The 57492-nt window shown below is 60.4% G+C and carries 52 protein-coding genes, 2 tRNA genes and 2 pseudogenes (1 of these 56 only partly in view); 36 read left to right on the top strand and 20 right to left on the bottom strand.

What is annotated here, in order from left to right:
* The 4 genes from queA to EJ068_RS00255 all read left to right on the top strand — a co-directional run.
* On the top strand, positions 1–259 hold the end of the coding sequence (queA, locus tag EJ068_RS00270; protein ID WP_127249454.1) for a tRNA preQ1(34) S-adenosylmethionine ribosyltransferase-isomerase QueA. 830 nt of this gene lie to the left of the window's left edge; only the last 259 of its 1089 coding nucleotides appear in the window; its start codon lies off the left edge, out of view; the stop codon is at positions 257–259.
* A complete protein-coding gene (locus EJ068_RS00265; RefSeq protein ID WP_127249453.1) occupies positions 249–518 on the top strand; it encodes a hypothetical protein in 270 nt (89 codons plus the stop codon). The genes queA and EJ068_RS00265 overlap by 11 nt, the downstream gene beginning before the upstream one ends.
* A complete protein-coding gene (gene tgt, locus EJ068_RS00260) occupies positions 511–1641 on the top strand; it encodes a tRNA guanosine(34) transglycosylase Tgt (RefSeq protein ID WP_127249452.1) in 1131 nt (376 codons plus the stop codon). Before EJ068_RS00265 ends, tgt begins: the two co-directional genes overlap by 8 nt.
* Positions 1642–1809: 168 nt before the next feature.
* Positions 1810–2535 carry an SDR family NAD(P)-dependent oxidoreductase gene (locus EJ068_RS00255; RefSeq protein WP_127249451.1) on the top strand — a complete coding sequence of 242 codons (726 nt, stop codon included), beginning with the start codon at positions 1810–1812 and terminating at the stop codon, positions 2533–2535.
* Positions 2536–3171: 636 nt separating this feature from the next.
* Here the strand turns inward: EJ068_RS00255 and EJ068_RS00250 are convergent.
* Positions 3172–3591 (bottom strand): DUF4864 domain-containing protein, encoded by a 420-nt coding sequence (locus EJ068_RS00250; protein WP_127249450.1) that lies wholly within the window; start codon positions 3589–3591, stop codon positions 3172–3174.
* Positions 3592–3801: 210 nt separating this feature from the next.
* Here EJ068_RS00250 and EJ068_RS00245 point away from each other — a divergent pair, with 210 nt between their 5' ends.
* From EJ068_RS00245 to EJ068_RS00170, 16 genes are all read left to right on the top strand, one after another.
* Entirely contained in the window at positions 3802–4038 is a 237-nt protein-coding gene (locus tag EJ068_RS00245; protein WP_027166286.1) for an Lrp/AsnC family transcriptional regulator, read from the top strand.
* Positions 4039–4206: 168 nt separating this feature from the next.
* Positions 4207–5619: a circularly permuted type 2 ATP-grasp protein gene (locus EJ068_RS00240; RefSeq protein ID WP_189342046.1), complete on the top strand. Its 1413-nt coding sequence runs from the start codon at positions 4207–4209 to the stop codon at positions 5617–5619.
* A gap of 132 nt (positions 5620–5751) precedes the next feature.
* A complete protein-coding gene (locus tag EJ068_RS00235; RefSeq protein ID WP_126082590.1) occupies positions 5752–6693 on the top strand; it encodes an alpha-E domain-containing protein in 942 nt (313 codons plus the stop codon).
* Positions 6694–6714: 21 nt separating this feature from the next.
* Positions 6715–7509 (top strand): transglutaminase family protein, encoded by a 795-nt coding sequence (locus tag EJ068_RS00230; RefSeq protein ID WP_126082591.1) that lies wholly within the window; start codon positions 6715–6717, stop codon positions 7507–7509.
* A gap of 32 nt (positions 7510–7541) precedes the next feature.
* Positions 7542–8273 (top strand): peptidase, encoded by a 732-nt coding sequence (locus EJ068_RS00225; RefSeq protein ID WP_042642639.1) that lies wholly within the window; start codon positions 7542–7544, stop codon positions 8271–8273.
* 73 nt (positions 8274–8346) lie between these two features.
* Entirely contained in the window at positions 8347–9759 is a 1413-nt protein-coding gene (locus tag EJ068_RS00220) for an aspartate aminotransferase family protein (RefSeq protein WP_127249448.1), read from the top strand.
* 128 nt (positions 9760–9887) lie between these two features.
* A complete protein-coding gene (locus EJ068_RS00215; RefSeq protein ID WP_042642634.1) occupies positions 9888–10655 on the top strand; it encodes a DeoR/GlpR family DNA-binding transcription regulator in 768 nt (255 codons plus the stop codon).
* A gap of 126 nt (positions 10656–10781) precedes the next feature.
* Positions 10782–12308: a glycerol-3-phosphate dehydrogenase gene (gene glpD, locus EJ068_RS00210; RefSeq protein ID WP_126082593.1), complete on the top strand. Its 1527-nt coding sequence runs from the start codon at positions 10782–10784 to the stop codon at positions 12306–12308.
* A 38-nt stretch (positions 12309–12346) separates the two neighbouring features.
* The gene (locus tag EJ068_RS00205; RefSeq protein ID WP_128314890.1) at positions 12347–13426 is read left to right on the top strand and encodes an ABC transporter ATP-binding protein; all 1080 of its coding nucleotides are present in this window, start codon (positions 12347–12349) and stop codon (positions 13424–13426) included.
* A 10-nt stretch (positions 13427–13436) separates the two neighbouring features.
* Positions 13437–14519 carry an ABC transporter ATP-binding protein gene (locus EJ068_RS00200; RefSeq protein WP_127249446.1) on the top strand — a complete coding sequence of 361 codons (1083 nt, stop codon included), beginning with the start codon at positions 13437–13439 and terminating at the stop codon, positions 14517–14519.
* Positions 14520–15386, top strand: a complete 867-nt coding sequence (locus EJ068_RS00195) for a sugar ABC transporter permease (RefSeq protein ID WP_042642628.1) — start codon at positions 14520–14522, stop codon at positions 15384–15386. It begins immediately after the preceding gene.
* Between the two features lie 3 nt (positions 15387–15389).
* Positions 15390–16298: a carbohydrate ABC transporter permease gene (locus EJ068_RS00190; RefSeq protein ID WP_042642626.1), complete on the top strand. Its 909-nt coding sequence runs from the start codon at positions 15390–15392 to the stop codon at positions 16296–16298.
* A 2-nt stretch (positions 16299–16300) separates the two neighbouring features.
* Entirely contained in the window at positions 16301–16588 is a 288-nt protein-coding gene (locus EJ068_RS00185) for a DUF2160 domain-containing protein (RefSeq protein WP_126082598.1), read from the top strand.
* Between the two features lie 78 nt (positions 16589–16666).
* Complete coding sequence (locus EJ068_RS00180; RefSeq protein WP_126082599.1) at positions 16667–18394, top strand: ABC transporter substrate-binding protein; 1728 nt, start codon at positions 16667–16669, stop codon at positions 18392–18394.
* A gap of 91 nt (positions 18395–18485) precedes the next feature.
* Positions 18486–19979 (top strand): glycerol kinase GlpK, encoded by a 1494-nt coding sequence (gene glpK / locus EJ068_RS00175; protein WP_127249445.1) that lies wholly within the window; start codon positions 18486–18488, stop codon positions 19977–19979.
* 22 nt (positions 19980–20001) lie between these two features.
* A complete protein-coding gene (locus tag EJ068_RS00170) occupies positions 20002–20478 on the top strand; it encodes a DUF6882 domain-containing protein (RefSeq protein WP_126082601.1) in 477 nt (158 codons plus the stop codon).
* 134 nt (positions 20479–20612) lie between these two features.
* On the opposite strand, the gene EJ068_RS00165 is transcribed toward EJ068_RS00170, so the two are convergent.
* A complete protein-coding gene (locus tag EJ068_RS00165; RefSeq protein WP_126082602.1) occupies positions 20613–21065 on the bottom strand; it encodes a BA14K family protein in 453 nt (150 codons plus the stop codon).
* Between the two features lie 280 nt (positions 21066–21345).
* Between EJ068_RS00165 and EJ068_RS00160 the strand changes: the two genes are divergently transcribed.
* Positions 21346–21421: transfer RNA gene (locus EJ068_RS00160), tRNA-Lys, on the top strand.
* A 101-nt stretch (positions 21422–21522) separates the two neighbouring features.
* Here the strand turns inward: EJ068_RS00160 and EJ068_RS00155 are convergent.
* The 5 genes and pseudogenes from EJ068_RS00155 to EJ068_RS33795 form a co-directional block, all read right to left on the bottom strand.
* Positions 21523–21722, bottom strand: a pseudogene (locus tag EJ068_RS00155) (low affinity iron permease family protein); the annotation flags it as partial.
* A gap of 401 nt (positions 21723–22123) precedes the next feature.
* Positions 22124–22399 carry a hypothetical protein gene (locus tag EJ068_RS00150; RefSeq protein WP_127249418.1) on the bottom strand — a complete coding sequence of 92 codons (276 nt, stop codon included), beginning with the start codon at positions 22397–22399 and terminating at the stop codon, positions 22124–22126.
* A 169-nt stretch (positions 22400–22568) separates the two neighbouring features.
* Positions 22569–22778 (bottom strand): cold-shock protein, encoded by a 210-nt coding sequence (locus EJ068_RS00145; protein ID WP_126083796.1) that lies wholly within the window; start codon positions 22776–22778, stop codon positions 22569–22571.
* Between the two features lie 246 nt (positions 22779–23024).
* Positions 23025–23186: a hypothetical protein gene (locus EJ068_RS32450; RefSeq protein WP_189342609.1), complete on the bottom strand. Its 162-nt coding sequence runs from the start codon at positions 23184–23186 to the stop codon at positions 23025–23027.
* Positions 23165–23626, bottom strand: a complete 462-nt coding sequence (locus EJ068_RS33795) for a DUF3606 domain-containing protein (protein WP_348527566.1) — start codon at positions 23624–23626, stop codon at positions 23165–23167. The genes EJ068_RS32450 and EJ068_RS33795 overlap by 22 nt, the downstream gene beginning before the upstream one ends.
* A 267-nt stretch (positions 23627–23893) precedes the next feature.
* On the opposite strand from EJ068_RS33795, the gene EJ068_RS33590 reads away from it, so the two are divergent.
* On the top strand, positions 23894–24022 hold the full coding sequence (locus tag EJ068_RS33590) for a hypothetical protein (RefSeq protein WP_281059009.1): 129 nt from the start codon (positions 23894–23896) through the stop codon (positions 24020–24022).
* A 402-nt stretch (positions 24023–24424) separates the two neighbouring features.
* Here the strand turns inward: EJ068_RS33590 and EJ068_RS00130 are convergent, their stop codons facing one another.
* Positions 24425–24814, bottom strand: a complete 390-nt coding sequence (locus EJ068_RS00130; protein ID WP_126082605.1) for a low affinity iron permease family protein — start codon at positions 24812–24814, stop codon at positions 24425–24427.
* A gap of 181 nt (positions 24815–24995) precedes the next feature.
* On the opposite strand from EJ068_RS00130, the gene EJ068_RS00125 reads away from it, so the two are divergent.
* Together EJ068_RS00125 and EJ068_RS00120 are read left to right on the top strand one after the other, a co-directional pair.
* Positions 24996–25520, top strand: coding sequence for a ferritin-like domain-containing protein (locus EJ068_RS00125; RefSeq protein ID WP_127249466.1), 525 nt, complete (start codon positions 24996–24998; stop codon positions 25518–25520).
* Between the two features lie 129 nt (positions 25521–25649).
* Positions 25650–27422: a PAS domain S-box protein gene (locus EJ068_RS00120; RefSeq protein ID WP_129554440.1), complete on the top strand. Its 1773-nt coding sequence runs from the start codon at positions 25650–25652 to the stop codon at positions 27420–27422.
* Between the two features lie 23 nt (positions 27423–27445).
* Here EJ068_RS00120 and EJ068_RS00115 read toward each other — a convergent pair whose 3' ends face one another.
* Positions 27446–27754, bottom strand: coding sequence for a hypothetical protein (locus EJ068_RS00115; RefSeq protein WP_127249416.1), 309 nt, complete (start codon positions 27752–27754; stop codon positions 27446–27448).
* 263 nt (positions 27755–28017) lie between these two features.
* Between EJ068_RS00115 and EJ068_RS33790 the strand changes: the two genes are divergently transcribed.
* The 3 genes from EJ068_RS33790 to ligD all read left to right on the top strand — a co-directional run bounded on the left by EJ068_RS33790 (position 28018) and on the right by ligD (position 30812).
* On the top strand, positions 28018–28503 hold the full coding sequence (locus EJ068_RS33790) for a DUF3606 domain-containing protein (protein ID WP_348628721.1): 486 nt from the start codon (positions 28018–28020) through the stop codon (positions 28501–28503).
* Positions 28504–28566: 63 nt separating this feature from the next.
* Positions 28567–29370 (top strand): hypothetical protein, encoded by an 804-nt coding sequence (locus tag EJ068_RS33025; RefSeq protein WP_348639305.1) that lies wholly within the window; start codon positions 28567–28569, stop codon positions 29368–29370.
* Positions 29286–30812, top strand: a complete 1527-nt coding sequence (gene ligD, locus EJ068_RS00100; RefSeq protein WP_245463507.1) for a DNA ligase D — start codon at positions 29286–29288, stop codon at positions 30810–30812. Before EJ068_RS33025 ends, ligD begins: the two co-directional genes overlap by 85 nt.
* Here the strand turns inward: ligD and EJ068_RS33020 are convergent.
* From EJ068_RS33020 to EJ068_RS00085, 3 genes and pseudogenes are all read right to left on the bottom strand, one after another.
* A pseudogene (locus EJ068_RS33020) lies at positions 30768–31048 on the bottom strand (adenylate/guanylate cyclase domain-containing protein); the annotation flags it as partial. The gene ligD and the pseudogene EJ068_RS33020 sit on opposite strands and share 45 nt — an antisense overlap.
* Before the next feature lie 646 nt (positions 31049–31694).
* Entirely contained in the window at positions 31695–32771 is a 1077-nt protein-coding gene (locus EJ068_RS00090; RefSeq protein WP_127249414.1) for a hybrid-cluster NAD(P)-dependent oxidoreductase, read from the bottom strand.
* 87 nt (positions 32772–32858) lie between these two features.
* On the bottom strand, positions 32859–33716 hold the full coding sequence (locus EJ068_RS00085) for a LysR family transcriptional regulator (protein ID WP_127249413.1): 858 nt from the start codon (positions 33714–33716) through the stop codon (positions 32859–32861).
* A 130-nt stretch (positions 33717–33846) separates the two neighbouring features.
* Between EJ068_RS00085 and EJ068_RS00080 the strand changes: the two genes are divergently transcribed.
* The 6 genes from EJ068_RS00080 (at position 33847) to EJ068_RS00055 (ending at position 40669) form a co-directional block, all read left to right on the top strand.
* Positions 33847–34929: an amidohydrolase family protein gene (locus EJ068_RS00080; protein ID WP_126082610.1), complete on the top strand. Its 1083-nt coding sequence runs from the start codon at positions 33847–33849 to the stop codon at positions 34927–34929.
* An 11-nt stretch (positions 34930–34940) separates the two neighbouring features.
* Positions 34941–35294: a Rieske (2Fe-2S) protein gene (locus tag EJ068_RS00075; RefSeq protein WP_126082611.1), complete on the top strand. Its 354-nt coding sequence runs from the start codon at positions 34941–34943 to the stop codon at positions 35292–35294.
* Positions 35295–35416: 122 nt separating this feature from the next.
* Complete coding sequence (locus tag EJ068_RS00070) at positions 35417–37024, top strand: ABC transporter substrate-binding protein (RefSeq protein ID WP_127249412.1); 1608 nt, start codon at positions 35417–35419, stop codon at positions 37022–37024.
* Between the two features lie 63 nt (positions 37025–37087).
* Entirely contained in the window at positions 37088–38134 is a 1047-nt protein-coding gene (locus tag EJ068_RS00065; protein ID WP_127249465.1) for an ABC transporter permease, read from the top strand.
* A 65-nt stretch (positions 38135–38199) separates the two neighbouring features.
* Positions 38200–39024 carry an ABC transporter permease gene (locus EJ068_RS00060; protein ID WP_126082613.1) on the top strand — a complete coding sequence of 275 codons (825 nt, stop codon included), beginning with the start codon at positions 38200–38202 and terminating at the stop codon, positions 39022–39024.
* A complete protein-coding gene (locus tag EJ068_RS00055; RefSeq protein ID WP_127249410.1) occupies positions 39014–40669 on the top strand; it encodes an ABC transporter ATP-binding protein in 1656 nt (551 codons plus the stop codon). Before EJ068_RS00060 ends, EJ068_RS00055 begins: the two co-directional genes overlap by 11 nt.
* Positions 40670–41723: 1054 nt before the next feature.
* On the opposite strand, the gene EJ068_RS33015 is transcribed toward EJ068_RS00055, so the two are convergent.
* Positions 41724–42338: a hypothetical protein gene (locus EJ068_RS33015; protein WP_245463304.1), complete on the bottom strand. Its 615-nt coding sequence runs from the start codon at positions 42336–42338 to the stop codon at positions 41724–41726.
* Between the two features lie 60 nt (positions 42339–42398).
* Between EJ068_RS33015 and EJ068_RS33010 the strand changes: the two genes are divergently transcribed.
* Positions 42399–43040 (top strand): BBE domain-containing protein, encoded by a 642-nt coding sequence (locus EJ068_RS33010; RefSeq protein WP_245463303.1) that lies wholly within the window; start codon positions 42399–42401, stop codon positions 43038–43040.
* A gap of 511 nt (positions 43041–43551) precedes the next feature.
* On the opposite strand, the gene EJ068_RS00045 is transcribed toward EJ068_RS33010, so the two are convergent.
* On the bottom strand, positions 43552–44499 hold the full coding sequence (locus EJ068_RS00045; RefSeq protein WP_245463302.1) for a threonine/serine dehydratase: 948 nt from the start codon (positions 44497–44499) through the stop codon (positions 43552–43554).
* Positions 44500–44792: 293 nt separating this feature from the next.
* On the opposite strand from EJ068_RS00045, the gene EJ068_RS00040 reads away from it, so the two are divergent.
* On the top strand, positions 44793–46124 hold the full coding sequence (locus tag EJ068_RS00040; protein ID WP_189342310.1) for an adenylate/guanylate cyclase domain-containing protein: 1332 nt from the start codon (positions 44793–44795) through the stop codon (positions 46122–46124).
* Between the two features lie 141 nt (positions 46125–46265).
* Here the strand turns inward: EJ068_RS00040 and EJ068_RS00035 are convergent, their stop codons facing one another.
* The 4 genes from EJ068_RS00035 to EJ068_RS00020 form a co-directional block, all read right to left on the bottom strand.
* On the bottom strand, positions 46266–48476 hold the full coding sequence (locus tag EJ068_RS00035) for a xanthine dehydrogenase family protein molybdopterin-binding subunit (RefSeq protein WP_127253735.1): 2211 nt from the start codon (positions 48474–48476) through the stop codon (positions 46266–46268).
* Positions 48473–49450, bottom strand: coding sequence for a xanthine dehydrogenase family protein subunit M (locus EJ068_RS00030; RefSeq protein WP_127386093.1), 978 nt, complete (start codon positions 49448–49450; stop codon positions 48473–48475). The genes EJ068_RS00035 and EJ068_RS00030 overlap by 4 nt, the downstream gene beginning before the upstream one ends.
* 2 nt (positions 49451–49452) lie before the next feature.
* Positions 49453–50091 (bottom strand): (2Fe-2S)-binding protein, encoded by a 639-nt coding sequence (locus EJ068_RS00025; protein WP_126082619.1) that lies wholly within the window; start codon positions 50089–50091, stop codon positions 49453–49455.
* 133 nt (positions 50092–50224) lie between these two features.
* Positions 50225–51130 carry an AraC family transcriptional regulator gene (locus EJ068_RS00020; protein WP_127253185.1) on the bottom strand — a complete coding sequence of 302 codons (906 nt, stop codon included), beginning with the start codon at positions 51128–51130 and terminating at the stop codon, positions 50225–50227.
* A 623-nt stretch (positions 51131–51753) separates the two neighbouring features.
* Here EJ068_RS00020 and EJ068_RS00015 point away from each other — a divergent pair.
* Positions 51754–51817: transfer RNA gene (locus EJ068_RS00015), tRNA-Thr, on the top strand.
* 967 nt (positions 51818–52784) lie between these two features.
* Here the strand turns inward: EJ068_RS00015 and EJ068_RS00010 are convergent.
* Positions 52785–52994, bottom strand: a complete 210-nt coding sequence (locus EJ068_RS00010) for a hypothetical protein (RefSeq protein ID WP_127253187.1) — start codon at positions 52992–52994, stop codon at positions 52785–52787.
* Positions 52954–54423 (bottom strand): hypothetical protein, encoded by a 1470-nt coding sequence (locus EJ068_RS32445; RefSeq protein WP_189342072.1) that lies wholly within the window; start codon positions 54421–54423, stop codon positions 52954–52956. Before EJ068_RS32445 ends, EJ068_RS00010 begins: the two co-directional genes overlap by 41 nt.
* Positions 54424–57492 lie beyond the last annotated feature (3069 nt).

Raw genomic sequence — 57492 nt, 5'->3', positions numbered from 1 at the left:
TCGCGCGGACGGCAGGATCGAGCCCTGGTCCGGACCGACCGACATCTTCATAACGCCCGGCTATCGCTTCCGCACGGCCGACATGCTGATGACCAATTTCCATCTGCCGCGCTCGACACTGTTCATGCTGGTCTCGGCCTTCAGTGGGCTGGAGACGATGCGCTCGGCCTATGCGCATGCCATCGAGAACCGCTACAGGTTCTATTCCTATGGCGACGCCAGCCTGCTTTACCGAGCGGAGACGAGCGATGGACGGTGATCTCAACGGCATGGACCGCAATAGGCTGATCGCGGAAGTGAGGAAGCTGCGCGCCGGCATCCGCGCGCATCGCGACACGACCGGGCATGATCTGTGCTGGCATCATCCCGACCTCTGGGACCTTTTGCCGGAAAAGACCGAGCCGTCGATCGCCGTGCCGCCATGGCCGAAATTCATGCACGGCTGCATCCGCTACCGGCAGTCGCTCGACGAGCAGGCGCCCGATGCGCCGGTGCACGACAAGGAATTCAATGGCTGAGACTTTTTCCTTCAAGGTGCTTGCCAACGACGGCAAGGCCAGGCGCGGTCTTGTCTCGATGCCGCGCGGCGAAATCCGCACGCCGACCTTCATGCCGGTCGGCACCGGCGGCACCGTCAAAGCCATGTATATGGACCAGGTGCGCGGCGTCGGCGTCGACATCATTTTGGGCAACACCTACCATCTGATGCTGCGGCCAGGCGCCGAGCGCGTAGCCAGGCTCGGCGGCCTGCACGAGTTCGCGCGCTGGCCGCATCCGATCCTGACCGACAGCGGCGGCTTCCAGGTCATGTCGCTGTCGAAGCTCCGTAAACTGACCGAACAGGGCGTCACCTTCCGCTCGCATATCGATGGCGCACCTTATGAAATGTCGCCGGAGCGGTCGATCGAGATCCAGGGACTGCTCGATTCCGACATCCAGATGCAGCTCGACGAATGCACAGCGCTTCCGGCCAAACCTAAGGAGATCGAGCGCGCCATGGAATTGTCGCTGCGCTGGGCCGAGCGCTGCAAGATTGCGTTCGGCGATCAGCCGGGCAAGGCAATGTTCGGCATCGTCCAGGGCGGCGACAGCGCGCCGATGCGCGTGCGTTCGGCGCAGGCGCTGAAGGCGATGGATCTGAAAGGCTATGCCGTCGGCGGGCTGGCGGTCGGTGAGCCGCAGTCGGTGATGCTGGAGATGCTCGACATCACCTGCCCGGAATTGCCGGCCAACAGACCGCGCTATCTGATGGGCGTCGGCACGCCGGACGATATATTGAAATCGGTAGCCCGCGGCATCGACATGTTCGACTGCGTGATGCCGACGCGGGCCGGCCGGCATGGCCTCGCCTATACGCGCCGCGGCAAGGTCAATCTCAGGAACGCCCGCCATGCCGACGATCCGCGGCCGCTCGACGAGGAAAGCGATTGCCCTGCGGCGCGCGATTACTCGCGCGCCTATCTGCATCACCTGGTGCGCTCGCAAGAGTCGCTCGGAGCGATGCTGCTGACCTGGAACAACCTGTCCTATTATCAGAAGCTGATGCAGGACATCCGGGCAGCCATCGAGGCGCAGGCTTTTGAAGCGCGCGCCGCCGAGATCGCCGAAGGCTGGGCGAGGGGCGACATCCAGGCGATATAAAGCGCGTCGCAGTCCTTCGGATTCGCTCGATGCGCTTCAGGTCTTTGACTTACGCATGTCTTTATCCCGAGACCGGTTCCCACTGTCGGGAGACATGCTCTAGCCGCTGGTCCCGCCGATTGACGGACGTTCTGCCTGGGAGCAGAATCTTGTCTTGAGGGATCAGCCATGGCTGTGACGTTCGATTTCGCCGGCAAGACGGCGATCGTGACCGGTGGGTCGAGGGGCATCGGCAAGGCCGTGGCCATGCAACTGGCGCGATCGGGATGCGACGTCTGGATATGGGATGCCGATCCAGCGCCACTCGACGGAACCCGCAGCCAAACGGTGGATGTAACCAAGGCAGGCGATATCGGAAAAGCCCTGAGCGAAGTGATCGCCGAGAGCGGCCGGGTCGATATTCTCGTTAACAATGCGGGCTATCTCGGGCCCTATCGCAGCTTCGAGGCTTTCGAGCCGGCCGAGTGGCAGCGCATCATCGGAGTCAACCTCATCGGCACGTTTGAGGTCACACATCAGGTTCTGCCGTTCATGCGCAAGACCGGCAGCGGCCGCATCGTCAATATGGGGTCGCTGGCCGGCAAGGAGGGATTGCCCAATCTTGCAGCCTATTCGGCGGCGAGCGCAGGTATCATCGCTTTCACCAAAGCCTTGTCGCGCGAAGTTAATGACACCGATATTCGCGTCAATTGCGTCGCGCCGGGGCCGATCGATACCGAACTTATCAGGCGACTTGGCAATCAAGTCGTCAGCGACATGATCGGCGCAAGTCCGCTCAAGCGCCTTGGCGCAGTCGACGAGGTCGCGGCGCTGGTGCTGTGGCTTTGCTCCGATGCCGTCAGCTTCAACACGGGCGCGGTATTCGACATGTCCGGCGGCCGGGCTCGCTACTGAACACCGGTTTATGTCCTGAGGCGACCCGAGACCCTCAAGCCTCCGCTTGAGGGCGCGAACCATTTTGAAACGACTGCGATTGTATAGATTGCCGGGATGATTTCAGGCAAAGGCGCAGACCTTGCTCGTCTCGGAACAAGCCTCGGTGTCGGGTGAGGCACAAACCAGCCGTGCTAGCGGCTCCCGCGAGCCTGCAGCCGCCGTCTAACAATGGACTGGAGCGGCCGTCGCGGTCATCGGGGTGGCCGGCCTCGTTCTGCGGGTGCTCGGCGCGCGGGGGTACTACGCAGCGATGGTGGACAGAATGACGCGTGACGGCGCGGCGAATTACGCCACCAACCAGGAATTCCGGACCGTGATGACCGTCGATTATTTTGCCAAACGCCTTGGGCGCCAGGCATCGTTTGTCTCCGTAAACAAAATATGCGACGAGCGTCCGTCCTGGCTGATCTCCGAGGGGCCTATCGACCGGCAGCCGCATATGTCGAGGCCGTGCCGACCTGCAGGTCGGCCTATGAGCGTGTCGACGCCTCGACGAGCTGGGGTCTTTCGGGCCTGGCCTGGACATTGTATCAGCGCCGGGATTGAGAGTGGGCCCGGCCAAATTCCGGCCGTCGCGCGCCTTTCCGGAATTGCTCAGGTGCTGACCGAGGTCGAGGCGCGTAGGCTGCAGCCGGTGATCTTGAAACTGCCATCCGCCTGCAGCTGCAGCGTATAGACAGCCTCGTAATCCTTGCCGTCGGGCCCGACGATCAGCACCTGCTGGACGATCGAACCGGGCCTGGTCTGCTCGGCCCTGCCGAAGGAATAGGATTGGGGCTTTCGCACCGGCGCGTAGCCGTTGGTCACCATGTTCATGAAGGTGTCGACGGTCGGAAAGATCTGCTTCACATTGGGCGCGGCGAAACTGTAGGCGGCGGCGCCGTCACTGGCGATGAACGCCTTCAACTGGCTGTCGATAACCGTCTGCGCGGCCTTGACCTCCGCATCGTCGGCCAAGGCAAGCGAGGTCATCAGCATTGGAACAAGAGCTAACGCGAACAGTGCTCGGCGCATGGGCTGTCTCCCGGGAAATCGCCTGGCGAACGACTCTAACATACGCGTCGCGGCAGGGCGTGGTTTCACCGAGCTGCAAAGATTTCGTCATTTCAGCCTCGAGGGGCGGGATCGGCCACTCTTTGAGCTGCGCGGCGCGTGAAGCTTGAAAGCCGGGCGGCAGTCTGCCACAAGGACCGCTATTCACGATGCAGGCGGCAGGACCGGGCAATGAAGGCATTTTTCGTGCAGATCAAGTGCGACCTCGGTAAGGCCTATGAGGTCGCCAGCGCGCTTGCCGACGCCGAGATCGCCTCCGAGATCTACTCGACCGCCGGCAATTACGACCTGCTCGCCAAATTCTACGTCGACGACGAGGAAGACGTCGGTCACTTCGTCAACGAGCGGGTACAGATCCTGCCCGGAATCAAGGACACTTTCACCATCGTGACCTTCCGGGCGTTCTGACCGGTCGGGCGATGCCCCGCCGGCAAGCAGGGGCTGACCCGACCTTGCCGCCTGTGCCTTAAATTTAGGCAATTTGCATAGAGTGGCCGTCACGGCTTCCTAAATCATCGATTGCGCTTGATTTTCTCCGGCGAGGCCAGTGAAATGGTCTCAGAGGGGAGTACTCGATTGGCAGCCTTCGATGAAATGCTTCCGGAAGTTTCCGGATTGAGAAGACCTTATGAGGCTTATGATCGCTGGCTGAAGGAGCAGGACCCGGCCAGGCTTACCCAGAAAATGCAGGACGCCGAGCGTGTCTTCCGCAAGACGGGTATCACCTTTGCAGTCTATGGCGAGCAGGAAGCTTCCGAGCGGCTGATCCCTTTCGACATCGTGCCGCGCATCCTCTCCGGCCACGAATGGCGCCGGCTGACGCAAGGCATCGAGCAACGCGTGCAGGCGCTGAACGCCTTTCTCGACGACATCTATCACCGCCAGGAGATTCTGCGGGCCGGGCGCGTGCCGAGGGATCTCGTTGCCAGGAACGAAGCCTTCCTGCCCGAGATGATCGGGGTGAAGCCGCCTGCCGGCGTCTACACCCATATCATCGGCGTCGACATCGTGCGCATATCGGAGAACGAGTTCTACGTGCTGGAGGACAACGCCCGCACGCCGTCCGGCGTCTCCTACATGCTGGAGAACCGTGAGACGATGATGCAGCTCTTTCCGGAGCTGTTCCAGAAGATCAAGGTGCGGCCGGTCGAGAATTATCCGCAGCTCCTGCGCCGGTCGCTCGCAGCGGTGCGGCCGCAAAGCGCCAAGGGCGCGCCGACAATCGCGGTGCTGACGCCAGGCTCCTACAACTCGGCCTATTTCGAACATGCCTTCCTCGCCGACCAGATGGGCGTGCAACTGGTGGAGGGGCAGGATCTGCGGGTCGTTGACGGCCACGTCGCGATGCGCACGACCGAAGGCTACAAGCAGATCGACGTGCTCTATCGGCGCGTCGACGACGCCTTCCTCGATCCGCTGACTTTCCGCCCGGACTCCGCACTCGGCGTGCCGGGCATCATGGATGTCTACCGCGCCGGCAACATCACCATCGCCAATGCGCCTGGCACCGGCATCGCCGACGACAAGGCGATTTATTCCTACATGCCGGAGATCGTCGAGTTCTACACCGGCCGCAAGGCCATTCTCGGCAACATCCCGACCTGGCGCTGCTCGGAGCCGGACAGCCTCAAATATGTGCTCGAGCACATCAGCGAGCTGGTGATCAAGGAAGTGCACGGCTCTGGCGGCTACGGCATGCTGGTCGGCCCGGCCGCAACCAAGAAGGAATGCCAGGAGTTCGCCAAGAAGCTGCAGGCGAAGCCTTCGAACTACATCGCCCAGCCGACGCTGGCGCTGTCGACCTGTCCGATCCTGACCGAAAAGGGCCTGTCGCCGCGCCATGTCGATCTTCGGCCTTACGTGCTGGTTTCGGACCGAATCCAGATCGTGCCGGGTGGGCTAACGCGTGTTGCCCTCAAAGAGGGTTCTCTGGTGGTCAATTCCTCACAAGGCGGCGGCACCAAGGATACGTGGGTACTCGACGACTAGAGCGGTGAATGGTGAACGGTAAAATGGTGAATGGTCAGATGCCTAGTTACGAGAGGATGGCAATGACGAAGTGTTGCTGGGTACTACTCACTATTCACCATTCACTATTCACCATTCACTAGGCAAATCCACATGCTTCTTGGCCGCACCGCAAACGGTCTCTACTGGATGAACCGCTATATAGAGCGGGCCGAAAACATGGCGCGCCTCGTCGATGCCGGCCTGCGCATGGCGCTGACGCGCACGCAGAACGCGTCAGAGGAATGGAATTCGGTGCTGCTCAGCGCCGGCTCCGACTATGCGTTCTCACAGAAATACCAGGACTATACCGCTGCCAACGTCTCCGACTTCCTGCTGCGCGACACCTCGAACCCGTCGAGCACGATGTCGTCGATCGAGACGGCACGCAACAATGCCCGCATGGTGCGAACGGCGCTGACGCGCGAGACCTGGGAAAGCATCAACGAAGCCTGGATGTCGCTGAAGCGCATGCTGGCGAGGCCGATCGACGAGCGCGACCTGCCGACGGTGCTCGATGCCATCAAGCGCGAGACGGCTCTGATCCGCGGCTCGTTCTACGGCACGATGCTGCGCAACGAAATCTTCGATTTCTCGCAGCTCGGCACCTATGTCGAGCGCGCCGACAACACGGCGCGCATCCTCGACGTGAAGTATTATGTGCTGTTGCCTTCGCTGTCTTGGGTCGGCTCGACGCTGGACAATTACCAGTGGGAGTCGATCCTGCGCTCGGTGTCGGCGCATCGCTCCTATCGCTGGGTTTATGAGGCCGACTACAAGCCGACGAATATCGCGGACTATCTGATCCTCAATGTGCGCATGCCGCGCTCGCTGACCTTCTGCTATCGCTTCCTCGGCGAGCACCTGAAATTCCTCGCCGACGACTATGGCGAGCGCCATGCTTGCCACGCCACGGCCGAGAAGATTCAGGCGCTGCTCAATAGAGGCTCGATCAAGGACATATTCGATCACGGCCTGCACGAGTTCCTGGCCGAGTTCATTCGCGACAACACCAGGCTGGGCGACGAGATCGCCCAGGATTACCGGTTCCATTGAGCGGGGCTGAGGGCGGGCGTCATGCGGCTCAAGATCACCCATCGCACCGAGTACCGCTACGATGCGCCGGTGCAATATCTGCTGCAGCGGCTGCGCCTGCTGCCCCTGAGCGGGCGTACGCAGACCGTCGGCTCCTGGGCGATCAAGGTCGAAGGCGCACGCGAGGAGGTGCGCTTTACCGATCATTTCGGCAACGACACGCGGCTGGTGAGCGCTGAGAGCGGCCACACCGCCATCGTCGTCGAGGCGCGGGGAGAGGTGACGACGCATGACACGGCGGGCGTGACGGGCCCGCATCAAGGCTACGCGCCGCTCTGGCTGTTCGCGCAGCAGACGCCGCTCACCGCCGCCGGCGACGGTATTCGTGAACTGGCCGGCAAGGTCGGGCAGGGGACGGAGATCGAGCGGCTCCACGCGCTGATGGGCGCGATCCGCGAACGTGTTGCCTACAAGCCAGGCGCGACCAGCGTCGTGACGCCGGCCGAAGAGGCCCTGGCGCTCAAATCCGGCGTCTGCCAGGACCACAGCCATATCTTCATCGCCGCGGCCGTCGCGCTTGGCTTTCCGGCCCGCTATATAAGCGGCTATCTGATGATGGATGCCGACGTCGAGCAGGCCGCCAGCCATGCCTGGGCCGAGGCCTATGTCGTGGGGCTCGGATGGGTTGCCTTTGATCCGGCCAACGGTATTTCTCCCGACGAACGCTATGTGCGGGTGGCGACGGGGCGCGACTATCGCGACGCCTCGCCTGTCTCGGGGATACTGCTGGGGCAGGCGCAAGAGAAGCTTGCCGTCACCGTCACGGTAGAGCAGTAATTTCCGACGAGATTCGCTGTTAAAGAAGAATCATGACCTATTGCGTCGGCCTCAAGATCGATCGCGGGCTCGTGTTCATGTCGGACACGCGCACCAATGCCGGCATGGATTCGATCTCGACCTTCAAGAAAATGCACGTCTGGGAAGAGCCTGGCGAGCGCGTGATCGTGCTGATGTCGGCGGGCAACCTGGCCACGACGCAAGCCGTGGTCAGCCTGCTCGACGAGCGCAACAAGGCCGTTGGCGACCGTCATCCGAAGCTGCTCGAGACGCCGTCCATGTACCAGACGGTGCGGCTCGTCGGCGATACGGTCAAGGAAGTCATCGAACATGCCTCGCCGAACGGCGACAAGGCGGATTCCTACTTCAACGCCTCCTTCATCCTGGGCGGCCAGATCAAGGGCAGTCCGCCCAGGCTGTTCATGATCTACCCGGAAGGCAATTTCATCGAGTCGACCGATGACACGCCTTTCTTCCAGATCGGCGAGACGAAATACGGCAAGCCGATCATCATCCGTGCCTATGACCGGACAATGGGCCTGGCCGAAACGGTGAAGCTGCTTCTGGTGTCCTTCGACTCGACGCTGAAATCGAACCTTTCGGTCGGGCTGCCGCTCGATCTGCTGTTCCTGGAGAACGACAGCTTCAAGGTCGGGCTCAACAGGCGCATCGGCCAGGACGATCCCTATTACCGCACCATATCCGACGGCTGGTCGAACGCCTTGAAGGCGGCCTTTGCCAGCCTGCCGGATTTTCCCGGTTAGGGTCCGCACGTCGCGGCCGGTTGGGCATTTAGCTGGCTTACCCGCTGCATTGCGGCTGGGGTCGGGAGGATAGATGGACAACGAGACATTCCGCGACTGGTCGAGGCGGGTGGCCGACTGGGGCGTCGATTACCGCGCCGGCCTGCGCGACCGTCCGGTGCGACCGGCAATCGCGCCGGGCGAGATCTTCCGGAGCATCGAGGCTTCGCCGCCCGAAACGGCCGAACCGATGGAAAGGATCTTCGCCGATTTCGAAGAAAAGATCGTGCCGGGCATGACGCATTGGCAGCATCCGCGCTTCTTCGCCTATTTCCCCGCCAATGCGGCGCCGGTCTCGGTCGTGGCGGAGTATCTGGTCTCGGCGATGGCCGCGCAATGCATGCTGTGGCAGACCTCGCCGGCGGCGACCGAGCTCGAGACGCGCATCGTCGACTGGATGCGCCAAGCGCTTGGCCTACCCGAGGGCCTTTCCGGCGTCATCCAGGATTCAGCCTCGTCGGCGACGCTTGCGGCGGTGCTCACCATGCGCGAGCGGGCGCTCGACTGGCAGGGCAACAAAAAGGGGCTGGCCGGGGAGGGCAAGCTGCGCGTCTATTCCTCCGACCAGGTCCATACCTCGATCGACCGCGCCATCTGGGTCTCAGGCATCGGCGAGGAGAACCTCGTCCGCATCCCGGTCTCAGGACGTTTTCGCGCCATGGATCCGGCCGCGCTTGAGGCCGCAATCGTCGCCGATCGCGCGGCCGGCTTGCTGCCCGCAGGCATCATCGCTTGCGTCGGCGGCACCAGCATTGGCGGCACCGACGACATAGCCGCGGTGGCCGCGGTCGCGGAGCGGCACGGGCTTTACCTGCATGTCGACGCCGCCTGGGCCGGATCGGCGATGATCTGCCCGGAATACCGGCATTTCTGGGCAGGCGTCGAAGGCGCCGATTCCATCGTCTTCAATCCGCATAAGTGGCTCGGTGCGCAGTTCGACTGCTCGATCCAGTTTATTCGCCAGCCGGAAGACCTGGTGCGCACGCTGGCCATAAAGCCGGAGTTTTTGAAGACGTTGGGGCACGACGGCATCATCAACTATTCGGAATGGTCGGTGCCGCTCGGGCGTCGTTTCCGCGCGCTGAAACTCTGGTTCCTGCTGCGGGCCTATGGCCTCGAGGGCTTGCGCGCCATGATTCGCAATCATGTCGCCTGGAGCGAAGGACTGGCAGCGCGGCTCGCCAGGGAAGTGGATTTCGAGCTCGTCAGCGAGCCGATGCTGTCGCTGTTCTCATTCCGGCACAAAGCGCCATCGGGTACCAATCCGGACGAGCACAATCTGCGCTTGGTCAACGCCATCAACACCGACGGCCGCATTTACCTGACGCAAACGCGGGTGGAGGGGCGCGTGGCGATCCGCTTTCAGGCGGGGCAGTTCGAGTCGACGGCGGCCGATGTTGCCGCCGCGTTCGACGTCATAACCGAGATTGCCCGCCGCCCGTCCTGAGGCGGGTGGACGCGTTCCGCACTGGTTTGCCTTTTGCAATCAGATGATTTTCGTTAGCCGGCTTATACCTTTTCTTCGCTTTCGTTTTCCGATATAGAGGAGAAAAACGAAAATGGAGGGACGCCCGGATGTTTCTTTCGCCACGCCACGCCGAAATCATCCAGATGGCGAAAGACCACGGCCGGGTTCTGGTCGAGGATCTGGCGACGCATTTCAATGTGACGCCGCAGACCATCCGCAAGGACCTCAACGATCTGTGCGATCAGCGGCTGCTCACCCGCATCCATGGCGGCGCGCTGTTCCCGTCCGGCATCGAGAACATGGAATACGAGGCGCGGCGCAAGATCGCGGCCGACGAGAAGGAGGCGATCGGCGGCGCGGCGGCGCGGTTGATCCCGGACAATGCTTCGCTGTTCATCAATATCGGCACCACCACCGAGGCAGTCAGCAAGGCGCTTCTCGACCATAACGGGCTGATGGTCATCACCAATAACATCAATGTTGCCAATAGGATGCGCATCTATCCTACGATCGAGGTGGTGATCGCCGGCGGCGTGGTGCGCGGTTCCGACGGTGGTGTCGTCGGCGAAGCGGCCGTCGATTTCATCCGCCAGTTCAAAGTCGATTATGCCGTCATCGGCGCCTCGGCCATCGATCATGATGGCGCGCTGCTCGACTTCGATTTCCGCGAGGTGAAGGTGGCGCAGGCGATCATAGCCAATGCGCGCCACGTCATCCTGGTCTCCGACCGGACCAAGTTCGAGCGCACGGCGCCGGTCCGGATCGGCCACCTTTCGCAGGTGAATACCTTCATCACCGATCGTTGCGACATCCCCTCGATTCGCCGGATTTGCGAGGAGACCGAGGTCCGGCTGATCGAGACGGCGCTCGAATAGCGGTGCTTCATGGCTGTTTCACGCAGCGATGAAATTTCGTTTGACATTCGCTTTGAGTTCGAAATAATTCCGTCACGGTTTCGTAAAACACAAAAATGGTGCAATGCGAAATCGTTGGAGGAACTTTTGGACACATCCCCGATCCATGACATTTTCGTCATCGGCGGCGGCATCAATGGCTGCGGTATCGCCCGCGACGCCGTTGGCCGCGGATTTTCGGTTTACCTTGCCGAGATGAACGATCTGGCGAGCGGGACGTCCTCCGGCTCGACCAAGCTTATCCATGGCGGGCTTCGCTATCTTGAATTCTACGAGTTCCGGCTGGTGCGCGAAGCGCTGATGGAGCGCGAGGTTCTGTGGAAGAACGCGCCGCATATCATCTGGCCGATGCGCTTCGTCCTGCCTTATGCCAAGGGCCTGAGGCCCGCCTGGCTGATCCGGCTCGGGCTGTTCCTCTACGATCACATCGGCGGGCGCAAGCTGCTGCCTGCGACGAAGACGCTGGACATGGCGAGCGATCCGGCAGGCAAGCCGCTCAAGCCATTGTTCCGCAAGGCTTTCGAATATTCGGATGGTTGGGTCAATGACGCTCGTCTGGTGGCGCTGAACGCTCGTGACGCCGCCGACCGGGGCGCCATCATCCGCACCCGCACCAAGGTCGTCAGCGCGCGCCGCGACGCCTCAATATGGACCGTCAAGGTGCAGAACGTGCTGACCGGCGACACCGAAGAGGTTCGCGCGCGGCTTCTCGTCAACGCCGCCGGCCCGTGGGTCGATCACGTTCTGCAGACAGCCGTCGGCCAGAACGAAGTCCATAATGTCCGTCTTGTCCAAGGCAGCCACATCGTCGTCGCCAAGAAGTTCGACGATCCGCGCGCCTATTTCTTCCAGAACAAGGACGGCCGCATCATCTTCGCCATTCCCTACGAGGAAGAATTCACGCTGATCGGGACAACCGACCGCGACTATCCAGGCGACCCGCACGATGTGAAGATCTCCGACGCTGAGATCGACTATCTGTGCGCTGCGGCAAGCGAATATTTCGCGGTAGCCGTGAAGCGCTCCGACATCGTCTGGACCTATTCGGCGGTGCGTCCGCTCTATGACGACGGCGCTTCCAAGGCGCAGGAAGCGACGCGCGATTATGTGCTGAAGGCCGATGGCGGGGAGGGCGTTGCCCCGCTTGTCAACGCCTTCGGCGGCAAGATCACGACCTTCCGTCGGCTTGCGGAATCGATGCTTGAGAAGATCGAAGGCTTTCTCGGCAAGCGCGGCAAGCCTTGGACGCATGACGCGCCGCTGCCGGGTGGTGATTTTCCCGCCACTGGTTTCGACGCGCAGGTCGCCAGGCTGAAAAAAACCTATCCGTTCCTTGACCAGAGGCTGGCGCGCCGGTTTACGCGGCTCTACGGCACGCGCGCGGAGAAGCTGCTCGGGCTCGCCAAGTCGAATGCCGATCTTGGCCGCAATTTCGGCGCCGATCTTTTCGAGGTGGAGGTTCGCTATCTCGCCGAGAACGAATGGGCGGTCACCGCCGATGACGTGCTGTGGCGCCGCACCAAGCGCGGCCTGCATTTCAGCCGCGAGCAGACGGCGGCACTGGAAGAATTCATGCGAGGGCTGAGCAGCCGTCACGTCGCGGCGGCGGAATGACGATCGACTGCTGAAGCGCAAGGCCGGGAGGAGGCGTGATGCTGGAACTGAGGAACGTGACGAGGACGATCGGTGCGCAGGGGCATATCCGCGACGTGTCGCTGACGCTTCAGCACGGCTCGCTGAATGTTCTGCTGGGACCGACGCTTTCCGGCAAGACCAGCCTGATGCGGCTGATGGCGGGTCTCGACGCGCCGACGTCCGGCTCGGTCTGGTTCGACGGGAAGGACGTTACCGGACAGCCAGTGCAGAAGCGCAACGTCGCCATGGTCTACCAGCAGTTCATCAACTACCCGGCGATGACGGTTTACGAGAACATCGCTTCGCCGCTCAGGGTTGCAGGCGTGGACCAGGCAAGGATCGACAAGGAAGTGCGCAATGCCGCCGCGCTTCTCAAGCTCACGCCTTACCTCGACCGCACCCCGCTCAACCTCTCGGGCGGCCAGCAGCAGCGCACGGCGCTTGCGCGCGCCATCGTCAAGAACGCCAGCCTGGTGCTGCTCGACGAGCCTCTCGCCAATCTCGACTACAAGCTGCGCGAGGAATTGCGCGCCGAATTGCCGAAGATTTTCGCCGCCGCGGGCACGATCTTCGTCTATGCCACCACCGAACCGCACGAGGCGCTTTTGCTGGGCGGCAACACGGCGACACTTTCGGAGGGCCGCGTCACGCAATTCGGACCGACCGTCGAGGTTTTCCGCAAGCCGGTCGACCTGGTGACGGCAAGGACCTTCGCCGACCCGCCGCTCAACACCATCGTGCTCTCCAAAAAGGGCGCGGACTTCCTGCTCGAAGGCGGCGTCAAGCTGCCGGTGCCGCCGGAACTCGCCGGCATTGCGGACGCCAGCTACACGATCGGCTTCCAACCTCATCATTTGTCGCTGGAGCGGCCGAACGCCAGCGCGGTACCGGTGCGTGCCAAGGTCACCATCACCGAGATCACCGGCTCGGAAAGCTTCGTCCATCTCGACTTCGCCGATGCGCGCTGGGTGATGCTTGCGCATGGCATTCTCGACTTCGAGACGGACGACGAGGTCGAGGTGTTCATCGACCCGCGCCACATCCTGGTGTTCGACCACAACGGCCGCGCCGTGACGGCGTCGAAGCTGGCAGCCTGAGGAGGATCAGATGGCGCGCATCGACGTCAATCATATCCGCCACTCCTACCTGCCCAACCCACGGAAGGATTCGGATTTCGCGCTGAAGGAGGTGCATCACACCTTCGAGGATGGCGGCGCCTATGCGCTGCTTGGGCCGTCAGGCTGCGGCAAGACCACCTTGCTCAACATCATTTCGGGATTGCTGCATCCCTCGCACGGCCAGCTTTTGTTCAATGGCAGGGACATCACCAATCTGTCGACGCAGGAGCGCAACATCGCGCAGGTGTTCCAGTTCCCGGTCATCTACGACACCATGACCGTCTACGACAATCTGGCCTTCCCGCTGCGCAACCGTCGCGTGCCGGAGGCGGACGTCGACCGCAAGGTGCGCGAGACGCTCGACATGATCGATCTCGCTTCGCTGGCGAAGAAGAAGGCGCGCGGGCTCACCGCCGACCAGAAGCAGAAGATATCGCTCGGCCGAGGCCTGGTTCGCTCGGACGTCAACGCCATCCTGTTCGACGAGCCGCTGACCGTGATCGACCCGCACATGAAGTGGGTGCTGCGTTCGCAATTGAAGCAACTGCATCGCCGCTTCGGCTACACCATGGTCTATGTCACGCATGACCAGACCGAAGCGCTGACCTTCGCCGACCGCGTCGTGGTCATGTATGACGGCGAGATCGTGCAGATCGGCACGCCGGCCGAACTCTTCGAGCGGCCGCGCCACACTTTCGTCGGTTATTTCATCGGCTCGCCGGGCATGAACGTGCTGCCGGTCGCGCTGGAAGGCAGGACGGCGAAGCTCGGCGCGCAGCGCATCGAGCTTCCGGGCGTGCCCCAGACTGCTACCGGGAAGGCGGAAGCCGGCGCCGTCGAGCTCGGCATCCGTCCCGAATATGTGCGGCTCGGCCGCGATGGCATGGCGGTGCAGGTCTCCAAGGTCGAGGACGTCGGCCGCCACAAGGTCGTGCGCGCCAATCTGGAAGGTAGGGAGATCGCCGCTGTGATCGGCGAGGACGACGAAGTGCCTGCCGACCCGAAAGTCCGGTTCGATCCGGCCGGCATCAACATCTATGCCGATTCCTGGCGCGTAGAGATGGGGGCCTAGATGGACAAAACCTGGAACAACAAGGCCTGGTTCCTTGTCCTGCCGGTTCTGGTGCTGGTGGCCTTCTCGGCCGTCATCCCGCTGATGACCGTGGTCAATTATTCGGTGCAGGACACGTTCGGCAACAACGTCTTCTTCTGGGCCGGCACCGAATGGTTCGAGGAGTTGCTGCACTCCGACCGGTTCTGGGAAGCGATGGTGCGCAACCTGATCTTCTCCTTCATCATCCTGGCGATCGAAGTGCCGCTCGGCATCTTCATCGCGCTCAACATGCCGAAGAAGGGCTGGGGCGTGCCGGTCTGCCTGGTGCTGATGGCGCTGCCGCTGTTGATCCCGTGGAACGTCGTCGGCACGATCTGGCAGGTGTTCGGCCGCAACGACATCGGCCTTCTCGGCTATTACGTCAATGCGCTGGGCTTCAACTACAATTATGTGCAGGACCCGTTCGACGCCTGGGTCACGGTCATCATCATGGATGTCTGGCACTGGACGAGCCTGGTCGTGCTGCTCTGCTATGCCGGTCTGGTCTCCATTCCGGATGCCTTCTACCAGGCGGCCAAGATCGACGGCGCCTCGCGCTGGGCGGTGTTCCGCTACATCCAGCTGCCGAAGATGCAGCGCGTGCTCCTGATCGCCGTACTGTTGCGCTTCATGGACTCGTTCATGATCTACACCGAGCCCTTCGTCGTCACCGGCGGCGGTCCCGGCAATTCGACGACCTTCCTGTCGATCGACCTCGTCAAGACGGCGCTCGGCCAGTTCGACCTCGGACCGGCGGCGGCGATGTCGCTGGTCTATTTCCTGATCATCCTGTTGTTGTCGTGGGTGTTCTACACCGTGATGACCAACTACGACGCGGAGCGCTGACAGATGACAGGCGCCAACGAGACGACACGCGTGAGCGAAACAGCGATCACCGAAGTGGGCAGCACGCTGTCGCAGGACGAGGTGGCGAAGCTGATGCGCCGCCGCGGCGAGGAATCGCGCTGGTGGTGGATCGTGCCGACGCTCTACATCGTCGTGCTGCTCCTGCCGATCTACTGGCTCATCAATATGAGCTTCAAGACCAATGCCGAGATCGTGTCGTCGCTGACGCTGTTCCCGCACAACCCGACGCTCGCGAATTACCGCACCATCTTCACCGACGCATCCTGGTATTCGGGCTACATCAACTCGATCACCTATGTGGTGATGAACATGGTGATCTCGGTGGCGGTGGCGCTGCCGGCAGCCTATGCCTTCTCGCGCTACCGCTTCCTCGGCGACAAGCATCTGTTCTTCTGGCTGCTGACCAACCGCATGGCGCCGCCGGCGGTGTTCGCGCTGCCGTTCTTCCAGCTCTATTCGGCCTTCGGGCTCATCGACACTTATATCGCCGTGGCGCTCGCCCACTGCCTGTTCAACGTGCCGCTGGCGGTGTGGATTCTCGAGGGCTTCATGTCCGGCGTGCCGAAGGAGATCGACGAGACCGCCTATATCGACGGCTACTCCTTCCCGCGCTTCTTCGTGAAGATCTTCATGCCGCTGATCGCCAGCGGCATCGGCGTCGCCTGCTTCTTCTGCTTCATGTTCTCGTGGGTGGAGCTTCTGATCGCCCGCACGCTGACCACGACTGACGCCAAGCCGATCGCCGCAACCATGACCCGCACAGTCTCGGCCGCCGGCATGGACTGGGGCCTGCTCGCCGCGGCCGGTGTGCTGACGCTGATCCCCGGCGCGGTCGTTATCTGGTTCGTCCGTAACTACATCGCCAAGGGCTTCGCCCTGGGGAGGGTGTGACCATGAATCTCGACTTCTCCTGGATGGCGTGGACCTGGCCGACGGCGGCCTTCTTCGGAACCATCCTGCTTCTGCTGTGCGGCATGGCGGCCTGGGAATACGTCTCGCCGGGCGGCAATCCGCGTATCGGCGTCCTGCGCTTCGAGACGACGCGCGGCGATCGCCTCTTCCTTTCGCTGCTCGGCAGCGCCTTCATCCATCTCGCTTGGCTGGGTCTGGTTGGGCCCAACCTGTGGTGGGCTCTCGCTCTCTCCGTGGTCTACGCCATTGGCGTGTTCCGATACGTATAGAGGGGGAAACAGTCGGAGCGGCCGCGTGCTGGCGGCCACTCCGGATCACACTTCAAAACCTAAGACTGGAGGAGACACATGCGACGGCAATTTCTTACATCGACGACCGCCCTTGTCCTATTGCTGGGGGCGGGCCACGCCTATGCCGGGATGGACGAGGCAAAAAGCTTTCTTGACAAGGAGATAGGCGACCTGTCGACGCTTTCGCGCGCCGATCAGGAAAAGGAAATGCAGTGGTTCATCGACGCCGCCAAGCCGTTTGCCGGCATGGAGATCAAGGTGGTGTCGGAAACCATCGCCACCCATTCCTATGAATCACAGGTGCTGGCGCCCGCTTTCTCGGCCATCACCGGCATCAAGGTCACGCACGACACGATCCAGGAAGGCGACGTCGTCGAGAAGATCCAGACCCAGATGCAGACGGGACAGAACCTCTATGACGGCTGGGTCAACGACTCCGATCTGATCGGCACGCACTGGCGCTACCAGCAGGTGCGCAACCTGACCGACTGGATGGCAGGCGACGGCAAGGATGTTACCAACCCGAACCTCGACCTGAAGGACTTCATCGGCACGTCGTTCACGACGGCGCCCGACAAGAAGCTCTACCAGCTGCCCGACCAGCAGTTCGCGAACCTCTACTGGTTCCGCTACGACTGGTTCAACGACGAGAAGAACAAGGCCGATTTCAAGGCCAAGTACGGTTACGACCTCGGCGTGCCGGTCAACTGGTCGGCCTATGAGGACATCGCCGAGTTCTTCACCGGCCGCGAGATCGACGGCAAGAAGGTCTATGGCCACATGGACTACGGCAAGAAGGACCCGTCGCTCGGCTGGCGGTTCACCGATGCCTGGCTCTCCATGGCCGGCAACGGCGACAAGGGCATTCCGAACGGCCTGCCGGTCGACGAATGGGGCATCAAGGTCGACGAGAATTCGCGCCCGGTCGGTTCCTGCACCGCGCGCGGCGGCGACACGAATGGACCGGCGGCGGTCTACTCGATCCAGAAATATCTCGACTGGCTGAAGGCCTATGCTCCGGCCGAAGCGCAGGGCATGACCTTCTCCGAATCCGGCCCGGTTCCGGCCCAGGGCGCGGTTGCCCAGCAGATCTTCTGGTACACGGCCTTCACCGCTTCGATGGTCGACGCCGGCGCCAAGGCGGTGATGAACGACGACGGCACGCCGAAATGGCGCATGGCGCCGTCGCCGCATGGCGTCTACTGGAAAGATGGCATGAAGCTCGGCTACCAGGACGTGGGTTCCTGGACGCTGATGAAGTCGACGCCGACCGACCGCGCCAAGGCCGCCTGGCTTTATGCGCAGTTCGTCACCTCGAAGACCGTCGACGTGAAGAAGAGCCATGTCGGCCTGACCTTCATCCGCGAGAGCACGATTCACGACAAGAGCTTCACGGAGCGCGCTCCGAAGCTCGGCGGCCTGATCGAGTTCTACCGTTCGCCGGCCCGCGTCCAGTGGTCGCCGACCGGTACCAACGTGCCTGACTATCCGAAGCTGGCGCAGCTCTGGTGGCAGGCGATCGGCGATGCATCGTCGGGCGCCAAGACCGCGCAGGAAGCGATGGACTCGCTCTGCGCCGAGCAGGAAAAGGTCATGAGCCGCATCGAGAAGTCGGGCGTCCAGGGCGATATTGGCCCGAAGATGGCCGAAGAGCACGACCTCGCCTATTGGAACGCGGATGCGGTCAAGAAGGGCAATCTCGCGCCACAGTTGAAGATCGAGAACGAGAAGGAAAAGCCGATCACCATCAACTACGACGAGCTGGTGAAGAGCTGGCAGAAGTAACTGCATGACGTGGGCGCGTTCGCCCGCGTAAGAAATGCAGGGGAGGCGGCTTGGCCGTCTCCCCTGTTGCATGAGTAGTGGAGGGAATGGAATGAGCGGTTTTGTGCTGGCGATCGACCAGGGAACGACCTCGACCCGGGCGATCCTGTTCGACGACAAGATGAAAGTCGCAGGCACCGGCCAGCAGGAATTCGCGCAGCATTATCCGGCCTCCGGCTGGGTCGAGCATGATCCGGAAGATATCTGGGCAAGCGTTCTCGCCACGGTGAAGTCGGCGCTTAAGTCCGCCGGACGTACCGCTTCGGATGTGGCCGCGATCGGCATCACCAACCAGCGCGAGACGGTCGTGATCTGGGATAAGGCGACCGGCGAGCCGATCCACAATGCCATTGTCTGGCAGGACCGCCGCACGGCGCCGCTCTGCCAGAAGTTGAAGAAGCAGGGGCTTGAGAAAAAATTCTCGAAGAAGACCGGGCTGCTGCTCGATCCCTATTTCTCCGGCACCAAGATCGCCTGGATGCTGGACAAGGTGAAAGGAGCCAGGAAGCGCGCAGAGAAGGGTGAATTGCTTGCCGGCACGATCGACAGTTTCCTGATCTGGCGGCTGACGGGCGGCAAGGTGCACGCGACCGACGCGACAAACGCCTCGCGCACGCTGGTCTACAACATCGAGAAGAATGCCTGGGACGAAGAGCTGCTCTCGATCCTGAACATACCGGCAGAGATCCTGCCTGACGTGAAGGACTGCGCCGACGACTTTGGCCTCACCGAGAAGAGCCTTTTCGGCGCCGAGATGCGCATCCTCGGCGTTGCCGGCGACCAGCACGCGGCGACCATCGGCCAGGCCTGTTTCGAGCCGGGCATGATGAAATCCACCTACGGCACCGGCTGCTTCGCGCTGCTCAACACCGGTGCCGACCTTGTGCGCTCCAGAAACCGGCTTCTGACCACGATCGCCTACCGGTTGAACGGCAAGACCACCTATGCGCTGGAAGGTTCGATCTTCATCGCGGGCGCCGCCGTGCAGTGGCTGCGCGACGGCATCAAGGTGATCGGCAAGGCCGAGCAGAGCGGTGCGCTCGCGGCGACCGCCGATCCGGCGCAACAAGTCTATCTGGTTCCGGCCTTTGTCGGCCTTGGCGCGCCGCATTGGGACGCGGAGGCGCGCGGCGCCATCTTCGGCCTGACGCGCAATTCAGGCCCGGCAGAGTTCGCGCGCGCCGCGCTCGAATCGGTCGCGTTCCAGACGCGCGACCTGCTCGATGCCATGCGCAAGGACTGGAAAGGCGCTTCCGCCAAGACGGTGCTTCGTGTCGACGGCGGCATGGTGGCGTCCGACTGGACCATGCAGCGGCTGGCCGACATTCTCGACGCGCCGGTCGACCGTCCGACGATCCTGGAGACGACCGCCCTGGGCGCGGCGTGGCTTGCCGGGTCGAAGGCAGGCGTGTGGCCGAAGGCAAACGAATTCGCGAAGAGCTGGGCGTTGGAACGGCGCTTCAAGCCGGAGATGGATGCGGCTGCGCGCGGGGCGAAGCTCGCCGGATGGCGCGATGCGGTGCGCAGGACGCTGAGCACGCAGTAACGATTACTGGACCGGGGGGAGAATGCAACCGGATTGGTATCCCGCTTGGCGCGATGAGGCCTTTGAACAGCTCACCGCCAAGAACGCACGCCTGGAGCAGGACTTCCGCCTCGGCCACTGGACGCGCTACAACTACGACCTGGCGGCCGGAAAGCTGATTTTCTCTGACAAAGCGGGCACCACCGTTATCTCGGAAATCCAGATTGCGGGCTCTACCAGCGCCAAGGCGGGCAATTGGCTCTGGGCTTGGGCCAATTCGAATTTACCGGGCGAACTTCTCGGCGACGCGAAGCTGGTGCGGGCGTTCGGGGAGAAAAAGGGCGTGGACGACCTGGCCCAGGCCTATGTGGACGATACGAGCGGCGATTTGGATGCGCTCGGCTGGGAATTGACGGCAGCGATGGTTCGGGTTTGCAACGCGCTTGGAGCTTATCGCTCCTCGCGGGGGGAGGGCGGCGCTCTCTATCTGGTCTTCAAGACCATACGATGGGCGAACTGATACAGCACAGCGAGGGAGCCTGCGCCTCTCGAGGCGCGGGCTCTGTCAACCACCAGAATATGTGCTTTCGCAATTCCGGACGGAAAGCCGCTACGCACTTTTCCTGGAATTGTATTGGTGCGGACTGGAGGCCGTCAGTAGGGCGACACGCACTGCCGTCGCGGGCCGCTGTTGGGCTGGAATGTGTTGTCCGAGGCGCGATACGAACGGTAGCGGTCATAGCACCACTGCACATGCGCATCGCCGCGGTAGACGCGGTTGTTCTCGCTGTTGACGATGGCGCCGGTGATCAGCGCGCCGGTGGCGAAAGCAGCAAGCGGAAACCAATAGTCGCCATGACGGCGATAGCCGTGGCGATATTCACGATAGCCGCGATGGCCGTTCCAGTAGACAGCGTCACCACGACGCGAGAAATCCCGGTTGAAGCCGCGGTGCCTTCTCCAATCCCGATACTGCACGGTCTGGACATCCAACAGGGCCTGGGGTTGCGGCACATAAGCTGGCTGAGCGTTGACCGGCACCATCTCCGCCGCGATGAACGACGCCGAGAGAGCGGTTGCCAGCAGGCCCGATGCGATCTTGTTCATTACTCTTCTCCTCGAGGTTGATCGACGTCCCTGCTGCGAAACGGGTCCGGGTTGCAAATTGTTCCCCTTTCAATCTCAACCCGCTGTTGTGGAGCTTCCTGAGGCAATGCGGACCCGGATCATTGGCGCAGGCATCGAAAGCCGCTCGCAAACAACCTCTCGGCGTCCGTTCGAAACCGTTCAAAAATCCGCCTTGGACGCCCGTCTTTTTCCGGTTGACCGGTCGCGGCACTCTCCCTATGTTCCGCGCAATTTCGAGGGCGGCGTTTCGAGCCCGCGGGAGCGCGTAGCTCAGCCGGTAGAGCAACTGACTTTTAATCAGTAGGTCATGGGTTCGAATCCCATCGCGCTCACCAAAAAAAATAAACACAATCAATAGTTTAACACGGTCGATCATCGCGTTGATGTTCGATCATTGGCTGCAGGGTAACTATGTGGGTAACGGGAACTGCCTTAGGGTGCTCTGGATCAGAAACACCATGAGGAAGGTCACGATGGTCGTGCCGGTGTTGATGACTAACTGCCAGGTCTCGGAGAACCGCAGCACGGGACCGTCAGCGCCCATGCGACAACCGTCGCAACGCACAACGCGAAGGCCCATGGCCTGCCTGTCGCCTTCGCAACACCACCAGCGAACCGGGTGAACCGGCGCTCGATCTTGCCACCCTGCTGATCCACGGAGGAATTACCCGGCCGTTATCGCGCTGCTCCTGTCTCGTGTCTGTCGAGACTCTCGCAATTCCAACGCGCGCCGGAACGCAACTGCGCTCACATCGCATTTATGCCTTGATGGTCCGTTCGAACCAATGATGACTTTAGCCTGGGCTAGCGTAAGTCCGTGCTTCCCGGCAAACTCAGCCGGATCGTAAGCGTCTTCCCAACCTATCCCGTCCCCTTTTAGGCCCCGCATACAACTCTCCCATCTGGCCAACGTGAACGCTGCCAATGCGGAAAGGTTTCCTGCTGGCCATGTCGAAGTGGAGTGCGCCAATTTCGGCGGCCACATCGCCCGCCAACTACAAGGCCGACGGCCGACCATCACCTGGGACCCGCTTGTCTCAGATCCTATCAAAGGTGAAGGACGTCAGAAGACTGGTAACGAAATTGCTCGCCTTCTCCTTGACGAGAACCTCGGTCCATTCGTCGGTGCCCCGAAGCCTCAGGTCCGTGTAGATGCTGTCGACCGCTGCTTCTTCGATGCGCTTGATATGCGAGAGGAAGACGGCCTCGTCGCCTGTCTTATAGATATCCCGCACGACTATGCGCAGGATTTCCTGCATGGCGATTTGCCAGGCGGTATTGATTGTCTGGAGCTCGTTGGGTTTTTCGGTCATCGAGATCTCCTCGATTGGGCCGGCCGTCGGCGAGAGACACCCATACGGGGGTCGTCAAAATGGCGGGTCGGCCGGAAATAAAAGAGGTCAGGCAATTTTGCCTGACCTCGCTTGGTCTCATGCTTTCAACACTGCCAGTACGTCTGTGATCAGTGGAAAGCTGAACCGATCAGACGGCCTGAAGCTTGCAGGCAGACATCTTGCCCGACTTGCTGTCGCGCTCCAGTTCGTAGCCGATCTTCTGGCCCTCGACGATTTCGCGCATTCCCGCGCGCTCGACGGCAGAGATGTGAACGAAGGCGTCAGCGCCGCCGTTGTCAGGCTGAATGAACCCGAAGCCCTTGGTCGAATTGAACCATTTTACTGTGCCAGTGGTCATGATGAACCCTCTCATAGCAATATTGAATTTCGGCAACGCGAGCGCGCAGCCGACTATGCAGATGACGATGTTGAAAGGAAGTTCGTTCAGGGCGCGGTGCCAAGCGCGCGATAACCAAAGCTCAGCAAGCAATATCGACAATCCCTCCTGTATCTTGCCCCTCCGGCACGTCAACTTTTGGTCCTGGAGCTGTTCGATTTCAACTGGAGTGCGGCTCGGCAGTCCGGGTCGTCATGCTGCTATCGGTCATTTGGAAAAGTTCGGCCCCACGGGCTCGGCTAGACTGAACTCGAACACGGTGTTCTCTTCCTCGTCGACCACCCGGAACCAGTGCTGCTGCAAAGCGCTCGGTGAGATTGGCGCGCCAGCCACGCGCTCGGCCACCTTTATTGGCTCGTCGACGTCCACCGGTTGAGCTGCGACGACCTCTTCGCCGCAAAGCTCTTCAACCTGGGTAGCGAGGCATTCTTGTCACCCCGACCGAGAGACTTCGCCTCGCGTTCGAGCGTTTGGCGATCGTTGCCGTGCTGCTTGATCAGCTCGCGCACCTGCTGCGGCGTCAGCCAGACTTTCTGGGCGAAATACTCCACCTCATAGTCTTCGTCGGCCGAAACCCGGTCGCGGTCGCGGAAGTCACGCTTGCTCTTGTCGTCTGCCATGTCGGTTCCTCCTCGAGTGACAGAAACACCGCCGTTGCCGGCTTGTTCCCGCTCTTTAGCGGCGGTCGCGGAACGTCTCAAACGCGCGGCCGTTGCCCCTAATGACGCTCCGACGATATCCGCATGGTCCGAGGGCATGTCCGGCTGGGTAGACATCACCTCGCGCAGCAGCGCGAGCGCATAGCCCAACTAGAGCGTGACGAATTGCCGACTACCGACGCCCTCGTTTTCTTCGCGCTTCTGGAAGGCATGCAAGAGCTTCACGAACGGCATCTGGCGCGGCTGCTCGCCCAGGCTGCGGATCAAGCCTTAGTGGTCGAACCGGAGGGTGCTGCTGGCTCGGGAACATAGTTGAGTCTGCGCGATTCACCCTCAATGAGTACACGCGGTATCAACTTCGTCGACCGATGGATGGCAGAACACCTGCCCAACGTCATAACAGAGGACCCTGTGGCCGTGAGCGATCTGGCCGACGAGCTGATGAGCATGGCAGAGCACGAAGGTATTCCGGCCGCCGAGATCAACGAGGAAGTCGACAGCGTCTTCGAAGTGATGGAACACCGCGAAGGAAGCTTGGCGGATTAGCAGCCGCAGTTTCTTCACCCATTCCGCCCATCATCATGCCATGGCAGCCGATGAGATATCTCGGGTTGAACAGCTCGTGCGCGATGGTGAAGGCCATATAGCCCGCCAGCGCGAACTCATCGCCCTATTGGAGGGTGGCGGCCTCCCGACGGAGAAGGCAAGGGCGTTCCTAGACTTCTTGGAGGAGATGGTGGGGATAAGTCGCGAGCACCTGGCCAGGCTTACGCCGCCCAAAAGGAGGAAAGCCCGCCGCAGCTAATAAGCGTACGCGACGGGCTTTCTGCCATTGGGAGCGGCTACACCCCGGAAGGACGACCACTTGCCTACACAACTCACACGAGCGTGTTTTGTTGCACGTAGCCCTTACATATACAATTTTGCGCCACCGCCGAGTGCCCAGGCTTATGCAACTGCCTTGCGGCGACTTCCGGGGGCTCGTTCGTTGTTCTCTTTCGCCCGCGCGCAGAGCGCGCGGAACTCTTCGACCTCGGCCTCGGTAAGATGCTCGATGCCGATGAAGGCGTTCTTGGCGGCGCCGGAGCGGATCAGCTCATCAAGCTTGGCCTGGATAGCCGCGCCGTCTCGGTTTTGGGTGTTCTGGATCAGGAAGACCATCAGGAATGTGACGATCGTCGTACCGGTATTGATGATCAGTTGCCAAGTTTCGGAATACTGGAAGACCGGCCCGGTCACGGCCCAGATCAGCACTGACGCCAAACATAAGGCAAAGGCCCACGGACGGCCGGAAGCATGTGCGACGACGGTCGCAACGCGATTGAAGGTTTTTTCCATTGGAAGTCCTGGTGATGAAATGCGGAGCGTTCCAACAATGGAGAAGCCCGTTTTTCGTTCCGGCCCGGCTAGGGCGCTCCATTGCGCACCTTGTGCCCGAAGGCCGGAACATGTTGCGCACCCCGGAGTTAGCCATGGCCTGTCAACGGGCGGGTCAACACGCTGCATCTGGAGAACACCGATGGCTACAAGCAAGAAAGCCTCTGCCGCCGAGAAGAGCCTCGAAGACATGTTCCTCGACGGCCTGAACGACATCTATTACGCGGAAAAGAAAATCCTCAAGACCTTGCCCAAGATGGCGAAGGGCGCTGAAGACGAGAAGGTCGCCGCCGCCTTTGAAAAACATCGCACCGAGACCGAGGGACAGGTCGATCGCCTCGAGCAAGTCTTCGAGATCCTCGGCAAGCCTGCTCGCGGCAAAACCTGCCCCGCGATCGACGGCATCCTGGAGGAGGGGGCCGAAGTCCTCGAGGAGTACAAGGGCTCCCCGTCGCTCGACGCCGGGCTTGTAGGCGCGGCCCAAGCTGTTGAACACTATGAAATCGCGCGCTACGGCACGTTGATTGCGTGGGCGAAGTCGCTGGGCAAGGAAGACGTTGTACAGCTCCTGAACGCCACGCTCGATGAGGAAAAGGCGACCGACGAGGCCCTGACGACGCTCGGCGAAGGGGGCGTCAACGATCGGGCGGTCGCGGAAGCCGCCTGACATCAGCCTGAGGAGGGCTCCATCGGAGCCCTCCCGAAGCAAGCTAGCAAGACACCGCCCGCAGCTGAGGGAACCATGCGGCGCGTCCGGAGTTCCTACGCAGCTCAACGCGGTAGTAGCAGGACATACATGGGAAAGGTTAACCCGGCCGGGTTGGCAGACGACCTTGAGACCTCAGCAGTCAATTATGAAGACTTCTTCGAAAACGCTGCAGTCGGCCTGCACGTCGTCGACGGGGACGGCCTCATCGTTCATGCGAATTCCGCCGAATTGAGTCTGTTGGGCTATGAACCCGGCGACTACATCGGCCATGAGATCGCTGGCTTCTACGAAGAGGAAGCTGTCATCCACGACATCATGGATCGCCTCAAACGCGGCGAGAAGGTTCACCGCTATCCCGCGCGGCTGAAGGCCCGGGACGGGTCGATCAAACACGTGGAAGTCAGTTCGAGTGGGTACTTCAAGGACGGCCAACTGGTCCATACCCGCTGCTTCACCATCGACGTGACGCCCCTGAAGACGGCCGAGCGAGCTTTGGGTCAACAGGAGGCCCGATTCAACCAGATCCTGGATGCGCTACCGGTGGCGATCTACACGACGGACGCTAAGGGGAAGATCACCTACTACAATCGAGCGGCGGCCGAGTTGGCTGGCCGCGAGCCAAAGATCGGCAAGGATGAATGGTGTGTGACGTTTCGGCTCTTCACCCCAGACGGCGAGCCGCTGCCTCACGACCAATGTCCGATGGCGATCGCACTCAACGAAAATCGGCCGGTGCGTGGCGTCGAGGCTATCGCACAGCGGCCGGACGGGTCGCTCTTCCCGTTCATGCCGTTCCCGACACCTTTGCTCAACGAGCATGGCGAGCTGATCGGCGCGGTCAACATGTTGTTCGATCTCACTGACCGGAAGCGGGGCGAGGATGCCGCCCAGCACCTCTCGGCGGTTGTTGAGTCCTCGTTCGATGCGATCATAAGCAAGAACCTCGGCGGCTTCATCAAAACCTGGAACCAGGGTGCTGAGCGGCTTTTCGGCTACACCGCAGAGGAGGCTGTTGGCAAGCACATTACGATGCTGTTCCCGCCCGAGTATCGAGACGAAGAGGCCATGATCATCGAGCGGATCCGCAACGGTGACCGGGTCGAGAGTTTCGAAACCATCCGTCGCCGCAAGGACGGCACCGACATTCCCGTCTCCCTCACGATCTCTCCCGTGCGCGACGGCGCCGGCCGTATCGTCGGCGCCTCCAAGATCGCCCGCGACATCACATCCGCGAAGGAAAGCGAGGAGCGCATCCGCATGCTGATGCGCGAAGTCAACCACCGGGTGAAAAACCAGTACGCTGTGATCCTGTCGATGATCCGCGAGACCAACAAACGCTCGGGGAGCCCTGACGTTTTCGAGAAGCAGGTCCGTGAGCGCATCATGGCGCTGTCGAGATCTCACGACCTGCTTGTATCCGCCGACTGGAAGGGTGCGACGGTAGCAGATCTTCTGCTGGCCCAGGCCAAGCCGTTCGGACGCGAGGACGCGATCGGCCTGCACGGCCCTGCCCTGGTCCTAACCCCCAACGCTGTACAGTATCTCGGGATCGCCTTTCATGAACTGTGCACCAACTCCGCCAAGTACGGGGTGCTGTCCGGCCGCAAGGGCTCGATCACGCTGAACTGGAAAGTGACTGACGAGGACGGCGACCGCACGTTCCAACTGACGTGGACCGAGAAGGATGGGCCCCGGGTCAAGGCTATCGCCCATGATGGATTCGGTACTGTCGTGCTCAACCGGTTGGCGCCGGCGGCGCTGAACGGGACTGGCGGGGTGACCTATGATGCTGACCAGGTGGTCTGGGCGCTCCAGGCGCCCCTTTCCTATGTAGAAGCGTTCCAGCGCGGGGCAGCGTAGTGCGGTAGGCCCCACCTCCATAATTAGGCAGGGTCAGCGGGGGCATCTTTGGTCCGGCCGACCTGGCGCGCGAGCTCGGCAAAGGGCGGCACGCCGGTCTCGTCCTGCGACAGGTTGGCCAGTTGCAGCAGTCGTAGCGGAAAGCAGATCGCCTCCCGGTGGGCCGGCGACATATCTTCGTACACACGCTCGTCGGCGGTGACGGACGCTTCGGCCCTGCGCAGAGCGTCGTCGATGGCGTCAATCGACAGCACGCCATGGTGCACCAGCGCATTGTTGATGGCCGCGACCGCCATCATCAGCCCTTCAAGCTGTAGGTTGGCGACGTTCATCGGTGGTGCTTGACATAGGCGCCGGGTTGACGGCCGCCCTTGGGCGCCTTGGCATCTTTGGAATGCTCCGCGATCGCGGGGCCGGAACCGGACACTTTCTCCGTTGCCGGCGAGGGTGTTGCGGGTCTGGGTTGCGGGCGGGAGGCGTCCTCGGGTTTTGTGCTCGTGGGATCGGCCATGCTCGTGCTCCGGAGTTGAACGCAGATCAACTTGGGAGACGGTGCTAAGTTCCCATACGTCCGGCATCTCAAGGGTTCGATGTGATGGCCGCGGTTCCCAGCACGGTAGGAAGCTCTGGAAAAGCTGGTATTGCCGTCGAAACCCTAGGCGACGAAAAGCGGTTTCCCACCGCCGCAATGGCGGTTCTGCACCCGGTCAGCGAGGGGCCGCGCAATAGGCTGCGTAGCCGCGACATCTTCATTCCCGACCTTCACACGGACAACATCAAAGTCGACACGCGCGACTTCAGGGGAAACGCGGAATTTCTTGCCCGGCCTAGGATCGCAAGTCGAACCAGAACGTTACAGGTCCAGCGGTTGTGCCGGCGCAGCTGTGGCAACAAGGGAGGCGACAATGACATACGACAAATCCAAGCGAGGCGGCGCGACCGTTGGCAGGTCTCCGGCGGTGAAAGGTACGAGGTCAATTATTTTGCCCGCAAGCAGGGCATCAGCAGAGACCAGGCCGAGGCCCTCATAAAGCGGGTCGGAACGACTGCGACAAGCCCAATGCGGCCTCGGAGAAACTGAAGAAATAGGCTGCAGATTGCAAATGCCGCATTGGGTAGTTCAGTTCCATCAGAGTGAGGTCAAGTGAGTAAGTTAGCGTCGCATCGGCCCACAATCGAAGCGTCTTCCACTCGCCCTGCCAGGCCAGCCTCGCGCGGCGCGGCCCATCTGCCGCCACCGGCTTTCCGGCCGGTCCAGCTCGCAAAGCTGGTGGACAGGGTTCCAGCTGGCGATCGCTGGATCCACGAAATGAAATATGACGGCTACCGCATTCTCGTCGCGGTAGGCGGCGGAGAGGCGCGCGCTTATACGCGCTCCGGTCTGGACTGGTCCGGCCGCTTCCCCTCTATCCTTTCGGAGGCAGGCAAGCTCAAGGTTCGATCCGCGCTCATCGATGGCGAGGCCGTTGTCATCGACGCTCAGGGGCGATCGAGTTTCCAGGCGCTCCAGAACGCCTTGAAGGGTGATCCCGCCAGCATCGATTTTTATGCCTTCGACCTGCTCCAACTCGACGGCGAAGACCTGACGAGGCTTCCGCTCCTGGAGCGCAAGGCGAAACTGGAGGGAATCCTGCCGGCGAAGAACCCTATCCTTCGCTACTCCGATCATATCCAAGGCCGGGGCGAAGAATTGCTGAACCGCTTCTGCGACGCCGGCCTCGAGGGGGTTATCTCGAAGCTGGCGGATTCGGACTATGTTGGCGCCCGGGATGGAAGCTGGCTGAAGATCAAGTGCATCAAGCGTCAGGAATTCGTACTCGTCGGCGGGCGCCGTCAGACAAGGATCGCGCGTTTCGATCGCTTATCCTTGGGATCCATGACGGCGGAAAGCTACGCTTTGCCGGCAAGGTCGGGACCGGTTTCGATACCGCAGAGATGGCCAGGCTGATGAAGACCATGGCGCCGCTCGAGCAGAGCGCCGCCACGGTCGAAGCACCGCGCGCGGAAGTTCGCGGCGCGCACTGGATACGTCCGAAGCTTGTCGCCGAGATCGCCTATACTGAAATGACCAACGAAGGGACACTGCGCCATCCAAGCTATCTCGGCTTGCGCGAGGACAAAAAGCCGGAAGCCGTTGCGCTTGAGACGGAACGTCACACAGCGACGCTGCCGGCCCCGGCGACGAGCACGATTGCCATCAGCAACCGCGGCCGCGTAATCTACCCTGAGTCCAACATCACCAAGGGCCAGCTCGCCGACCACTACGCAGCCGTCGCGGAGATCATGCTCCCTTGGGTCGGCAGCAGGCCAATCAGCCTTGTTCGCTGTCCCCAGGGCCGCGCGAAGAAGTGTTTCTTCCAGAAGCACGACGCCGGCAGCTTCGGCGACAAGGTCCATCACGTCGGCATCACCGAAAAGGACGGTCACGAGGAGCCGTACCTTTATGTCGACGATGCCGATGGGCTGATGACCTGCGTGCAGATGGGAACGATCGAGCTGCACGGGTGGGGCGCTCGGATCGAGGACGTCGAAAAGGCCGACCGTCTCGTCTTCGACCTCGACCCTGATGAAGGTCTCGATTTCGAGGCCGTGCGCGCTGCCGCATTCCAGTTCCGGGATATTCTGAAATCGCTTGGGCTAACCACCTTCCCGATGCTGACCGGCGGCAAGGGCGTGCACGTGATCGCCCCGCTCACTCCACAGGCCGAGTGGCCGCAAGTGAAAGACTTCGCACATCGTCTCGCTCAAGCCGTCGCCCAGACCGATCCCTCTCACTTTACGGCCGTGATGGCGAAGGCGAAGCGGAAGGGACGGATCTTTGTCGACTATCTGCGCAACCAGCGAGGGGCGACCGCGATCATGCCCTACAGCGCGAGGTCCCGACCGGGCGCTCCGGTCGCCGCGCCCATCACCTGGGCGGAAATGAAGACGATTGATGCGCCCTCGCATTTCCACGTCGGCGATGCTCGTGAATTGAAGAAACGCGCAGCCAGCAAATCCCTGGCGATGGGGTCGAGCCGACCAATTATTGCCAAATCTGTAGCCCATTCCTCGACGACAGAAAGACTGGTCAAGGCTTCGCCTCGTTCGCCTGATTGGAACCCGGGGACATCGGTCCCGTTTGCCTCGACCATGGCAAAAACCGATCCACGGACCGTCGCCAGCCTCTTGAGGGAATATGCACATCGCACATCGCTTCGCGGAGGCAATCCCTATCGCACCAAAGCTTACTTGCGCGCTGCCGATAGCTTGGCTGCGTTGTCGCAGCCGCTTGATCGGATCATTGCCGCGGGCGCCCTCACCAGAATCCCGGGCATCGGCGACGCGATCGCGGACATGGTGCGAGGCTTCGGGAATACCTTCGTTAGCTGCAATGAATCCCTTTTGTAGTTCAACCGCGCATTGTACCGCATCAACTGCACTGGCGAACTCGACAAGCACACCGTCGCCCATAAGTTTGACTACGCGACCATTGTGCTGGACGACCAATGGAGACAACACGGCCTGCCGACGTGATTTCAATGCGGCTAGTGTGCCAGCCTCTTCGCGTTCCATCAGGCGGAATAGCCAACAACATCGGCTGCCAAAATTGCAGCAAGGCGGCGTTGGGTTCGAGTCTCGGCCATGTGGGTTGAATACTTTCAGAAAGCCGGGCAATTGGGATTGTATTGGTACCTTGGCCTAGAGTCTATCCGGCCCGATTTCCGAGATGGGTCATACGCGTCGTAATATCCGCCCCACGTCCGTTCGCTGGGACATTGCGGACATGGCAGTACTGCATCGATGCTCTCGGTCCTCGAATGCTCGGGGTTGAGTCTCTATCTTCGCCGTCATGATCGCCGCCTGCTTCTCCGTGCTGTTGCTGAGTAGCTGTCTCGACAATTCATTGATTTCGGGGCCGCTCTAACCCACGCTCCGGTATGACAATGGGATCGCAAAATCCATTTCGGTCCTTTGTCGCTCGTTTAATTGGTCACACTATCAGCAGAGCTGACCCGCCGGATCATGGGTTGCAACGTTATGCGGGTTCGGCTCGACGGCAGCTTTGCGCCGCATCTCAGTCAGCGGTCTCTTTGACCGTGGACGACAGCTTTGCGCCGCACATGCCTGAGAGGTCAGCTTTGCCGCTCATGAAAGCAAATGCCGCTGGCGCCGCGCTGGAACCTGGAACCTGCTCTTCTACGCTTGACCTTGACACTGCACCAGGCACACCGCCAAGGCCGCCAAATGTTAAGGCCATTGGCCATATCGCCGTTTAGAATGTCGACCGACTCAAAGATCGACTGAGACCGTCCCTTGCGCGCGGCTGCAACAGGCCAGGATATAACCCGCAGATTTCTCTTCGGACGTCAGGCCGCCAAGATCACACATCGCGACTTCACCTGAGAGCTTGGCTATTCGGCAAGTGCCGCAAACTCCTTGTTGGCATGCGGTGGGAACATAGACACCGCATTTGCGCGCTGCATCCAGTAGGGTCTCTCCGGGCGCGCAGCGATGTTCTAATCCAGACTTGGCGAAATGGACAAAGGACGAAATGGCAAAGTCATCCGGAGCAACACCGCTAGGGTACCCTCCGAAGCTCTCCTCGTAATAGGCCAGCGGTTTAACGCCAACCTCATCAAAACCATCTCGCAGCGCCGTCATGTAAGGTTCTGGGCCGCACGTGTAGACTGCGCGCTTTGCAAGATCGGGAACAAGGCGCAGGAGCATGGAGCCGTCTATCCGGCCGCTCGGTCCCGTCCGCGAGGGACCTCCCTTCGAACAAAGGAATGTTACGCCGAGGTTGGGAAATCGGGCAGCGAGTGCATCGAGTTCCGATCTGAAAATGATATCGCGTGGCGAGCGCACGCTGTAGATGAGACGAAGGTCCAAATCGAATGCTCGATCTGTCAACAATCGCACCATCGACATGAGAGGCGTGATCCCGCTGCCGCCCGCGAGAAAGAGAAGCTTTGCGCTAGCAAAGCCATCGAGTTTGAACGAACCCAGTGGGCCTTCAATCCTGATCTCGTCGCCGGACCGCAGATTGTCATGGAGCCAATTGGAAACGAGCCCGCCAGGTGTCCGCTTTACCGTAATCTGCAAATCAAGTGGACGGGTCGGTGGAGAGGCAACGGAATAGGGTCGCGTCACCTCGAGCCCATCAATGCTGAGGCGAAGAAGCACGTATTGCCCCGCATTGAAGCAGAACATGCGGTCCGACGCAGCCGAAAAGACAAACGTTTTCACGTTGTGCGTCTCGTCGATCACGCGACTGCAGAGCATTACCTGCGGCGATGCGTCGGCCCATTGGCGCTGCCGCAAAGGCGCAACAAATTCGGAAGCCGGAAACGAAGTGTGTGCGTTCATGTTTGGCTCTCAATGACGCGCCAACATGGCAGCCGAGGCCTTCGCGAAACAGGGGCTTGAGCCTGCTTTTTAATCGGAAATTTCGATCTAGATCTCCAGCGACATCACCGCGAGATGCAGCGCGCGAAGCCCTTTGCGGATGATCGGCTCATGCTTACGTCGGGCGAGCATGGCCGTATGGACTGGCTGGTAAAGCGTCGGCGCGCCCTCGACCAGGAACGACGGGCACTCGGCCGTGAACCTGCGGGCATCGTCGCTGCGCATGTAACAACTGCCTCCGGTTCGCCGCAGCATCGCTTCGGCCAAGCTTTCGGATCCCATGGAAAGACGCGAAATTGCCAGGGCAGGGATCAGCTCCGAGTGGGTTTTCTCGAGCACGACGGTGTAGCCCGGGCGAATGTAGCTGTCGGGATTCACCTCCGATAGCGTCCTGGCAAAGGTCGAGACCATCACATATTCCTCGACCATGAGGTGCTCATAAGTAATTTCGGGAAGGTAGCGGGGTGCGTAGAGCACCGCTATGTCGAGATTTCCCATGCTGAGATCGGTCACCATCTGATTGGAATAGTCGGATTCCACATGGATCGAGGCTTTGGGAAGCACCTGGCAGAGCGCCTCCACCCACCCCGGCAGCACCGATCGTGTCATGCCTACCTGGGCGGCCACACGCAGCGTCCCTTCGAACCGGTTGAACGCGCGAACGTCATGGCGCGCCTGCGACCACGTCGAAAGCATCGCTCGCGCGTAGGCCTCGAAACGTCGCCCCGCCGCAGTCGGCTCAGCGCCAGCCCGACCACGATGGAAAAGCTCTGACCCTACCGCGCTTTCGAGACTCTTGATCCGAGTACTGACCGTAGACTGAGTAATGTTCAGCCGGTCGGCAGTCCGGTTGAAGTTCCGCGATTCAATAATGTCGAGGAACGTCTCGATGTGGTCCAGCTGCATGCGTCGTACCTTAATCGAAAAAGCCGATCGTTACCCAGAGATCATTGGCTTGATCCGGCAATTGTCAAGGCGGAAGGTGGAGGCACTAAACGGCCAGCACGGCCGGGCTAGACAGGGAGCGAAAGCTAAAGTGTTTATCGTCGACTGCGATTGTCACAACTATTGGTCAAGCGCCACGGTTTTAGAGCCGTATCTTTCTGGCATCTGGAAGGACATGTTCATCGAGGGCGAGAAGACTGGCCCGAAAGGATCGTTCCCGCACGGCCATCGCCCCTGGTTTCATCCGCAGGATTTCTCCCGAAAGGATGTGCGGCCTGAGACTGAAGCGGACAACTACCGGATCATGAAAGACAAACACCTCGACAAATATAATGTCGGCGTGGCGATCCTGACCGGCGACGAGCCCATTGAAGCCTCAACGCTGGCAAATCCCTATTACGCTAGTGCGCTGGTCAGTGCCTACAATGACTATCAGATCGCGGAGTGGTTGCCGAAGGACAATCGCTTCATGGGTTCGATCGTCATTGCGCCCCAGGATCCAAAGCTGGCGGCCGCTGAAATCCGCCGGCTGGGCAGTCATCCGCGCATGGTCCAGGTTCTAGCCTCCCAAGGCTCAGTGAAGCCGTATGGTGATCCCTTCTACCACCCGATCTATGAAGCCTGCGCGGAAATGGGATTGCCGTTCGCCATTCACCTCGGCGGGCACGGAGGCGTCAACTGGAACGCCGTCGCGCCTGCCCCCACAACTTTCTTCTGGGAAACACACGCCATTCTGCACATGTCGGCGATCAGCCATGTCGCCAGCATGATCGCTCACGGCGTTTTCGAGAAATGGCCAGAACTCTATTTCGTCGTGATCGAATGCGGCGTCGCCTGGGTGCCGACGGTGCTATGGCGCCTCGATGCTGACTACAAGGCGCTGCGTAAAGAAACGCCATGGCTCAAAATGCTACCGTCGGAATACTGCCGCCGTAACATCCGCTTCTCAACACAGCCGCTGGAACAGCCAGCCAACGTCCAGCATCTGTGGTCCATTCTGGAAGCGATGGATGGCGAGAACACGCTGATGTTCGCGTCAGACTATCCGCACTGGGACTATGACGACGCCAACACGCTCCACATCCCGCCGTCCTGGAAAGTCAAGGTGATGGGTCAGAATGCGCTCGACGTCTACAAGCGCATTCCTGCCATCCTGACCGCGAACGCCGCCTGACGGAGCAGAATATGGGCGAGAAAACCTTCATCTGCCGCGTTGACGAGATCGAGGCCGGCACACCTGTCATTGCCAAAGTCCGTAGCCTTTCGGTGGGTGTGTTCCGCATCGGAGAAACCTTCCATGCGCTGCTCAACATCTGTCCGCATCGAGGCGCGCCCCTATGTGAAGGGCCGCAATGCGGGACGACCGCGCCGGTCGAGGATGCGCGGTTCATCTATCATAGAGAAAACGAGATCGTGCGATGCGCCTGGCATGGCTGGGAGTTCGACATCAAAACTGGTTCGGCACTCGTCGACCCAACTGTGCGTGCGCGAACATTCCCGGTCACAGTTGAGGACGGCAACATCTATGTAACGGCGTGACGGTAGAAAACGATCAATAGTCAAGTGCACGGAGCGGCAAGCAATGAAACAATAAATGCCGGACAAGCTTGCTTGAGGAGTGTTCAAAAAAACGCGGAAAATCCGCAAATGGGAGAGCGAAAATGTCTGAATCTGAGTACAAACTTCGCATTGCGCAAAGTCTGATCGGGCGCGGCAAGGTTTCCCGCCGCGACTTCATCCATTTGGGAATAGCGGCGGGCCTTACCGTCGCTGCCGCGGATCAGATCTTCGTCACCGTAGCACGGGCACAACCACAGCAAGGCGGCTTTGCCAAGCTTGGCATGGCGCATGGCGCGACGACAGATTCCATAGATCCGGCCGGCTATCCGGATACTTTCACGCAAACGGCCTTCTCGGGCGCTATGTCCAACGGCCTCACGGAGGTTGACGCCAAGGGCGACATCCAGCCGGACTTGGCCGAGAGCTTCGAATCTTCGAACGCCGCCAAAACGTGGGTTTTCAAGCTGCGCAAGGGGGTCACCTTCCACAACGGCAAGAACGTGACGGCGGAAGATGTCGTGACCTCTATGCGCTATCACATGGGTGCCGATACCAAATCAGCGGCGAAGTCTCTGCTTGAATCCGTTTCCGACATCAAGGCGGATGGCCCAGAGACGGTTGTCTTCACGCTCAACAGCGGCAACGCCGATTTCCCTTACATCATGAGCGACTATCATTTTGTCATCATGCCGAGCGTGGATGGGAAAGCGGATTGGGGATCAGGAACCCGAACCGGCGCATTCGTGCTCGAGAATTTCCAACCCGGCGTTTCGGCCAAGCTCAAGCGCAACCCGAATTATTTCAAGAATGGCAAGCCTTACCTGGATGAGGTGGAATTCATCGCCATTACGGATTTGGCCGCACGCATGGCTGCCCTCTCAACCGGGGAAGTGGATTACATTGGCCGCGCCGATCTGAAGACACTCGGCATGTTGAAGCGCAACCCAAAAATCGAGATCATCGAAGTCACCGGCTACGGCCACTATACCTTGCCGATGAACGTCACTATGGCGCCTTTCGACAATCCGGATGTGCGCATGGCAATGAAATGGGCGATCAACCGTCAAGAGATCGCCGACAAGATTTTCCTCGGACACGCAACCGTTGCCAATGACAATCCGATCGCGCCGGCGATCAAGTTTTACAAGAACCCGGAGCCGCAACACCGTTTCGATCCTGAAAAAGCCCGCCATTATCTGAAGAAGGCGGGAATGGAAAAGCTGAAGGTTGATCTCTCGGTCGCCGATGCCGCTTTCGCAGGTGCGGTTGACGCAGCGGCGCTCATTCGCGAGACGGCCGCACAGTGCGGCATCGACGTGAATGTGGTACGCGAGGCCGAGGACGCCTATTGGGACAATATCTGGCTCAAGAAGCCGTGGTGCGCTTCCTATTGGAGTGGTCGCGCGACAGCCGACTGGATGTTCACACAAGCCTTCGCAGCGGAATCCAGCTGGAACGAGTCATTCTGGAAGAATCCTCGTTTCAACGAATTGCTTGTTCAGGCGCGAGCCGAGACGGATGAGGCCAAGCGGGCCGACATGTATGGCGAAATGCAGCAGCTGACCCATGACGATGGCGGGAGCATCGTGCTGGTATTTAACAACTTCGTAAGCGCCAAATCCAAGAAACTAGGACATGGCGATGTGGCGCCCAATTGGGAAAATGACGGACTGAAGATGGCTGAGCGCTGGTGGATGGCGGAGGCGTAGGGTGTTTGCCAACTGCGTCGCTCGCCCTGCGGACGGCGCAATCTTGGGAATGCGCGCATGCGTTTGAATTCGGTCGCCAAAACGGTTCTACAGCGGTTAGGTCTCGGCCTGATTACCCTGTTCATTGTTTCGATCATCATCTTTTCGGCGGTCGCAATGCTGCCCGGCGACTTCGCCAAGGCAACGCTCGGTCAATCTGCCACCCCGGAAACAGTCGCGGCCCTTCAACACGAGATCGGCCTCGATCGCCCGCCAGTCGAGCGTTACTTCAGCTGGGTTGGCAAGATGGTAAAGGGCGACTTTGGATCCTCCTTCGCCAGCCGAACAGGTTACCGGCGCACCGTGGCGGAGATCATCGCGCCTCGTCTCTACAACACCATGTTCCTGGCGGTCATGACCGCTCTCATCGCGGTGCCGCTGGCGTTGGGGTTGGGGATTGTCGCATCCCTATATCGCAACAGCTGGTTCGATCGGGTTGTAAACACGGTAACACTTACGACCATTTCGTTCCCGGAATTTTTCGTGGCCTACATGCTCGCCTTCCTGGTTATCTCGCGCGATACGTTTGCGGGCACCGAATTCGCCCAGTCTTTACCAGCCTGGCTGGCGATTTCGATCAACTGGACCCTTAACGTCGTACCGAAGTTCCCAACGCTGGCCAATATCAACGACGAGACCCCTTTCTGGGACCACGTCTGGCGTGCCGCTCTGCCGTCCATCACCCTCACGCTTGTCATCGTTGCTCACATGATGCGAATGACGCGCGCGGCTATTCTCAACATGCTTTCAAGCCCCTATATCGACATGGCCCGATTGAAGGGAATGGGGCCAATGGTTGTCGTCGTCCGGCACGCTTTGCCAAATGCCTGGGCCCCGATTGTGACGGTAGTGGCCTTCAATCTTGCCTATCTCATCGTCGGCGTCGTGATTGTCGAGGTGGTGTTCGTCTATCCCGGCGTCGGGCAACTGATGGTCGACGCCGTGAGGTCAAGAGACGTACCGGTCGTTCAAGCCTGCGCGCTTGTGTTCGCCGCAGCCTACATCCTGCTCAACCTGATCGCCGATATCATCTCCATCGCAACCAACCCGAGACTGTTGCACCCACGATGACAAGTGCAGAGCCTGTGATCCAGACCACCAGAGCGCGTAGGGTGAGGCGGACGCGCCGATCTCGCATGAGGATAGCGCTGAAAAAGGCCCCACTCAGCGCCTGGTTCGGTATGGGTGTGATCCTCTGCTACATTATCGTCGCGTTATTTGCGCCTCTGATCGCACCATATCGAGAAACGCAGGTCTTTAGCGAGGCATTCGCGCCCTGGAGCCACGAGTTTACGTTCGGCACCGACCAACTCGGTCGCGACATGCTTACACGACTGATCTACGGAGCCCGCAACACGATCGGCATCGCCTTCATCACAACTATTTTATCCTTCGCAGCGGGTGTGACGCTCGGCCTTCTCGCTGCAATGTACCGGGGCTGGCTGGATCAGCTATTGTCACGCGCCGTGGACGTGTTGATGTCGATTCCGAGCCTGATATTCGCACTGATGCTGCTTTCGATTTTCGGCTCTTCAATGGCCAGCCTCATCTTGATCATAGCTCTGCTCGATTCGACGCGCGTGTTCCGTCTGGCGCGAGCAGTTGGCCTGAACGTGGTGGTGATGGAATATGTCGAGGTCGCGCAGCTGCGGGGCGAAGGCCCCGCATGGATTCTCCGCAAGGAAATCCTGCCCAATGTTCTGCCGCCGCTCATTGCGGAGTTTGGTCTGCGATTTTGTTTTGTTTTCCTAACCATTGCAGCATTGTCGTTCCTGGGCGTCGGCATACAGCCGCCATCCGCCGATTGGGGATCGATGGTGCGGGAAAACGCGACGCTGATTACCTATGGCGATGTCACGCCGCTTCTGCCGGCGGGCGCCATTGCCCTCCTCACAGTAGCGGTGAACTTCGTCGTAGACTGGTTTTTGCATTCAACGAGCGGACTGCGTGATGAAAAGTAGCAATGTCATCGCGCGCGAAAGGGGGACAGATCTTCTCACGGTCCGCAATCTTCACGTTGAAGGCTTTTCCGGCGAGCGCTGGCACCCGATCGTGCGCGGCGTTGATTTCTCACTCAAACGCGGAGAAGTGCTTGGACTAATCGGCGAATCCGGCGCCGGAAAGTCGACTATCGGCCTTGCTGCAATGGGATATGCCAAGCCAGGATGCCGTATTACCCAAGGCTCCGTGGCCTTCGATGGCGCCGATCTTTTGTCAATGAGCGAAGCACGCCGTCGGCGCCTCCGGGGCTCCCGTATTGCCTATGTGGCGCAAAGCGCAGCTGCCTGGTTCAACCCGGCTCACCGGCTCCTCGATCAGACCGTTGAAACGGCGGTTGCGCACGGGATCGCCAGCCGAGGTGAGGCCAACCGTGATGCTGTGGAGCTTTATAAACGGCTCCAACTTCCAGAGCCTGAGACTATAGGTTTCCGGTATCCGCATCAGGTATCCGGCGGCCAATTACAGCGGGCCATGACCGCCATGGCTATGGCGAGCCGGCCCGACTTGATTGTGTTCGACGAGCCGACAACTGCGCTCGATGTGACGACTCAAGTCGAGGTTCTAGCGTCAATCCGCAGTATTGTTGAAGATTTCAACACTGCGGCGATATACGTGACGCACGATCTGGCCGTAGTGGCGCAGATGGCAGACCGGATCATGGTCCTGCGCCACGGACAAACTGTCGAGGAAGCGGGCACACGGCAGATGCTTGCAGCCCCCACCCAGGAATACACTCGGACGCTCTGGGCTGTGCGAAAGCTCGCCAAGCCAGAAATTGAGGCCCGGGACCATTTACTGATCATCGACAATGTAACCGCCGCTTATGCTGGAAGGGTTAAGGTGCTGGTGGACGTGTCCATCAAGGTTCCGCGTGGCCGAACGGTAGCGTTGGTGGGCGAATCAGGGTCGGGGAAATCGACGCTCGCCCGCGTCGTTACCGGTTTGCTGCCCGCTTTTTCGGGCTCGATCTCATTTGACGCCCAGCCGCTTCCCCTGTCCTTAAAGCAACGCTCGAAAGATCTGCTGCGGCGTATTCAGATGATCTATCAGTCGCCGGACAGCGCGCTTAACCCTCGCCAGACTGTAGAGGACATAATCGCGCGTCCGCTTGAGTTCTATTTAGGCCTAAAAGGGGAGCAGCGCGACCGCCGGATCGGCGAACTCATGCATATGATCGAGATGGACGAAAGTTTCCTTGATAGGCTGCCCGGTGAATTGTCGGGAGGCCAGAAACAGCGGATCTGTATTGCGCGCGCGCTCGCTGCGAATCCCGAGCTCATCATTTGTGACGAGGTCACCTCGGCACTGGATCAAGTTGTGCAAGAAGAAATCTTGAAGCTTCTGATACGCCTACAGAGCGAACTCGGCGTCAGCTACATCTTTATCACCCATGATATCGCGACAGTAAGGGCAATCGCGGACGAGGTCGTCGTCATGCACCAAGGCAAGGTGGTGGAGCACGGTTCGAAAACCGAGATCCTGACATCACCTCAGGTTGCCTACACAGAACGGCTTCTCTCTTCCGTGCCGGCAATGGATCCGGATTGGCTGACGCAACTGCTGGCAAAACGGAAGAACCAAGGCATTCTGGACGTGGCCGGCTAAACAGCTCTGCGCATCGGATCAGCAGTCTCGAATTCTTATTCCCCAAGATAAATGGCACCAATGGCGAATAGCTCCGCGCCGTTATGTCCCAGCCGTTGAGGCCGTTGAGGTGAGGTTTGCAGCTTGCGAAGCGTCGAGAATATGCTGGCTGGAAGGTCCGCTTCATAGCTCAATCATCGCTAAACCGGAGTTCCGCTAACGGCCCCAAACCAGTCGCATTCATACCAGGTCAACAAAGCAATCAGTGCCGCTTTCTTGGCAGTGACGGCTGACCCCGATTGGATTGAATTAGCCCTCCTCGTGATCCTCAGGTTCGCCAGATACGAGAGAATACGAAAGGAAACGGGTTGGCGAATCAGCCAGTCGTATTGATTTCCTGCAGAAAACAACCACCCTTAGCGACTAACATAGTCGTTATTCGCCAAGGGGCTACAGAGCGGTTCGCCAAAGTTGGTTCAAAACGCTGATCCAGCGCCGTGTCCATCCGTTGAATGGGAAAGCGGCTGCCGAGCGCGTGATACAACTGCAACCCAACTTCAGCAGCACCGGTCAGTGCTCCGCCATCGGTTGCGCGCCGGTGCTCGCGGGAGTCTTATCGAAGCAATGCGCGCCTCAGGTCTACCCGAATGACACCCACGCGCCTGCCTCGCAGCCATCATGGCCGCAGACGTCGCTGGGTTTTCAGTGGCGATGGAGGGCGCCGCGGAAGGTACGTAGAATCCGAAGGGCCCATGGCGTCAAGGCTGAGGTTTTTTGCGAGCGCGCTTAGATATTCGCGCTTAGATATTAAAGAGAATGTTCAAGCCTGCCGCTAAAGCCGCATAAGAACCTGGCCCGCGCGGTTCGGGCGCTGGGATCCAGCGGCAACGTCAGCTGTTGCATCGGATCGTCGCCGGGATCATGATCCCCTTGGCTAATAAATTCCGTCGTAGAATCGTTCGGACCGTTCGCTTTCTGCGCCGGTTTCACCGTGGCTTCCGCGACAGTGCGGTCGCCTGACAGGAGGGGAAGCGTCATGGGAGTCCAAACAGAACTTGCTCGCAACTTTCTCGGATCAATTCTCCAGCCCGGCGCGCCCACTTTTGATGAGGTAAGGAGGATACACAATGGCCTCGTCGACCGACGCCCCGCAGTCATTGCCCGTTGTCGAGGTATTGCCGATATCGTCGATGCTGTCCTTTACGCCCAGGCGACCGGACTGGAGATTTGCGTACGCGGCGGCGGCCACAACGTCGCTGGGCGTGCAGTGGTCGACAATGGCCTTATGATCGACCTCTCCTTGATGAAAGGAGTTCACGTGAATGCTGCCGCCCGGACGGCCATAGTCGAGGGTGGGGTGACTTGGAGGGAGTTGAATAGAGAGACCCAGTTGCATGGTCTTGCGACCACTGGAGGCGTGATTGGAAGTACTGGTGTTGCTGGACTTACCCTCGGCGGCGGCCTTGGATGGCTTATGCCGAAATACGGGATGGCGCTGGACAATCTGATCTCCGTCGATCTGGTGCTCGCAGACGGTTCCGTGGTGACGGCGAGCGCCGACGCAAATCCCGATCTCTTCTGGGCGCTCCGTGGCGGCGGTGGCAATTTTGGCGTTGCCGCTTCCTTCGAGTTCCGCCTGCATTCCGTCGGCCCAGTCGTGTTCGGAGGGATCGTTGCCTTTCCATTCCATGAGGCGAGACAAGTCCTCCGCGGGTTCCGGGACCTCGCTGAAAATGCCTCGGACGACCTTATGCTCGTCGCCGGCTTAACTACCGCGCCAGACGGGTCGGGCACCCCGATCGTTGCCATCGTTTCCTGTCATATCGGCTCACCCGAAGATGCGGAGATCGTTGGACGCCAGATCCGGAGCTTTGGCACCGTAGCGGTGGATGCGTTAGGGCCGATACCCTATGTGGACCTCAATGGAATGCTGGACGCGGGCTTCCCTTCCGGCGCATTCAACTACTGGAAGTCCACGTTCCTTCCGCGCCTTGACGACGATGCTGTCGAGGCCCTCGTGATCGCGTATGAGCGCTGCCCGGTTCCAACAAGCTCGATCTTGCTGGAAGGTTTCCACGGCTTTGCGTCGCGCGTTCCGGTAGAATCCACCTCCTTCGCGCTCCGTGACATTGGCTTCAACACGCTCGTGCTTGGCCAATGGATGGACAAGGCCTCTGCGGATCGCACCACCGGTTGGGCGCGCGCCAGCTTCGATGTACTCAAGTCCTTTGCTGGCAAGCGTCGCTATGCAAATTATTTGGGGGCAGACGAGGACGCCGGCGCGGCAGCGTTGGCCGCCTATGGTCAAAACCTCGCAAGGCTGCGGCAGTTGAAAACGCGCTATGACCCGAACAACATCTTCCATCATAACGTGAACATACCACCCGCCTAGGATATGGCGTTCTAGTCAGAGTAGGGTACCGCAATACAGCGATGCAACCGGTTTGTCTGTCGATAGGGCTTCGAAAGTGAGGTTACCAGGTTCAAACACTGTTCCCGCAACCAATTCTATCATAACCGTCCCGGTCTGACCGGGGCGGTTTTTTTGCGTTTGAAGCGCACGCAATCGTCGCTGCGCGCCGGTGGGAGCATCACCGCGCCGAGAAGCCGCGCGAACCGGAAGAGCGAGCAAGTTTGTGCACCTCAGGAGAGATATGGCGCGCTTTAAAGGCAAGCCCTTTGTTTCTATTGTATGCGGTTACCGGTTGCTCGTATTTGGGAGTAGCTAGGGCAAGGCCCGATGTCGGGAAGGCAGCTATGCGCCCACAGTCAGCCGTAGAGATCAGCCTGCAACTTCCGGAATGCGGACATCGCCGGCGACCACTGTAGAGGTCGTGGTTGCTAGAAGCGGTCTCCATTTTACCAAGCTTCAATTGCCAGATGCGAATACAAAGCGCCTGCGCTTAGGTGGCAATTGCATCAGAGCCGGCGCCGCAAACGATCGCGCAGACCAGCTCATTCTTCTTTATCGAGATGCGACCGTTGCGTAGGGCGGCGAGGGCGGCAGCGCCGCTGAGGTCCGCTGCCAAGCCCATTTCGAACCAGAGCCATTTGGCTGCGGCGCGCATCTCGTCGTCGCTGACAAGCACGATCTCATCGACCCGATCGCGAACGGCCTCGAAGATTCGATCGTCGGAGCGCGCGCACGACATTGTTGCTACCGAGGTGGTCACCTTGTCGAGGGCGATGTTGCGGCCCGCCTCCAGCGAACGCAGCAGCACCGGCGATCCTTCGGCTTCGATGCCGACCACTCGCACACCCGGCTTCAGCGCCTTGAGCGCAGTGGACACCCCCGTGATAAGGCCGCCGCCACCCATCGCCACGAGCACGGTGGTCATCTCAGGCAGATCCTCGAGCAGCTCGAGGCCGACCGTTCCCTGCCCGGCGACAACATCCGCGTCGGCAAAGGGATGGAAATATGCCGCGCCCGTCTCGCGGTGGAAGGCGAGGGCGGCGACGTTGGATTCATGCCAGGCGGAGCCAACGATCCGAACGTCGGCCTTCCAAGCGCGGAGCTTTTCGATCTTCTCGAGCGAGGCGTTGTTCGGCAGGAAAATGGTGGCCGGCACCTGTGCCATGAAGCCGGCGCGGGCCGTGGCGATGCCGTGATTTCCCCCTGATGCGGTGACGATGCCATGAGCGATGTCGGCAGCATCGAGCGCCAGCAGCCGGTTCGTGGCGCCCCGCGCCTTGAACGAGCCCGTGACCTGCAGCAGCTCAAGCTTCAAAGCAAGCCGATAGCCTTCGCCAACTCCCGACTCGAGATTGGTCGCCTCGACCACCGGCGTGCGGCGGACATTGCCCCTGATGCGCTCGGCCGCGGCCCGGATGTCGTTCAGCTCGACGATCATGCGATCGCTCCCTCATAGGGCGCGGCCACCGTCACGCAGCAATTACCGACGCCGACCGGCCAGGCTGCCGACGACTATAGACCATCCCGTCGGCGGCGTAGAGCACCATCGAAAGCATCACGCTAAATCGCGTCGATCGGTTCTGGCGAAGCGGTGCCACGGCGCATCTTCCGGTTGAGGCGTGAAGAGAGTTTGCAGACAAGAGGGCCGCAGGTTAGCGTTGATCCATGTTCATTTCCGCATAGGGCAATGATGAGATGACACCCCGAACCAAGTACGCGCGAAGCGGGGAGGTGGCCATCGCCTATCAGGTCTGGGGGAGTGGCCCAATAGACCTTGTTTGGGCACCGGGAACGGCATCCCACCTCGATCTGGAATGGGAAATGCCACTGCGCGCTCTGTTTTTCGAGAAGCTCGGGGCGTTCTGCCGGGTCATCAAGTTCGACAAGCGTGGAACCGGGCTGTCCGATCGCCCAATCCGAATGGCGACTCTTGAGGAACGGACCGACGACATCCGGGCCGTGATGGATGCCGAGAAGGTTGAGCGTGCCAGTCTTTTCGGTGTTTCCGAGGGGGGCTCGATGACAAGTTTGTTTGCTGCCTTGAACCCGGACCGCGTGAGATCGCTAATCGTCTGGGGCACGCAAGCTCGTTGGTGCGCTTCAGAAGACCACCCATGGGGTTTGTCGTCCGAGGCGTATGATCAGCTTATCAAGGATGTGGCTGAGAACGGCCCCTCAGACGAGTACATCCGTGGAGCAGGGGTCGGGCTGGGGCGTAGTGTCGATCAAACGGTGGTCGATGCCCAAGCGCGTGTTATGAGGGCCGCCGCGAGCCCGTCCGCATATGCGGCCTACGAAGCGATGAATCGGGACATCGATATCCGGAATATCCTTCCTGCGATCTCAATGCCAACGCTAGTCATGATCCGTTCCCACGATCCGGTTGCATCGGCTGAAGCCGCGCGCGACATGGCGCGGCGCATACCTCAAGCAGAAATGAGGGAGTATCCCGGAGACATACACACCTTCGTCGCCAAGGACATGGATACGATCCTGGCCGACATTCAGTCGTTTTTGACCGGTGTGACGCCGGAGGTTACGCCTGACCGAAAGCTAGCCGCGATACTGTTCCTCGACATCGTGTCATCAACGGACCATCTAGCGAGGGACGGGGATCAAGCATGGAGCAATACGCTAACCTCCTATTACAACGTCGTACGCAAGGAAATCGCACGCTACCGCGGCGAGGAGTTTTCGGTTGCCGGTGATGGTTTCTTGGCACTGTTCGACGGGCCAGCGCGCGCGGTACGGTGTGCCCTCACCATTGCCGCCTCGGTGAAGCAGCTTGAGATCGACATTCGAGCGGGTGTTCACGTCGGGGAATGTGCGATTGTCGGGACCAACGTAACAGGCCTCGCTATCCACACAGGAGCAAGGATCATGAGTTCAGCGGAGGCCGGAATGGTTTTGACCTCTCAAACCGTGAGGGACTTGGTGGCAGGCTCAGGCCTACGTTTCGCAGATCACGGAGAGCACGTGCTCAAAGGTGTGCCTGACAAACACCGCTTATTCCTGGCGATGTTGGAAGAGGGGCAGCTTCCTGGCGATACCCGGCTGATCTAAGCTGTTCCATGCTCGTAAGGGCAACGAGCAGGCAGCTCCGCCTTCGGCCCCCATGCTGCCCGTCGGCAACGCGCCTCAACGCGGACGTTTTGGTAAACTTCACCGCGCCCAATAGCGGACGCGCCTCGGGTCCCCGATCTCTCAACTCCCAAGCACATCCTCGATATAAATCGGCAGCTTGCGCACTCGTTTTCCCGTGGCGTGGAAAACTGCGTTGGCTATGGCTGGAGCGGTTCCGACTAAGGCGATCTCACCAAGGCCCTTCACTCCCAACGGGTTTACATGGGGATCGACCTCTTCGACAAAATGCGCCTCGAGTTGGTGAACGTCGAGGTTCACAGGCATGAGGTAATCGGCCATATGCGCGTTAACCGGCCGGCCGTCGCGGGCATCCAGGACGGTGCGCTCCATTAGAGCCATGCCGATACCTCCTATCATACCGCCGGTGCACTGACTCCTGGCGAGCAGCGGGTTGACGACGCGGCCGATACCGTATGCACCCACGAGACGGCGCATGCGGATCGTTCCCACGTCCGGATCGATTGCGACCTCCGCCAGGACTGCGCCGAACGAATGCATCGAGTATTTCTCGGCCAATTCCTGCGCCCGCTGGGCAGAACCTCTCGCCTCAATCGGGGACCCTGAACCATTGACAATGTCTTGGTAAGATAGGCCCTGGGAAGGATCACCCCGACGCTGTAGCCGTCCGTTGGCCCACTCCAGATCCGGCGCTAGCAATCCGTGAAGCTTCGAGCCGGGCTGTGTTGCTCGTGCAGCAGCTTGCGCTTGTGCCTCGAAGCACGCCTCCCGTATCGCCGAGCCCACCGAGGCCATGGTCCAGGAGCCACCATGAGAAGGCGTTTCGGGATAATCGGACCGACCCAGTCGGAACCGAATTCTGTCCGTGGGCAGACCTAAGAATTCCGCAGCCACCTGTGTCATCGACGTGTAGGTGCCTGGCCCCATGTCGCTGGCAGCGGCCTCGACTTCCACTGAACCGTCGGGCATCAGCCGGACGAGGGCATTAGCCGGCGCCTGGAATGCGGGGTATGTTGCCGACGCTGCCCCCATCCCGATCAGAAGACGACCGTCGCGCATCGATCGCGGCTCCGGATTTCGGCGTGACCAGCCGAAATGTTGAGCCGCCACCTGATAGCATTGCGTCAACGAGCGACTGGAAAAAGGCTTGCCCTGGGCTTCGTCAATGGACGGCTCGTTACGCAGCCGAAGCTTTATGGGGTCAATGCTCATCGCGTAGGAGAGCTCATCCATGGCGCTTTCGAGAGCGAAGATGCCGCTCGCCTCTCCTGGGCCGCGCATGTGGTTAGGCGTGCCCGTATCAAGCGGTGACAGCCGGTACTGAGTACGCAAGTTGGGACACGAATACATGTATTCGGTGACCGCTGTCAGCGCCTCTTCGAACTGCTCGTACCGGCTCGTTTCACCGACACCCTCGTGAAGGATACCTGCAAGCTTACCCTCCGAGTTCGCTCCCACCGCAACCCTCTGTTGCGTGCGCGGCCGATGCCCGGTGGTGAAAAACATTTGCTTGCGCGTAAGCACCAGCTTCACAGGGCGTCGGACATGCCGAGCCGCAAGTGCGGTGAGCGTCACATGTGGCCATGTCCGCAAACTGGTGCCGAAGGCACCTCCAATAAAGGGACAGTTCACCTGAACGCTCTCTACCGGCAGCCCGAAGACGGCAGCAATCTCCGCCCGCTCATTGGCGATGTATTGCGTCTTGCTCCAGAGGATGAGCCGCTCGCCCTCCCATGCCGCGATAGTCGCGTGCGGCTCCATGGGGTTATGGTTCTCTCGTGCAATCTCATAGACGGCATCGATCTTGTAGGCTGCTTCCGTGAGCGCGCGGTCGGCGTCGCCGCGCGATCTGTCCGCGCGGCCCGCACTCGGAGCGATCCTTTCGGCCAGCTGATCCGTGGGATCGACCAAGGGCCGGCTGGAATCATATTGAATGCGTAGTGCTGCAGCAGCGTGTTCCGCGTCATCAAGCGTGTCGGCGACGACGACGGCTACCGGCTGGCCATAGAAGCGCACTATCTCGTCCTGCAGCACATGCAACCGCTCGCCCGCCGCCGGATCGATGACAGCCTTGTGCGGCAGATACGGAAGCTGAGGCGAATTGCGGTGAGTGATCACCGCCTTGACGCCCGGCATGCTTTCCACCTCGGCCGCCATGATGTCTGTGATGCGACCAAGACCAACGCTTGCGCTAACTATGACGGCATATAGCTGATCCGGCTGATTGAAGTCTGCCGCGTAGCGAGCTGCTCCAGTGACCTTTGCCCGTCCATCCACGCGCGTGAAAGGTTTCCCTATAGAGGCAATGGTCATGCGAGTTCTCCCGCTATTTCAAGCGCTCGGACAATGGTTCGCGGCAAAAGTGCGATTTTTACGTGATTGTGGTGAAGCGCCTTCGCGCCCAGCGTCGAAAGGGACGCCGCTTCCTCGAAGACATCGCGGTCCACCGGCCGCCCGGTGAGCGCGGTCTCGCATCCGCGCATCCGCCAAGGCATGGTGCCGACCCCGCCGCAAGCGACGCGCGCAGAGCGTATTACGCCATCCTCCACCTCCAGTGCGACCGCCGCGGAGACGAGCGCGAATTCGTAAGAAGCGCGGTCGCGGACCTTGAGATAGCGAGCTCGTCGGCCGTAGGGCGCGCTCGGCACGCGTATCTCGACGATTAGCTCGCCAGGCAACAACGTATGCTCCCGGTGCGGCGTGTCGCCGGGTAGGCGGAATAGGTCTTCCACGGCAAAGCTTCGTTCTCCTTGAGGCCCGCGAACGCGCATGATCGCCCCGAGTGCAACGAACGCGACGGCCACATCTGAGGGGTGCGTAGAAACGCAATGACTGCTGGTGCCCAGCACGGCATGGCCCGCGTTCAAACCCTCCAGAGCGGCGCAGCCTGATCCGGGGTTGCGCTTGTTGCATGCCGCGTCGAGCATACGGAAGTAGGGGCAGCGGACGCGCTGCAGGAGATTTCCGCCGATCGAAGCCATGTTCCGCAATTGCGGAGATGCTCCCTCGATGAGGCTTTCTGCAATCATGGGATGGAGGCGCTGCACGTCGGGATGAGCTGCGATGTCAGCCATAGTGGCGAGGGCCCCCAGGACCAGATCGCCACCATCGACGTGGATGTCACGTAGTGGAAGCGCATTGATGTCGATTAAGCGTTCGGGCCGCTCGACTTCCTCTCGCATCAGGTCGACGAGCGTCGTGCCGCCCGCAATGTAGCGGCCGCCCGCGACAGCGGATGCGATTGCAGCCTCTATGTCGTTGGCTTTTTCCAGGACGAACGGGACCATCGTCACGCCCTCCCTGCGGCATCCGACACCGCAGCGACAATGCCGGGATAGGCGCCGCACCGGCAGATGTTGCCGCTCATCCAGAAGCGGATCTCGTCGGTAGAGCCGGCGTGACCTTCTGCAATACACCCAAGCCCCGACATGATTTGCCCGGGCGTGCAGAACCCGCATTGAAGCCCATCATGCTCGATGAAAGCTTCTTGGAGCGGATTGAGTTCGCCGTCCTTTGCGACGCCTTCGATCGTCTGGATGTCGGCGCCCTCGTGCATTGCCGCGAGCGTGAGGCAGGAGACGATACGCTTGCCGTCAACAAGGATGGTGCAGGCGCCACATGCGCCGGTGTTGCAGCCCTTCTTCGTCCCAGTCAGATCGAGGGTTTCGCGCAGCACGTCTAGAAGCGACTGGCGGGTATCAAATTCGAGCTGCTTGCTCTCGCCGTTCACCCTAAAGTGAATCGGTCCATCGACCACGGTCGCGGTCGCATTCGGCACCGCCGACTGAGCCACGGCGCCGGGAACCGCAACAAGTGATGCCGCGCCGCTTGCGATTTGAAGGATTGCGCGCCGTGAAAGCGCTGCGGCTCCAGGTTGAGAACCCTTTGAATTCCCTGCCTCGCCTGAACTCAGGTCTCGGTTGGTCATGTTCGCTCCGCACGGTGTGAGGATCAATATTTTGAGCGCATGGAAAGCTACCGGATCCGTTCCAGCCGGCCAGTGAGAAAAGTGCTGCGATTTGTATGAGAGTGCTGCCTTTAGGTGAAGGCTTAGCGGTCGCCTAGGACCTCCGCACCCGCCGCCACGCAGCGGGCGCGATACCTGTGTACTTTACAAAGATGCGGGTAAAATGGCTTTGGTCCGAGAAGCCACAGGCAAGGCCAATTTCGCCCACGGGCAAATCCGAATTCAGAAGCATACTTTTCGCCTGTTCCACGCGTTGCGCAACCAGCCACTGAAAGGGCGACAATCCTACCGTAGCTTTGAAAGCACGGGCGAAGTGGCTTCTAGATAAACCGCATACCCGCGCGAGTTCCTCTAGGCCAACCTGTCCGTCCATGTTGGCCAGAAGCATCTCCTTCGCCCGACGCTCATGCCTGCGTGCTAACCCGCCCCGCACGGGCCGCAGGGCTGCAGGCTGCTCCGAATAAAACGCGGTGAGATGGGTCATGAGTGCCGTGGCCAACTGGTCAGCAAACAATCGGGCCATCGTATCCGGCCGCTCAAACGCGGGGACCAGACACTCTCCCAAGTTGCTTATCGTGGGATCACTCAAGGCCACACCGTTGGCAGTTCGAAGCTTCCCCACCGGCCGCAAGTCATGCTCGTCCTGGAAGCGCTGCAGTGCCTCGCCAGAGGTGTACATGGAGAGGCAATCCACGGTGCCTTTGCTTACAGAGGCATGGTCTTCATTGAGGTCCAGGAACAGGAATTGTCCCCCGTGCAGAGGCATCGACGAAACCGGCTTGCCATTGACCCAGTAAGGGTAACTTGGGAGGTAGCGGCGCTGAAGGCACAGCAGATAGCCGTTACTGCTTTCCATGTGTACCGGTGTTCCCTGATCAACCTGTGTCCAGTTCACTCGGGTACCGATGATCTCGGCCACCTGGAGAAAACGTGTTGATAGCGTCCGCGGCTCCTCCAAACCTACGAATCTCCCAACGCTGCGTGCAATTTCGGCGTTCATGGGGTTCCCTCAAATCTGAGCAAACAGTTTGCATCAAGGCGCACGAGCAGTTCAAGACTGTGCTGGCCGAGCTGAACAGCATGGCGGCTTTGTGCCGAAGGCCTCCAGCAACGGACGTCGGGTTACGGCCCATCGCAGACGTCGGCAAACTCTGTCCTATCCAAGGCGGATGTTGCTGTAAGACCGTCGAGCGACCGCTAAGCCGGTGGCCGGTGACCCGTGGAGAGGTCGCTGCATGATTTACCCCTCTGTTTCCCGGCTCCGGTTCCGTCTGCCGGGTATTTGCAGCACCGCACTGGCCTGACCTGGCTCCGAGCCGCCCCCAACGCATCCATTCGCCACGCGGACGGGGCAAGGACGCACGCGGAGGCCTCCGCCGTGGTGTGAGTGAAGGGGGGTGCGAGAAATCGCTGTACGGGGCCGCTTTCAAATCGCATCCAGAATGGCAACGAACCGGCAACAAAAACGGTGTAGCTCTCGTCGAAAACGGTGTGGGCTGGAGGACGTGCCGAGCCCGTATGGAACCACATTGGCAACATCGAGCCAAAACGGCGCAGAGTGTTAAAGGCGGCCTCAACGCCTTGCAATTCAAGGCGTCTGCGGTTATTCAGACGCCCGTTGCTGCGGTAGCTCAGTGGTAGAGCACTCCCTTGGTAAGGGAGAGGTTGAGTCTACAATTCCCCTGCGTTTTAATGGCAGCCACTCGATCTTTCTATCACCTGAAGCGGATCGTCTGCAAACGGCTCCTTCGCAGCCTTCGACATTGCTGGAGGTGCGACCATCGCTCTGTTCCGTGACAGCGAACATCTGCGTGCACCTGGAGCCTGCGCGTTTCCTCGGCTTTAGCCACGCACCGATATTCGTTGCGCATAGTGAAGGTATGCTTTTGGCCGAGCCAGACGCTAGAGAGAATGTGCGCTGCAGCGTTCCCCTCAGCCCCGCACCCGGGGGGAAGGACCTGCTACTTGCTGAGGTCACTCAACACGAGATCCAGGTCGGGTTCCTTTCCGCCGTAAAGGTTGAGAATGTAGGAGATGGACAGCCAAGGATCTCGTAGAGGGTGCCCCGTCGTTTTTTCACCAAGTTGACTACGATGCTTGACGAATTGCTTGGCATCATCGACGAACGCGAGAGCGAAGACTTTCAACCCAGCGTGTAAGGCGTAGCGGGGTTCATTGGCCCTTAGGTGGCGAAGCAAATAGCCTCGTTGCCTTGCCACGTCGCTCCCCGGGTCAGTGTCGAGCTTTGAGAGTAGACGGACGCAAGCGGCGAAAGCCCGACCGTGTTCTGTTCCAGCGAAGTGTCTGGCGAACTTACGAATGACAGCTTCCGCTCTCTCAAAGTCCTCACGGGTTAGGGGCGGGTCCTTATACGGGTCGCGAGAATTCGACTCGGTTAAACGTTCAAACATTTTGAGCACTTCCTGAGTTGGTGGTGGGCAAGTGGACATGCGCCCAACTAACCTATTGAAAATAGCCGCGCGTAGGGGCTGTAGCGGTTGGTCGCGAAATTTCCATATTTGCGCCGACCAGATGGAGGGAATGTCGTCGAATTTGACAGGTCGGGAATTCTTGGAACCACCCCGATTACCCCTGCCGCTACTACTTTCAATGACTTAGCAGCCGTCTTATGTGTCTCGGCTGCTACCGAGTCCCTACCTCTTTTCATGATCTTCATCGTTCCCATCCTCGTTCGCCGGCTCACGTGAGATTTCGGCATAGACAACGGCATAGCCGTTGATTGTTGCGAAGCGCAGGTCCGGAACCATCTTGAGCGTCGACCAAAACGCGTCGGGTTCGATGATTTTGAACTGCGAGAAGCCTTCAGCTAGTGCCCAGGCGCGGAACGCGGCATATACTTCCAACCGCCGAGGCCACCCGCCCATTGGCCTCCTTGTCGCAGGAACCAGAAACCGGGCAGCCCATTCTTTCACCGGGTCGGCTCGTCCCCATTCTGCAATGCGATCGGCAGAGGAGGGCGGCAGCGTAAACTTGCCATTGCGGGACAGACGCAAAGCGCCAGCAACCGCGAAGGAAAGTAGGGCCGGCGCTTCCTCGGCTACAATGCGGGGCTGCTATTTGCGGGACGCGCTCTCCGGCGGGTATGGTCCGATTGAAGCTTATGGGTAGGACGCGGCGGCGGATCCCTCTATCGAAACCGTTCGTGAAGCGCGGAAGGGCATTGCAGGAGAAGGTGTGTAGCGCCTTCGGTGTGAACTCTACGGCCGGCGAATAGACATCGCGGCCGACAATGCGCTTCTCCAGGACCGCTTTCTTGAACTCGGCGGAATCGATTGCTTTGCCGTCCACCTCGTCCACAACGTTGGCTAGGCAGCCGATCAGACGAACCCGGTGCTTTTCATCGGCAAAGTACGTGGGCGCCAAAAGAGATAGCGGCGCCTGGCGGTAGAAGGGCTCGGAGCAGGGCCAATATTTGCGACTTTCCATTTTCGGCAGTCTCGCCGACCAAGAATAGGGCGAGGGGATTTGTGATCCGAGTAGCTTGGCCGCTGATTGCAGCGCCGGCATTTCGCCGATAAGCGATATCTTCACTTCCGCGTCTTCGTCTCCCTTGAATGCCCCGGTAAGAAGCCGGTGCAAGAGAGTGTCGGCGGCGGGTAATTCAGGAAGCGACGGGTCGCAATGTGCGCTTAACGTCCAACGCGCGCGCTGGTCAGGGGCGTGGCGGGGAACCAAGACGACGCCGCTGGCATCGAACCTTACGAAGCCGTTTGCTACGCATATTCCGACTGGCGCCTCTTCGAAAAAGCCGCGCTTGGAATCTCGTGACTTCAACAGTTCGATTTCAATTTCTGCGACTATGTCTTTTCGGAGCTTGGGCCCCATGGCGATAGTGCGGCGGCCTGCTGGCTGTCCGTCCAGTTCAGAAATGAGAGGGCCGAGGTCGCGTTTATCATCTACGCGATGCCAATGCGTTTCGTGAAACACATGTACTGCGCCTTCATCGAAGACGATGTCACCGAAGTTGCGCCGAAGAACGTTGACGATGTTGCGCGCGAGGTGAGTGGGGCTTGCCGATTCAAATTCTTGACCAGCGATGCTTAGGTTTCGAATCTCGCTGGGAGAGCGCGAAACAAACGCAGGCATCTCCACCCGCCGATCCACCTCTAACCGGTGGCGAGGGTTGTCTTTATCCGCTCCAGGGTCGCGAAACAGCACGGCGTCGATGACCTCCTTAACGCGACCGAGTCCGCTTTTGCGGGCGAGGTCATCGAAGTCGGTAAGCTCGATTTCGGCGTCGTCAAACTCGGGATAGGCGACGAGTCCGGCCACGGATTCCGCCGCTTCCTTCGCCTTTGTGACGCCAGGATTGAAACGCCGTCCGGCATCTTCACAAGGCGGTCGTTGTCCGCCGCGAAGAGCAAGCGGGCTTTCGGGTACTTCGCCCGTATCGCCTTGGAAACGGGGCCGAGGTTGCCGGCGTCGAACGCGGTAATAGTGAGGTAGCCGGTAGCTTGGTGGACGCGGGCGGCGGTGCTGTAGCCCTCGGCTATGGCAATGGTGAATTCAGCGCCTGGATCTTCGGGCCGCTTTCCGATGGGATGGTAATTCCCTTCTTTCGCGGTGCCCTTGAGAAAGCGTTTCGTGCCGTCATCGCCGATGAGCTGAACGCTCGCCAGTTCGGTGCCAGGCGTGTACAGCGGCACGACGAGGGAACCGGCGCGGGCGGTGCGGGGGTCTTCGTCCGGCTCAATGGTGTATTTGACGTTTTGCTTGAGGCGCCGAAGGCCAGGGAAGGGCGGCAGGCCCTTTTTGGCGAGGTAGGGGTGTGAGGCCGGCGCCTTCTCGGTCGACGCCATGATGAGCCCGGCAGCGGCGGCAGCGGCGGCATTAAGGGCGGCCCGCTCTTCCTCGCGCTGGCGTTGCGTTTCCGCCATGCGTTTTTTCAGTTCGGCGCGTTCGGCCGCCGTCATCGCGGAGGGGCGCTTTTCCGTCCATGTATCCTGAATTCCGGTTTGCAGGTCGCCGAAGGCGCCCGAGGCCGGGGTGTCCAGATGCAGCACATACCAAACGTGTTGGTTCCTGGCCTTTTTCTTGCCCTGGGCATTGGCGCGGTGCACCTTTCCATCGGCAATCGGGTGAGAGGCGCCGCGCGAGTTGGCGGTGTCCATATGGACGCCCGCCGAGCGCATCGCGTCGAGGAATTCAGTGATTTTCTGTTCATCGCCGTGCTGCCGGACGTTTGCAAATTGCAAACGCCGCGCTGACGCGCCGTCTTCGGCAACGGGCTCTTGCTCGCCGGATGGCGACTCATTAAAATGGTTCACGGTCAATCCACTTGAATGTCAGAATGCAAAGCCCGCCGGTTGCAGCCAGGCGGGCTTTTTGCGTTAAGCGCGGACGCGTCGGCTCTCTATGAAGGCCGTAAGCTCGGCTTCGGGCCAATAGTTCCGGCCATTGATGTTGATCGGCGAGGAAAGCCAAGATCAGGCTTACGCAACCAACGCCAAATGGTCATGTCGCTGACGCCGCCGACGCGGCGATTTTTTCGAATTAATGTCAGTTCGCGCGGAAGCGAGATGCTGGTGGGAATGGGCGGGGATGCAGTGAGTCCATGGATTGGAGCGGCAACTCCTAGCAGTATGCAGAGGTGTACCACGAAGCTTAAAGCTAGTGAGAGTCGCCGGTACGGACTTGTAAGGACGGAGTAGGAGTTACTGGGGAATCCGTAGGTACGGCGGAGGGGCCGGATCCGCAGGATCGAATAAAGCTTCTGTCACCGATCCTCTGGCTTTGGGCTGGGATCGATACGATGAAGCGTGTGGGCGGCCCAAGCGTCTATGTGCGGCGCGCGCGTGTTTCGTCCGCGAGAAGTAGTTGCTGGAGTCTGGATTAGACGGCCTGACTATTGCCGGGCCGAGATAGTCCGGAGGGAGATTAGAATCTTTCGGTTGGATGGGGAAGAGGAAGACGCGCGGGGCTCAAGGACTGCCATCGCCGGCTGGCTGGCCGTCTCTTCGGCAAGTCGTGGTGTAGATGGTGCGATCAACGTAAGTGAGATCGGTCAAAGGCTGGAGTCTTGTTCAGCTGCTGTCTGCCGGGGTCCGGCGTCGTCCCCGCTGCAGTGAGGCAATTGTGGGGGCGAAGCCCCGAGTCGCGCCTCACCAAAATTTGACCCCAAGGAGTCGAGTGCCTTGCTCGAGTCTGGCTTCATAATTGGGACGATTCGGGAGCAGGTGGCGGGGGGGCCATTGGTCCACCGTCGCGATAAGAGAAGTGCAAGGAATTTAGGCCGGCATGCGTTCGGCTGTTCCTTCGCTGCGATAGGACCCGCAAATCGGGTATGCGATACGCAGTGGATGGCGGTAGCTGGAACTTGGGAACTGGCGCGGAGGGGGCCGGTTATGAGCGAGCGCGTCAAGCGGCCGCGGAATGTTCGCTCGAAGTCACGCAGTAAACAAGGGTGCTGCTGCTGGACGAATGATATGGCGGGGTACGTCGGGATCAATCGTGGTGGTGCTTGTGCGACGGGCGCATGAAAGGTGCTGGGGAACAGCAGGGGCGGGGTCGCGTGGGGGTGAGGGGCCAGGAAACGGTGGTCTGGATGAAGTCGCTTGACCGCCCTCAGCCCGGGCTGACGGGTGTGACTGTTGCCCCGAGACAAGAGGTTGATCCGTGGCGTGGGGGTTTGCCTTTCGTGGCGTGGGACAGTGGGTGGCGTGATGGGTTGGATAAGATCTGCGCGCTCCGACGGAGGGGGCTCGCAGATGACACTTGTGGACGCGGTATCGGGGGGTGTAGAACACCAGCGGGCCGGCGCGTAGAGGTATGCGGCGGACGCTTGCCGCGGTGCAAGAATAGATGCTCTTTCTGGCTGCCGGGTCGGGGCGCTGATTTCTCTGGCGGAGTGGCTCGCGGCGGGCGCGTTTGGCGTGGAGGTCTGGCCGGGATGCTGTGGTGTTCGTGGGCCGCGCGAGTTATGAAGGTGCCGGGCTGGGCCGCAGACGGGATGGTCGTCGTCTTATCTGGGTGAACTGACCCCGCATGATTTCGCTGCCGGAGTTTCTGACGCCAGAGAGTGCTTTTCTATCGCAAGTCGGGCCGCAAGGCGCGGGGGCAGCATGTACGATGCAGAGGCTGGCAGACCATGGTCGCTACATTTTCGGCCGGCGTCTATCTTGTCCGTGGGATGCATGGCCTGTTCTGTCCTGTCTTTCGGTGGTGGAGTGGCGCGGCGGGCGGTCGAACTAGCGCGGGCTGTCGCTCTGTGCGCGGGCCAATGCGAGAGTTTCGTTCATTCCGTTCCGGCTGGGCATTACGTCAAAGCTGTGAAGGCGGGCTAGCGGCATGCTGGATAGGTCTGACAGCGTCTTGGAAGCGCAAATTCTTCGATGACCGGGG

Origin of the sequence: Mesorhizobium sp. M2A.F.Ca.ET.043.02.1.1, assembly GCF_003952405.1 — a bacterium.
Lineage (GTDB): Bacteria > Pseudomonadota > Alphaproteobacteria > Rhizobiales > Rhizobiaceae > Mesorhizobium.
This window is presented reverse-complemented; position numbering and strand designations above follow the sequence as displayed.

What these genes read in the sequence shown, in the direction of transcription:
- EJ068_RS33015 (WP_245463304.1), bottom strand. Translation starts at nt 42,338, where the DNA reads ATGGAATGGAAAGGCAACGATCCCTCCGAACACGACTGGGCCGACGGA.
- EJ068_RS00220 (WP_127249448.1), top strand. Translation starts at nt 8,347, where the DNA reads ATGGACAACGAGACATTCCGCGACTGGTCGAGGCGGGTGGCCGACTGG.
- EJ068_RS00060 (WP_126082613.1), top strand. Translation starts at nt 38,200, where the DNA reads ATGAGGATAGCGCTGAAAAAGGCCCCACTCAGCGCCTGGTTCGGTATG.
- EJ068_RS00035 (WP_127253735.1), bottom strand. Translation starts at nt 48,476, where the DNA reads ATGACCATTGCCTCTATAGGGAAACCTTTCACGCGCGTGGATGGACGG.
- EJ068_RS00120 (WP_129554440.1), top strand. Translation starts at nt 25,650, where the DNA reads ATGGGAAAGGTTAACCCGGCCGGGTTGGCAGACGACCTTGAGACCTCA.
- EJ068_RS00055 (WP_127249410.1), top strand. Translation starts at nt 39,014, where the DNA reads ATGAAAAGTAGCAATGTCATCGCGCGCGAAAGGGGGACAGATCTTCTC.
- EJ068_RS00205 (WP_128314890.1), top strand. Translation starts at nt 12,347, where the DNA reads ATGCTGGAACTGAGGAACGTGACGAGGACGATCGGTGCGCAGGGGCAT.
- EJ068_RS00215 (WP_042642634.1), top strand. Translation starts at nt 9,888, where the DNA reads ATGTTTCTTTCGCCACGCCACGCCGAAATCATCCAGATGGCGAAAGAC.
- EJ068_RS00235 (WP_126082590.1), top strand. Translation starts at nt 5,752, where the DNA reads ATGCTTCTTGGCCGCACCGCAAACGGTCTCTACTGGATGAACCGCTAT.
- EJ068_RS00125 (WP_127249466.1), top strand. Translation starts at nt 24,996, where the DNA reads ATGGCTACAAGCAAGAAAGCCTCTGCCGCCGAGAAGAGCCTCGAAGAC.
- EJ068_RS00195 (WP_042642628.1), top strand. Translation starts at nt 14,520, where the DNA reads ATGGACAAAACCTGGAACAACAAGGCCTGGTTCCTTGTCCTGCCGGTT.
- EJ068_RS00180 (WP_126082599.1), top strand. Translation starts at nt 16,667, where the DNA reads ATGCGACGGCAATTTCTTACATCGACGACCGCCCTTGTCCTATTGCTG.
- EJ068_RS00020 (WP_127253185.1), bottom strand. Translation starts at nt 51,130, where the DNA reads ATGAACGCCGAAATTGCACGCAGCGTTGGGAGATTCGTAGGTTTGGAG.
- EJ068_RS00045 (WP_245463302.1), bottom strand. Translation starts at nt 44,499, where the DNA reads ATGATCGTCGAGCTGAACGACATCCGGGCCGCGGCCGAGCGCATCAGG.
- EJ068_RS00170 (WP_126082601.1), top strand. Translation starts at nt 20,002, where the DNA reads ATGCAACCGGATTGGTATCCCGCTTGGCGCGATGAGGCCTTTGAACAG.
- EJ068_RS00265 (WP_127249453.1), top strand. Translation starts at nt 249, where the DNA reads ATGGACGGTGATCTCAACGGCATGGACCGCAATAGGCTGATCGCGGAA.
- EJ068_RS00245 (WP_027166286.1), top strand. Translation starts at nt 3,802, where the DNA reads ATGAAGGCATTTTTCGTGCAGATCAAGTGCGACCTCGGTAAGGCCTAT.
- EJ068_RS00255 (WP_127249451.1), top strand. Translation starts at nt 1,810, where the DNA reads ATGGCTGTGACGTTCGATTTCGCCGGCAAGACGGCGATCGTGACCGGT.
- EJ068_RS00090 (WP_127249414.1), bottom strand. Translation starts at nt 32,771, where the DNA reads ATGAACGCACACACTTCGTTTCCGGCTTCCGAATTTGTTGCGCCTTTG.
- EJ068_RS00075 (WP_126082611.1), top strand. Translation starts at nt 34,941, where the DNA reads ATGGGCGAGAAAACCTTCATCTGCCGCGTTGACGAGATCGAGGCCGGC.
- EJ068_RS00115 (WP_127249416.1), bottom strand. Translation starts at nt 27,754, where the DNA reads ATGAACGTCGCCAACCTACAGCTTGAAGGGCTGATGATGGCGGTCGCG.
- EJ068_RS00145 (WP_126083796.1), bottom strand. Translation starts at nt 22,778, where the DNA reads ATGACCACTGGCACAGTAAAATGGTTCAATTCGACCAAGGGCTTCGGG.
- EJ068_RS00165 (WP_126082602.1), bottom strand. Translation starts at nt 21,065, where the DNA reads ATGAACAAGATCGCATCGGGCCTGCTGGCAACCGCTCTCTCGGCGTCG.
- EJ068_RS00025 (WP_126082619.1), bottom strand. Translation starts at nt 50,091, where the DNA reads ATGACCAACCGAGACCTGAGTTCAGGCGAGGCAGGGAATTCAAAGGGT.
- EJ068_RS00085 (WP_127249413.1), bottom strand. Translation starts at nt 33,716, where the DNA reads ATGCAGCTGGACCACATCGAGACGTTCCTCGACATTATTGAATCGCGG.
- glpK (WP_127249445.1), top strand. Translation starts at nt 18,486, where the DNA reads ATGAGCGGTTTTGTGCTGGCGATCGACCAGGGAACGACCTCGACCCGG.
- EJ068_RS00250 (WP_127249450.1), bottom strand. Translation starts at nt 3,591, where the DNA reads ATGCGCCGAGCACTGTTCGCGTTAGCTCTTGTTCCAATGCTGATGACC.
- EJ068_RS00200 (WP_127249446.1), top strand. Translation starts at nt 13,437, where the DNA reads ATGGCGCGCATCGACGTCAATCATATCCGCCACTCCTACCTGCCCAAC.
- EJ068_RS00185 (WP_126082598.1), top strand. Translation starts at nt 16,301, where the DNA reads ATGAATCTCGACTTCTCCTGGATGGCGTGGACCTGGCCGACGGCGGCC.
- EJ068_RS00130 (WP_126082605.1), bottom strand. Translation starts at nt 24,814, where the DNA reads ATGGAAAAAACCTTCAATCGCGTTGCGACCGTCGTCGCACATGCTTCC.
- EJ068_RS00150 (WP_127249418.1), bottom strand. Translation starts at nt 22,399, where the DNA reads ATGACCGAAAAACCCAACGAGCTCCAGACAATCAATACCGCCTGGCAA.
- EJ068_RS00070 (WP_127249412.1), top strand. Translation starts at nt 35,417, where the DNA reads ATGTCTGAATCTGAGTACAAACTTCGCATTGCGCAAAGTCTGATCGGG.
- EJ068_RS00030 (WP_127386093.1), bottom strand. Translation starts at nt 49,450, where the DNA reads ATGGTCCCGTTCGTCCTGGAAAAAGCCAACGACATAGAGGCTGCAATC.
- EJ068_RS33010 (WP_245463303.1), top strand. Translation starts at nt 42,399, where the DNA reads ATGCTCGTCGCCGGCTTAACTACCGCGCCAGACGGGTCGGGCACCCCG.
- EJ068_RS33790 (WP_348628721.1), top strand. Translation starts at nt 28,018, where the DNA reads ATGGCCGCGGTTCCCAGCACGGTAGGAAGCTCTGGAAAAGCTGGTATT.
- EJ068_RS00190 (WP_042642626.1), top strand. Translation starts at nt 15,390, where the DNA reads ATGACAGGCGCCAACGAGACGACACGCGTGAGCGAAACAGCGATCACC.
- EJ068_RS00230 (WP_126082591.1), top strand. Translation starts at nt 6,715, where the DNA reads ATGCGGCTCAAGATCACCCATCGCACCGAGTACCGCTACGATGCGCCG.
- EJ068_RS00225 (WP_042642639.1), top strand. Translation starts at nt 7,542, where the DNA reads ATGACCTATTGCGTCGGCCTCAAGATCGATCGCGGGCTCGTGTTCATG.
- tgt (WP_127249452.1), top strand. Translation starts at nt 511, where the DNA reads ATGGCTGAGACTTTTTCCTTCAAGGTGCTTGCCAACGACGGCAAGGCC.